Genomic DNA, 55,131 nt, shown 5'->3' with positions numbered 1-55,131 from the left:
CGCCACTGGTGTTCCTCCACATCTCTACGCATTTCACCGCTACACATGGAATTCCACTCTTCTCTTCTGTACTCAAGCCTTCCAGTTTCCAATGACCCTCCCCGGTTGAGCCGGGGGCTTTCACATCAGACTTAAAAGGCCGCCTGCGCGCGCTTTACGCCCAATAATTCCGGACAACGCTTGCCACCTACGTATTACCGCGGCTGCTGGCACGTAGTTAGCCGTGGCTTTCTCGCAAGGTACCGTCAAGGTACGAGCATTACCTCTCGTACTTGTTCTTCCCTTACAACAGAGTTTTACGATCCGAAAACCTTCATCACTCACGCGGCGTTGCTCCATCAGACTTTCATCCATTGTGGAAGATTCCCTACTGCTGCCTCCCGTAGGAGTCTGGGCCGTGTCTCAGTCCCAGTGTGGCCGATCACCCTCTCAGGTCGGCTATGCATCGTCGCCTTGGTGGGCCATTACCCCACCAACTAGCTAATGCACCGCAAGGCCATCCCAAGGTGACGCCGGAGCGCCTTTCATCATCAGACCATGCGGTCTGAAGAACTATTCGGTATTAGCTCCGATTTCTCGGAGTTATCCCAATCCTTGGGGCAGGTTCCTTACGTGTTACTCACCCGTCCGCCGCTCATTCCCTTCACTTCCCTCCGAAGAGTTCCGTGAGCTTCCTGCGCTCGACTTGCATGTATTAGGCACGCCGCCAGCGTTCGTCCTGAGCCAGGATCAAACTCTCCATAAAGTGTTTGACTTGCTCGTTGTGTGACCGAAGTCACGTTGACGAAGCTTGCGCTTCATTCATTGTTTGTATCCGAAGATACGTTTTTTGCCTCATCGTTCAGTTTTCAAAGTCCGATATGTCGTTTGACGACTTTTAAATCTTACAGTAAAGTATTAACTGGTGTCAATAACTTTTTTCATAAGTTTTTTTCGTTTTCGACGTGTCTGTGTGGCGTGTGCCTCAGCGACATGTATTAATATATCAACTCTTGTTTTTTTCGTCAACTGTTTTTCTAAAAAAATATTAAAAAAAGACGGACGCCGCTCTGACCGGATAAAACGGTAGAACGGCGCCCTTTCTTTTACGCTCTTTTGCCAGACGCAGCATTCGCTGAATTTGGTTTTTCCTGCAGTCGATGCAACATCAGAATTTGATACGCATTACAAACGAGTAATGTGGCAAGCGCTGCCCATAACATCCGTTTGTCTTGTGTCGCCTGAAGAGCCGGCACCCATTCAATCAATGTGATGACTGTCATCAAAAAGAGTGTCGGCACGAATGCCGTGAAGTTTGTCTCGCGCGCTTTCGTCCGAGCGACAAAAAACGCGATGAGCAGTAAGACAACCATCTCTCCAATGTACAGGTTCGTTTTTTCAAATCCGAAAGCAAGTCCCCGAAGGTAGATCCCATCGAATAACGCAAATGCGATTAAGACGATTTGGACCCGATCCCATAGCTTAGCCCCCCGGAAAATATCGAGTCCGACCCGGTGAAGGATCAGATATGAAAAGAATCCCATCAAACTGATGGCTGTCCATGTACTGCTGTAAGCCAAGGCCGTGACATATCCGCTGATCGATTGGTTACGGACATAACCTGGTTCAGCGACAAGGTTAAACACGAAGCCGGCGAGCGTCCCGATCAGGAGCGTCATCCAAAACAGCTTCAAAAATCCTCTAGTCTTCATTCATTATCCCTCTACTTTTTCGATGACACGCGCTGCGAGTTCATTATAGTGTGTTTCAAATGGATGGTCGTCACGGTAAATCGACGGTGCAAAGTCCGTTTCATTTGCATACGGCTGTCCAAGTGGAATCTTAGCTAGAATATCTGTTTTTAACGCTTCTGACAACTTCTCTCCGCCGCCTGAACCAAACACATACTCTTTTTCGCCAGTCGTCTTGCTTTCGAAATATGCCATATTCTCGATGATTCCGAGCAAACGGTGGTTTGTTTTGATCGCCATCGCCCCTGCACGTGCAGCAACGAATGCCGCAGTTGCGTGCGGTGTCGTGACAATCAGTTCCTGACAGCTTGGCAACATCGAATGAATATCGAGTGCCACGTCGCCTGTACCCGGTGGTAAATCAAGCAGTAAGTAATCGAGGTCGCCCCACTCGACGTCAGAGAAGAAGTTGTTTAACATCTTTCCGAGCATCGGGCCACGCCAGATGACAGGTGCATTGTCTTCGACGAAGAAGCCCATCGAGATGACTTTAACCCCAAACCGTTCAGGTGGAATAATCCGGTCGTTGACGACCGTCGGACGGGTTTCGATTCCCATCATGTCCGGCACACTGAATCCGTAGATATCCGCGTCGATCAAGCCAACTTTTTTTCCTGCCCGTGCGAGGGCAACTGCCAAGTTAACGGAAACCGTCGATTTTCCGACACCGCCTTTACCGGAAGCTACCGCAATGAATGTCGTGCCAGATTCCGGTTTAAGGATTGATGGTGTCGTCGCGGCTTGAATACCGTGATCGCCGAGTGCCTCAAAACGTAAGCCGACCGTCTTGAATCCTTTTTCCTTTAACTCTTTGACGATCTGTTGCTGTAACGCGAGCTGTTCGCCTGATCCTGCTTGTGCCAGTGCGATTTTGAGACTGACATAGTCTCCTTTGATGCGGACATCGCGAATCCCGTTCGTATCTGTAAGCGAGCGTTCAATCGTCGGATCGATCAATTGCCCGACCACCTCGCGAATTTCTTGTTCATTCAACATAGTGTCTTCCCCCTGAGAACGTTCGATTTAATCCATTTCAGTATAACAAAAATAAGATAGCGCTTGCACATTTCGACTCGGAAAGCATGACATTTCCTTGAAGACTCGTAAGGAAGTTACCTGAAAGATGAAAAAAGAGAGATCCCCCTCTTCACAATTGTAAAAAGGGGATCTCTACGTTTAAAACATCCGGTTCCATGTCGCAGGTCCGACGACACCATCAACCGCTAATCCTTGCCGGTCTTGATAGGCACGTACTTTATCGACGGTCTCCGCATCAAAACGTTTCGTGACAGTCGCCTTGACCGCTCGCTGAATCCGTTCGATGTCCCTGCTGTTCATGTTTATGGCTCCTATATAGAGAGGTTGCCCCGGATAAGGCACTAAGACATCCGTCGTCGCTTTGTTCAGCTCAAAGTGTGGATAGTCTTTAAACCCACTCCAGTCTCCGCCCCAGGAAAAACCTTGCCGCTTCATCGCCTGGACGATTTGCTGAAAGTTGGCATCGGTATTAAAAATTGCTTCTGTCCCGTCCACGGAATATTGAAACAGATCCACGGCAATCCCCCGGTTATGATTTGATTGTCCCCCACGCGCATTCGTGACGACTGCGCCCGGCATCGTCCGTCCTTGCGCATACAGCTTCTCCTGCTCGGCGTAGGACCGGAATCCTTGGGCCACTCCGACATAAATCCCTTTGACATGAAGCTCCCGGATGACTTGACGTGTCTTTCGCGCAACTTCCGGCGACAGTCCCGGAACATTCAGTTTTCGGTTGGCCCGTTCTAATAACCAACTGACTGATACGGTCATCGTTCACCACACTCCTTTGTAGACTGTTCCCGAAAACAGAATTCGGTATACTTATCGATGGACATGTCCTCACAAATCATTCGGAAAAAGGAGTTTTTTGATGAAAAAGATGGTTGCCTTCTCAGGTATCTTGACTGTTCTCTTACATACTGGTTATGCAATTTACTTTAATACGGTGCATGAGGCGAACGCGGCTTATCAGCCCACTCTCCCCGAGAACAGCACGGTATTAAGTCAGGACACGTCTTTTGTTGGTAAAGTTGGTTCACAAACGACGTACGATCCTATTTCTTTTTTAAAGGATCTTTTCCTGTGGAGCATTCCGCTGACATTCATTGGTTTGATGGCACTTTTATTCCTCATCCGAACCATCCGACGTCGTACATTCTGAACAACAGACCGCTTTCTGACCGCTACCGGTCAGAAAGCGGTTTTTTTGCATAAAAAAATCTCCCACCCGTAAGGATGAGAGATAAAACGATTAACGTTTTGAGAACTGAGGTGCACGACGTGCTGCTTTGAGACCGTATTTTTTACGTTCTTTCATACGAGCATCGCGTGTGAGGAAACCTTTAGCTTTAAGTGTGCCACGGAAGTCTGGATCCGCTTGAAGAAGAGCACGTGAGATACCGTGACGGATTGCGCCTGCTTGACCAGTGAAGCCGCCGCCTTTGACCGTTACCATGATATCGTATTTGCCTTCTGTTTCTGTGAGTACAAGTGGTTCTTTTGCAGTCATGATTAATGTTTCATAACCGAAGTATTCGCTGATATCGCGCCCGTTAACTGTGACTTTACCGTCTCCAGCAACGAGGAAAACGCGAGCTGCCGCGCTTTTACGGCGACCAGTGCCGTAGTAACGTACATCTGCCATCGTGTAGTTCCTCCTAAATTCGTATTAACCGCGAAGTTCGTAAACTTCTGGTTGTTGTGCTTCTTGCTTATGAGTATCTCCAGCGTAAACGTGGAGTTTGTTGAACATTTGACGACCGAGGCTACCTTTTGGAAGCATCCCTTTGATCGCGAGTTCAAGCATACGCTCAGGTTTGTTAGCGAGTAAGTCGCGTGCGACAGTCTGCTTCAAGCCGCCTGGATGACCAGAGTGACGGTAGTAGACCTTTTTGTCGAGTTTGTTACCAGTTAATACGATTTTCTCAACGTTGATGAGGATAACGTGATCCCCACAGTCAACGTGTGGTGTGAACGTAGGTTTGTGCTTACCGCGGAGAAGTGAAGCCACTTCGCTCGAAAGACGACCGAGTGTTTTGCCTTCTGCGTCGATAAGGAGCCATTTGCGTTCTACATCAGTAGCTTTCGCCATGAAAGTTGTGCGCATGTAAAATACCTCCTAAGGAATTTAAAAATTTCTTTTTTGATTTTTCATTTATTCACTGTTTGAATCTATCAGAATCTTAGGTGTACGGGGCTAAGATTGTGGTTTCATAATAAATGAAATGCCAATAAACATTGTATGTTTTTTAGCGGCTAATGTCAAATGCCTTTTTTAGACTCTGGGTAGAAAACTTCCCAAAGGTATAACCCGTGCGGTGGTGCCGTCACACCAGCGACGTTTCGATCCTTCGCTTCGAGCATTCGTTTGATGTCATTCGGGGCAAATCGACCGCGTCCGACATCAAGCAACGTGCCGACCATGATCCGAATCTGATTGTAGAGAAAACCGCTTCCCTGAAAACGAAAAATCAGTTCTTCTCCTTGTTCAATCAGTTCCGCTTCATAAATCGTCCGAACACGATTGTCCGTCTCTGTCTTCGCGACACAGAACGAACTGAAGTCATGAGTCCCGACTAAATGCGCTAATCCCAGACGAATTTGCGCAACATCGAGCGAATACGGAATCAGGACGGATTGATGACGTCGAAACGCATCTTCCGTCCGGCGCACGAAGTACCGATACTCTTTCCCTACTACATCATACCTTGCTTCGAAGTCAGAAGCGACCTCTTTACAGTCACGAACGCGAATATCGTCCGGTAATAACGTATTTAGGGCCTTCACCATGCTTGCAGGTGCAATCGCCAGTTCCGTATCAAAATGAATGACTTGTCCCTGTGCGTGCACACGCGCATCCGTACGCCCGGAACCAATCACCTTGACCGGGTGCTTATGCATCCGCTCAAGCGTCTTCTCGAGGACTTCCTGAATCGTCAGACCGTTCGGTTGTACTTGGTACCCGGAATAGTCCGTCCCGTCATACTGAATCGTACATTTAAAGCGTCGCATCAAAAGCCTCCCCGTAAATAGACTAGAAGCAGTCCGAGGACGATCAGAAGGACAATCAGCCCCGTGTCGCGACCTGTCCATTTGGACTCACGGAGTCGTGTCCGTCCTTCGCCCCCCCGGTATCCCCGGGCTTCCATCGCTGTCGCAAGATCTTCTGCCCGTTTAAACGCCGAGATGAAGAGTGGAATCAGCAAAGGAATGATGGCCCGTAAGCGTTCTTTAATCGGACCCGCCGATAAATCGACACCGCGCGCCTGCTGTGCCTTCATGATTTTTTCCGTCTCCTCTGCCAAGGTCGGCAGGAAACGAAGGGAAATCGACAACATCAAGGCAATCTCGTGCGTCGGGACACGGACGACTTTAAATGGTTTGAGTAACAACTCAATCGCATCCGTCAGTTCGATTGGTGACGTCGTCAACGTGACGAGTGTCGTAATCGATACGAGGTAAAAGAACCGGAGCGAAACGATGATGGCAAGACGCAATCCTTCTTCATAAATCTTGAACCAGCCAAATTCAAACAGAATGGCCCCTTCACGCGTAAACAACAGCTGAATGATAAACGTAAAGACGATTAAGAATAAAATCGGTCGCAGCCCTTTTAAGACGTAACGGATTGGTAATTTACTACTCGCTAAAGCAAAAAACGTAAACAGCAATAAAAAAATATTCGTTGCTGCATTATTGGCTAAAAACACAAGAGGAATAAAACAAAAGGCAAAAATGATTTTCGCGACGGCCGACGAACGATGTAAATACGACGACCCTGGTATATGTTGTCCTACGATCATCGTCCGTCCCCCCGTACATGCAAAATCCATTCAATCAATTCCGCTTCCGTCTGAAGCGACGGGCGTGGCTGTTTCAATTGATCGGCCATCCTCCAAGCAAACGCCAAAACGTGGGGTAAATCGAGATGGAATTGACGCAGTAACGTTTCTTGACGGAATAGACCCATTGGTTCTCCGTCATACGCGACTTGTCCCTCTTCCATGACGACGACCCGGTTCGTATACTCAAGGACTTGATCCATATCGTGTGTAATCAACAGCAAGGTCATTCCTGATTGCGCATGCAGCTCAGCGAAAAGAGACAGCATCTGCTTTCGTCCTTGTGGATCAAGTCCTGCTGTTGGTTCATCGACGATCAACACGTCTGGTTGACTAGCGAGTACGCCCGCAATCGCAACACGCCTCATTTGCCCACCAGACAGGTCAAACGGAGAACGTGACCAGAAGACTTCATCGAGTCCCACGGTACGTAAGGCATCTTTCGCTAACCGTTCTGCCTCTGCCGGTGTATGACCAAAGTTCATTGGACCAAACATGACATCTTTCAAGACGGTTTCTTCGAACAATTGATATTCCGGATACTGAAAGACAAGACCCACCCGTTTACGGAGCGCCTTTAAATCTTGTTTTCGTTTTGGTTCGATGATGATGTCATCAACCTGTACCTTACCGGCAGTTGGTTTCAACAAGCCGTTAATATGTTGGACGAGCGTGGATTTTCCGGAACCGGTATGCCCCACAAACGCAACAAGCGCCCCTGACGGAATCTCAAGATTCACATCACGCAGCGCGACTCGTTCAAACGGACTATTGAGTTGGTACGTATAATTCAATTCCTGGATTAAGATTGGCATAAGCGGTTCACCAAGTCTCTTTCATCTAGTATCGTGTCCTCATAAGTAAGACCACGTGCCGAAAGTTGCTCCTGCACCCGGACGACGAATGGAACATCTAGTCCAATCTGCTCAAGAAACGCGGATTGTGCAAACACCTCTTGCGGTGTACCTTCTAAAACGATTTGCCCCGCATCCATGACAATGACACGACTGGCCCGTAAGACTTCATCGAGTTCATGTGTAATGGCAACGACGGCCATCGGGTGTTGCTCATATAATTCCTGGACGGTCGACATAACCTCAGTTCGTGCAATCGGATCAAGCATCGATGTCGCTTCATCGAGCACGAGAACATCAGGGCGCATCGCAAGCGCCGAGGCGATTGCGACACGCTGCTTCTGTCCGCCGGATAGTTGATGAGGTTCCCGATCAACAAAATCCGTAAGGCCAACGCGCGCTAGACTGTCGTCGATACGACGAACCATTTCCTCGCGTGGCACACCCCAGTTTTCCAGGGCAAATGCCACGTCGTCGCGCACGGTCGTGCCAACGAATTGATTATCCGGATTTTGAAAGACGATACCGATTGCACGGCGCATCTCCCACAGTTGCTCCGGCACTGCACTCGAGAATGTCTCGTTGACAGTAACCGTTCCTTCTTCAGGAAGCAACAATCCGTTAAACAACTTCGTCAGCGTTGATTTTCCAGAGCCGTTGTGTCCAACGATCGCGACCCATTCCTGCGAATGAATCGAAAGAGAGACATTCCGTAAGGCTGGTTGTTCTTGTTCCGGGTAACGGTACGTCACCTGTTCCAACTCAATCAGCTTTGTCATGTCTGCTCCTCCTTCATCAAATCAAAATAATTTCATTTGTAACAAAAGGGCAGAAGCGAGTTACGCACTGCCCTTTTATTCGAATCATTTAAAAATTAAACGAGTTCGATGATGACCATTTCTGCGCCGTCACCACGACGTGGTCCCATTTTCATGATACGTGTGTAACCACCTTGACGCTCAGCAAAACGTGGAGCAACATCAGCAAACAATTTTTGGATTGCATCTTGTGTTTTACCAGCTTCGTTTTGACCAGCAGCTTCGCGACGAACGAACGATGCAACTTGACGACGAGCGTGGAGATCACCGCGTTTACCTAAAGTGATGAGTTTCTCAACGACTGGACGAAGTTCCTTCGCTTTTTGTTCTGTAGTTTGGATACGCTCATTGATGATGAGATCAGTCGCAAGGTCACGCAAAAGTGCCTTACGTTGTGAGCTTGTACGGCCTAATTTCGAGTATGCCATGGATGGATTCCCTCCTTCGTGCAATTAATAGTTTTAGTCTTCTTTACGTAGGCCCAGTCCGAGTTCATCGAGCTTCGCTTGAACTTCTTCGAGTGATTTACGTCCGAGGTTACGAACTTTCATCATCTCGTCTTCGCTCTTGTTCGCGAGTTCTTGAACCGTATTGATGCCGGCACGTTTCAAACAGTTGTACGAACGAACTGAAAGATCGAGTTCTTCGATCGTCATTTCAAGTACTTTTTCTTTCTGATCTTCTTCCTTTTCGACCATGATTTCGGCATGGAGCGCTTCGTCTGTAAGACCAACAAAGATGTTTAAGTGTTCTGTCATGATTTTTGCACCGAGTGACACTGCTTCTTCCGGGCGGATTGAACCGTCCGTCCAAACATCAAGCGTCAACTTATCGAAGCTCGCATCTTGACCAACACGTGTTTTTTCAACTTGATAGTTTACACGTTGAATTGGCGTGTAAATCGAATCAATTGGAATGACGCCGATTGGCATATCGTCCCGTTTGTTATCTTCAGCCTGAACGTAACCACGGCCACGACGAGCTGTCAGACGCATATGAAGTGATGCACCTTCTGCAAGTGTTGCGATGTGGAGTTCTGGGTTGAGGATTTCGACGTCGCTGTCATGCGTAATGTTCGCAGCAGTAACAACGCCGGCGCCTTGAATATCGATCTCAAGTGTTTTCTCTTCTTCCGAGTAAACTTTGAGGGCGAGTTTCTTAAGGTTCAAGATGATTTGGGTAACGTCTTCTACAACGCCATCAATCGTCGAGAACTCATGAAGAACGCCATCGATTTGGACTGCAGTAACTGCAGCACCCGGAAGTGAAGATAATAGGATACGACGCAATGAGTTGCCAAGCGTTGTACCGAATCCACGTTCAAGCGGTTCTACCACGAATTTACCAAACGTAGCGTTATCGCTTAATTCGACCGTTTCAATCTTCGGCTTTTCGATTTCGATCATCTGAACCCCTCCTTGAATATCGTCATGTTGGCCATCGCGTTCAATCGCCAACCGTCTTGTGTACGTTTCTACTGCCTTGCTTGGTCAAACGATCAACGAAAGTCTACTCGAATTCCCGCTTTGCAGTACAAGACGGGTTACACGCGACGACGTTTTGGAGGGCGGCAACCGTTGTGTGGAACTGGAGTTACGTCACGGATCGCTGTTACTTCAAGACCGATTGCTTGGAGCGCACGGATTGCAGCTTCACGACCTGCACCAGGACCTTTAACGTTAACTTCTACAGTACGCATACCGTTATCCATTGCTGTTTTCGCAGCAGTTTCAGAAGCGAGTTGCGCAGCAAATGGAGTTGATTTACGTGAGCCTTTGAAGCCCATGTTACCTGCAGTTGCCCAAGAGATTGCATTCCCTTGCATGTCAGTGATCGTAACGATTGTGTTGTTGAATGTTGAACGGATATGCACGATACCAGATTCAATATTCTTTTTGACTTTACGTTTACTACGAACATTCTGTTTACGTTTTGCCATCTTAGTTTACCCTCCCTTACTTCTTCTTGTTCGCTACTGTACGGCGTGGGCCTTTACGAGTACGCGAGTTGTTTTTAGTGTTTTGACCACGAACTGGAAGACCACGACGGTGACGAACACCACGGTAGCAACCGATTTCGATCAAACGTTTGATGTTGAGTGAGATTTCACGACGAAGGTCACCCTCAACTTTTACTTTATCTAATCCATCACGGAGTTGGTTGAGTTGTTCTTCAGTCAATTCACGAGTACGAGTATCTTCAGAGATACCAGCTTCTTTCAAGACTTTCTGAGCAGTCGTTTTACCAACACCATAGATGTAAGTGAGTGAGATAACGATGCGTTTCTCACGTGGAATATCTACACCAGCAATACGTGCCATGTGTGCACCTCCTTGTTTATTACCCTTGTTTTTGTTTATGCTTAGGGTTTTCGCAAATAACCATTACTTTGCCTTTACGGCGGATAACTTTACATTTTTCACAGATCGGTTTAACCGAAGGTCTTACTTTCATTGTGAATACCTCCTCCTGAAAAAATCGGAGTTTTTATTTGAAACGGTATGTGATCCGTCCGCGAGTCAAGTCGTATGGTGACAACTCAACCGTTACTTTATCTCCTGGTAGGATCCGAATGAAGTGCATCCGAATTTTTCCTGAGACGTGCGCGAGGACCGTGTGGCCGTTTTCTAACTCCACCTTAAACATCGCGTTTGGAAGCGGTTCGATAACCGTACCTTCCACTTCGATTACATCTTGTTTCGCCATCAATTATACCCCTTTCTCTATAAAGTTGATTGGGAGCCCAGACGATTTGTAGCGCTTAGGGGCTTTCTACAGTAGCCGTGAGAGAATCATCGGTCACAAACACGAGTGGATAGCGGCTTATAGAAAGGTGACACCAATAACGCGCACAGCTCACTCTGCATCGACCGTTAAGATCTCGTAGCCTTCGTCTGTGATGGCGATGGTGTGCTCAAAGTGGGCGCACATGCTACCGTCCACTGTCACTACCGTCCAATTGTCGGATAGCGTGCGAACATAGCGTTTTCCGACATTAACCATTGGCTCAATCGCCAAGGTCATGCCAGTTTTCAGGCGCGGCCCTTTCCCCGGTGGTCCATAATGTGGAATTTGCGGATCTTCATGCAAATTTTGTCCCACGCCGTGGCCCACATATTCGCGGACTACAGAAAAATTCGCTGCTTCAACATGTGACTGAATCGCATGCGAAATATCTGTCAGGTGCACGCCAGCTTTGGCGCGCTCCAATCCTTTATACAGAGATTCTTCAGTTACGTCAAGTAACCGCTTCGTCTCTTCAGAGATTGTACCTACCGGATATGTCCAGGCTGAATCTCCGTGATATCCGTTATACTCCGCCCCGATATCAATCGAGATGATGTCTCCATCGTGGAGTACGCGGTCACCCGGAATACCATGGACAAGTTCTTCATTTACTGAAGCACAGATGCTGCCAGTAAACCCATTATAACCTTTAAACGATGGTGTTGCCCCTTGACTTCGAATATAGCGTTCAGCAATCGCATCGAGTTGCCCCGTTGTGATCCCTGGACGAATATGAGTTTTCAGCTCCTTATGCGTCCGGGCGACGATTTGTCCCGCCTGACGCATGATGTCGATTTCACGCGGCGCTTTCGTAATGATCATTACTGATCACCAAGAAGTGCTTGAACATCGGAATAAACTTCATTAATCGGACGATCACCGTCCAAATTACGAAGATACCCTTTTTCAGCGTAAAAGTCAATCAAAGGTTGCGCTTGAGCGACGTTGACTTCAAGACGACGGCGAACCGTTTCTTCTTGATCATCTTCACGTTGAACAAGTGCTGATCCGTCGATATCACAGACACCCTCCACTTTTGGCGGGTTATAGATGACATGATACGTTGCTCCACATGTCGGGCAAATCCGGCGGCCTGTCAAACGAGGGACAAGTTTCTCCGGGTTCACACCGATGTGAACGACGTGATCGATTTGTTTATTTAGATCCGCAAGCAATACTTCAAGAGCATCTGCTTGTTTCACTGTGCGTGGGAAACCGTCAAGAAGAAAACCATTTGCACAGTCTTCTTTGGCGAGACGTTCACGTACGATGCCGATTGTGACTTCATCCGGAACGAGTTCCCCTTTATCCATGTACGATTTCGCTTCCTGCCCGAGCGGTGTTTGATCTTTGATCGCCGCACGGAACATGTCGCCTGTCGAGATGTGTGGAATGGCGTAGTCTTCGATAATTTTCGCAGCCTGCGTCCCTTTTCCAGCACCCGGCAAGCCCATCAATACAAGATTCATGTCGGTAGCCTCCACTTCTATAGACTCTATAGACACAACAGAAAGGAAAGGGATGGTCCCCTTCCTCCCGCCTTATCGGATAAAGCCTTTGTAGTGTCGTTTAACCAGTTGACTTTCAATCTGTTTCATCGTCTCAAGACCTACACCGATGACGATCAACAGGCTTGTTCCACCAATCTGCACCGAGTTCGGTAAACCAGCGAACTTAATAAAGAACGTTGGCGTCACCGCGATGACAGCGAGGAAGAGTGAGCCGAAGAATGTCAGACGGTACAGGATCTTCGTGATGTACTGTTCCGTTTGCTTACCAGGACGAATACCAGGAATGTATCCGCCTTGTTTTTGAAGGTTCTCTGCCATTTGTTCCGGATTGACCTGAACGAATGTATAGAAGTAAGAAAATGCAATGATCAGTGCCACATAGATCGACATACCGATTGGACTCGTATAGTCGAAAATGTCACGGATCTTCGTCGCATTTTCCGGACTTGCAAAGAAACTTGCAACCGTTGGTGGCGTCACCATGAACGATACAGCGAAGATAACTGGGATAACACCAGCAGCATTCAGTTTAATCGGCAAGTGTGTCGATTGACCGCCTACTGGCGCACGGTTCACCGTACGCTTAGCGTACTGGATCGGAATCTTCCGGGCAGCTTGCTGCACATAGATGACTCCGACGATGACCGCGATGATGATTAAAAGCAACAGTACGATATAAAGCACATTGACAAACAAAGCATCCCCTGCATTTTGGAGCTTTGTTTCATAAATCTGACGGAACGCGTTCGGGAAGCCTGCGACAATCCCAGCGAAGATGATCATTGATATCCCGTTACCAATGCCCTTCTCCGTAATGAGTTCACCGAGGAACATCAAGAATGCGGTACCCGCCGTCAAAACAAGTGCAATCATAACGTACGTCCAGGTGCCGTATTGCTCATCGACAAGACCTGGGTAGATACGGTTAAATCCAAGCGCGATTCCAAACGCTTGGACTAAGCCGAGTACGATCGTTCCATAGCGCGTTACCGTTGCTAACTTCTTACGGCCCGCCTCTCCTTGTTTTGCCCATTCGGCAAACTTTGGAACAACGTCCATCTGTAAGAGTTGGACAACGATCGAGGCCGTGATATACGGCATGATTCCCATCGCAAAGAGTGAGAAATTCTGCAAAGCATTCCCGCCGAAGGAATTCAAGAAACCAAGAATACCATTCTGGTCAATCTTGAATACTTCAGTGTTTACCATTGGGACTGGGATATGTGCACCGATACGGAACACGATAATCAGAGCCAAGGTAAAGAGAATGCGCCGACGAATGTCGGCTACGCGCCACATATTGGAGATCGCTTGAAACATTAGATCACCTCAACCGTACCGCCGGCAGCTTCGATCGCTTGCTTCGCAGCTTCGGAGAACTTGTGAGCTTTTACTGTCAGTTTCTTTTCAATCTTACCGTTAGAAAGGATCTTCACGCCATCCTTCATACCTTTGACTGCGCGAGTCTCGATAAGAAGTTCTGGTGTTACTTCCGTTCCATCTTCAAAACGGTTAAGTGTGTCAAGGTTGATAACCGCGAACTCTTTACGAGTTGGGTTGTTGAAGCCGCGTTTTGGTAAACGACGGAAAAGTGGGTTTTGTCCACCTTCGAAACCTGGACGAACACCACCGCCTGAACGAGCTTTTTGACCTTTGTGACCACGGCCAGAAGTCTTACCGTTACCAGAAGACATACCGCGACCTACACGGTTGCGTTCTGAACGTGAACCAGCAGCTGGTTTCAATTCATGGAGTTTCATAGTGGGGCACCTCCTCATAAAATTATATCGAACGTATTACTCTTGAATTTCTTTTACTGTCAATAAGTGTGACACGTGGTTAATCATCCCACGCATAGCAGCGTTGTCAGGTACGACAACAGTTTGGTGCATCTTACGGAGACCAAGCGTACGAGTAGTAACGCGTTGGTTCTCCGGACGACCGATCATGCTGCGTGTGAGGGTAACTGCGAGTTTCGCCATCTGTATTCCCTCCCTTTCTTAACCGCGAAGTTCTTCGACGGTTTTACCGCGGAGTTTCGCAACGTCTTCAGCACGTTTAAGTGAAGTGAGACCTTTAACAGTCGCACGAACCATGTTGATTGGAGTGCTTGATCCAAGTGATTTCGAAAGAATGTCGTTGATTCCCGCTAATTCGAGAACCGCACGAACTGGGCCACCAGCGATGACTCCAGTACCTTCAGAAGCAGGTTTCAAGAAGACGTGACCTGCACCGAAAATTCCGTTGATTTCGTGTGGAATTGTAGTGTTAACGATTGGAACGTTAACCATGTTTTTCTTTGCATCTTCGATTGCTTTACGGATCGCTTCAGGCACTTCCTGAGCTTTACCCGTACCGAAACCTACGTGACCATTCTTGTCACCTACGACGACGAGTGCAGCAAAACGGAAGCGACGGCCACCTTTTACTACTTTCGCGACGCGGTTTACAGTAACAACGCGTTCTTCGAGTTGATCCATGTTAATTTCTAACTGGCGCATGTAGAGGTTCCCTCCTTTTCTATTAGAATTTGAGACCAGCTTCACGAGCTGCTTCAGCTACTGCTTTGATACGTCCATGATAGAGATATCCTCCACGGTCGAAAACGACTGTTTCAATACCTTTTTCAAGAGCGCGTTCAGCTGCAAGCTTACCAACTGCTGATGCAGCGTCAGTCGTGTTGCCTTTTTCAAGGTCGAGTGATGATGCAGATGCGAGTGTTGCATGTGTTGCATCGTCAATGACTTGTACGTAAATGTTCTTGTTCGAACGGAATACATTCAAGCGTGGACGAGCTGCAGTCCCGATGATTGTACGACGTACACGACCATGACGCTTTTTACGCGTAGCATTTTTGTTTGCCTTTGAGATCATTTATGCCACTCCTTTCCGGTCAATTCGTATCAACGAATTACTTACCTGTTTTACCTTCTTTACGACGAACGACTTCATCACTGTAACGAATTCCTTTACCTTTGTAAGGTTCAGGCTGACGGTACGAACGGATCAATGCAGCAACGTGTCCAACACGCTCTTTGTTGATTCCGCGGACGATGATTTGCGTATTCGTAGGAACTTCGACTTCAATGCCTTGTTCCGGAGTGTACTCGATTGGGTGTGAATAACCGAGGTTGAGTACGATTTTGTTACCTTGCTTTTGTGCACGGTAACCAACACCTTGGATATCGAGTGTCTTAGCGAAACCGTTGTTTACACCTTCGACCATGTTCGCGATAAGCGCACGAGTCGTTCCGTGGATTGTACGGTTAGCTTTCTCGTCGTTTGGACGAGTGACAGTCAATTCATTACCTTCTACGTTGATAGCCATAGTCGGGTTGAACTCACGTGTGAGTTCACCTTTAGGACCTTTTACTGTAACTGTGCTGTTTTCAACTGTTACTGTAACGCCTGCTGGGATAACGACTGGCTTTTTACCAATACGTGACATTTAAGACACCTCCGTTCTTTTTATGCGTGAATTACCAGATGTATGCGATCACTTCGCCGCCGACTTTTTGTTGGCGAGCTTCTTTGTCTGTCATAACACCTTTAGATGTTGAAACGATAGCGATTCCGAGACCACCGAGTACTTTCGGGATTTCATCAGCTTTCGCGTAAACGCGAAGACCTGGTTTCGAGATACGTTTGAGTCCAGTGATGACGCGTTCGTTGCTTGCGCCGTACTTAAGGAATACGCGGAGCGTACCTTGTTTGCTGTCCTCGAGATATTCAACATCGCGGATGAAACCTTCACGTTTGAGGATTTCAGCGACTTCACGTTTGATTGTAGAAGCTGGCATTTCCAACTTCTCATGGCGAACCATGTTTGCATTACGAATGCGTGTAAGCATATCTGCAATCGGATCTGTCATAACCATGCGATGTACCTCCTTTCACAACTTTAATGAATTACCAGCTTGCTTTTTTAACACCAGGGATTTGACCTTTATGAGCAAGATCACGGAACTTAATACGGCTGATACCGAATTTACCAATGTAACCGTGTGGACGGCCAGTGATACTGCAACGGTTGTGTAAACGAACCGCTGAAGAGTTACGTGGGAGTTTGCTCATGCCGATGTAGTCGCCTTGTGCTTTCAATTCTGCGCGTTGTTCAGCGTAGCGCTCTACGAGTGCTTGGCGTTTTACTTCACGTGCGATCATTGATTTCTTAGCCATGTGTGCGGCCTCCCTTATTTTTGGAATGGCATGCCGAGTGCTGTGAGAAGCTCACGTGACTCTTCATCCGTATTAGCAGTTGTAACGATAACGATGTCCATACCACGGACTTTAGATACGCGATCGTAGTCGATCTCTGGGAAGATCAATTGTTCCTTCACGCCTAGCGTGTAGTTACCACGGCCATCGAATGATTTCTTCGATACACCACGGAAGTCACGTACACGTGGAAGTGACACGTTGATCAACTTGTCGAGGAACTCATACATGCGCTCTCCACGAAGTGTTACCTTCGCGCCGATTGGCATACCTTCACGAAGTTTGAAACCAGCGATTGATTTCTTAGCTTTCGTGATGAGTGGCTTCTGACCAGTGAGGAGCTGAAGCTCTTCAACTGCCATGTCAAGTGCTTTCGTGTTCGTAACAGCGTCACCAACACCCATGTTGATTACGATTTTATCGACTTTCGGCGCTTGCATTACAGAAGTATAGTTGAATTTCTCCATCATTACTTTGACGATTTCGTCTTGGTATTTAGCTTTTAAACGGTTCATCAGAAAGTGGACCTCCTTTCTTTAAATCTTCTTATTTATCTAAAGCTTCGCCCGATTTTTTAGCGATACGTACTTTCTTGCCGTCAACCACAGTGAAACCAACGCGTGTTGGGTTTCCTGTCTTAGGGTCGATGAGCATAACGTTCGATACGTGAATCGGTGCTTCTTTCTCGACAATTCCGCCTTGCGGGTTGAGTTGAGAAGGTTTTGAGTGTTTTTTGATCATGTTAACGCCTTCGACGATAATGCGATCTTTTTTAGGCATAGCAGTAAGGACAACACCTTGTTTGCCTTTATCTTTACCAGTCATAACCTGAACTTTATCACCTTTTTTGACATGCATCGTTAGAGCACCTCCTTGTAGGAATTCTTTGGAATTAAAGTACTTCCGGTGCCAACGAGACGATCTTCATGAAGTCTTTTTCACGAAGTTCGCGTGCGACTGGTCCGAAGATACGTGTGCCACGTGGGCTTTTATCATCTTTGATGATGACTGCTGCATTTTCGTCAAAACGGATGTACGAACCGTCTTTACGACGAACGCCACGTTTAGTACGAACGACTACTGCGCGTACAACTTCACCTTTTTTGACAACGCCACCTGGTGTTGCTTGTTTAACTGTGCAAACAATTACATCACCGATGTTAGCAGTTTTGCGACCAGATCCACCGAGGACTTTGATCGTCAAGACTTCACGAGCTCCTGAGTTGTCTGCTACTTTCAAGCGAGATTCTTGTTGAATCATACGATTGTACCTCCCTCCGGATGTTTATTCATCCGAACTAATTAGAGTTTAGATGATTACTGCTTTTTCGACGACTTCTACGAGACGGAAACGTTTGTCTTTAGAAAGTGGACGTGTTTCTTGAATGCGTACGACGTCACCGACTTTAGCTGTGTTGTTTTCATCATGCGTTTTGTACTTCTTAGAGTAGTTTACGCGTTTGCCGTAGAGCTTATGCTTTACTTTAGTCTCAACTGTAACTACGATCGTTTTATCCATTTTGTCAGATACGACGCGTCCAGTTAACACTTTGCGGTTGTTAGTGCGTTCCATTGAGTGTTCCTCCTCTCAGAATCCGAGTGAATTATGCGTTGTTGATGCCGAGTTCGCGTTCACGAAGAACGGTTTTCGCGCGTGCAATCGACTTGCGCACTTCACGGATACGAGCAGGGTTCTCAAGCTGACCAGTCGCAAGTTGGAAACGAAGGTTGAACAACTCTTCTTTCCACGAACCGACTTTACCGTTGAGCTCTTCTGTAGTTTGCTGACGGAGATCAGTTGCTTTCATTCGTATCACCACCATTTTCTTCACGTTTTACGAACTTACATTTTACTGGAAGTTTGTGTGATGCAAGACGGAGAGCTTCGCGTGCGATCTCTTCCGATACTCCTGCGATTTCAAACATTACTTTCCCCGGTTTGACGACTGCAACCCAGCCCTCCGGAGCACCTTTACCTGAACCCATTCGGACTTCAAGAGGTTTTTTAGTGTATGGTTTATGTGGGAAAATCTTGATCCACACTTTACCACCACGTTTCATATAACGAGTCATCGCGATACGCGCTGATTCGATTTGACGGCTTGTAATCCAGCTAGCTTCTTGAGCTTGGATACCGAACTCGCCGAAGTGTACTGTAGTACCACGTTTCGCTTTACCACGCATGTTGCCGCGGTGAACACGACGATATTTTACACGTTTTGGTAACAACATGTTGTGTTGCCTCCTTCCCTAGACGGATGTGGATTATTGTTCGTTAGATGCTGCTTTTTTCGTAGGAAGCACTTCACCGTGGTGGAGCCATACTTTTACGCCAATTTTGCCGTAAGTTGTATCAGCTTCTGCAGTACCGTAATCGATGTCTGCACGGAGTGTATGAAGTGGAACTGTTCCTTCTGAATACTTCTCTGAACGAGCGATATCAGCGCCGCCAAGACGACCAGAAACTTCAGTCTTGATTCCTTTGATACCTGAACGCATAGAGCGTTGGATTGATTGCTTCATTGCACGACGGAACGATACACGGCCTTCAAGTTGGCGTGCGATGTTCTCAGCGACAAGTTTAGCAACTGCATCCGGGTTTTTCACTTCAACGACGTTAACGTGAACGCGTTTGCCTTTTGCAAGGTTAGTGATGTCTGTACGAAGTGTTTCGATTTCAGAACCGCCTTTACCGATAACCATACCAGGTTTAGCAGTGTGAAGTGAAATGTTCAAGCGGTTTGCTGCGCGCTCGATTTCAACTTTAGAGACACTAGCGTCTTTAAGACGTTTTTCGATATATTCACGAACTACGTAGTCTTCATGAAGGAGATCAGCATAGTCTTTATCTGCGAACCAACGTGATTCCCAGTCTTTGATGATACCTACGCGAAGACCAGTTGGGTTAATCTTCTGACCCACGGTAATCCCTCCTTATTTTTCAGATACCACGATGTGAACGTGGCTCGTACGTTTGTTGATGCGGCTTGCGCGACCCATTGCACGTGGGCGGAAACGTTTGAGCGTTGGACCTTCGTTGACGTAAGCCTCTGTTACTACGAGGTTTTCGATGTTCATGTCGAAGTTGTGCTCAGCGTTCGCGATTGCCGATTTCAATACTTTCTCAACGATTGGCGTTGCTGCCTTGTTCGTGTAAGCAAGAATCGAAAGTGCTTCACCGATTTGCTTCCCGCGGATTAAGTCTACTACTAGACGTGCCTTACGAGGAGCAATGCGAACCATATTAGCCGATGCTTTTGATTGCATAATGAGTACCTCCCCTCAGATTAACGTTTAGTCTTCTTATCGTTTCCAGCATGTCCTTTATAAGAACGTGTTGGCGCGAATTCACCAAGTTTGTGACCGACCATATCTTCTGTCACGTAAACCGGTACGTGTTTACGACCATCGTAGACAGCGATCGTGTGACCGATGAACTCTGGGAAGATTGTAGAACGGCGTGACCAAGTTTTGATAACATGCTTGTCACCAGCTTCGTTGGCTTTATCAACCTTAGCGAGCAAATGGTGATCTGCAAATGGACCTTTTTTCAAGCTGCGACCCATAGTTGTACCTCCCTTTGGCATGATTCAGGAACGGTTCCTGCGAACCGTTCAGAAATCACGTAATTATTTTTTAGAACGACGGACGATATATTTATCGCTCGCTTTGTTTTTCTTACGAGTTTTGTATCCGAGTGCCGGTTTACCCCAAGGAGTAAGTGGGCCCGAACGACCGATTGGAGCACGTCCTTCACCACCACCGTGTGGGTGATCAACTGGGTTCATTACAGAACCACGAACTGTAGGACGTTTTCCGAGCCAGCGTGAACGACCAGCTTTACCGATATTGACGAGCTCGTGCTCTTCATTACCGACAGCGCCGACTGTTGCACGGCAAGTAGCAAGGATCATACGTGTTTCGCCTGATTGGAGACGAACGATCGCGTATTTACCATCTTTACCGAGAAGCTGAGCAGAAGTACCAGCTGAACGAACGAGCTGACCACCTTTACCTGGCTTAAGTTCGATGTTGTGGATCAATGTACCAACTGGGATGTTTGAAAGTGGAAGAGCGTTACCGACTTTAATGTCAGCCTCAACTCCTGACATGACTTGCATGTCAACTTTCAATCCTTTAGGTGCGAGGATGTAGCGTTTTTCACCATCGATGTAGTGGACAAGCGCGATGTTTGCAGAGCGGTTCGGATCGTACTCAATTGTAGCGATACGGCCAGCGATGCCATCCTTGTTCCGTTTGAAGTCGATGATACGGTATTTACGTTTGTGTCCGCCACCTTGGTGACGTACTGTCAAGCGACCTTGGTTGTTACGTCCGCCCTTTTTCGAAAGCTTTTCAGTTAACGATTTTTCAGGACGTGAAGCCGTAATCTCAGCAAAGTCAAGCGCAGTCATATTACGACGACCGTTAGTGGTCGGTTTAAACTTTTTAATTCCCATCGAGAGTTCCCTCCTTTTCTACAGAGTACCGATTAACCGAGGTAATCGAGTTCTTTGCTATCTGCAGTAAGCGTGACGACCGCTTTTTTGCGGCGTGCTGTGTAACCAGCGTGACGACCTACGCGTTTTGCTTTTGGTTTTGAGATAAGTGTGTTGATTTTTTCAACTTTAACGCCGAAGATCGCTTCAACTGCATCTTTGATTTGTGGCTTAGATGCCTTTACGTCTACTTCGAACGTGTACTTTTTCTCAGCCATTTGGTTCACTGAGCGTTCAGTAATTACAGGACGTTTGATAATGTCGTGTGCGTTTGCCATTATGCAAGCACCTCCTCTACTCTCGCAACAGCATCCTTCGTGAAGATGACTTTGTCGTGTGCGACAAGATCAAGGACGTTTACTCCAGCAGCGTCAACGACTGTGACACCAGGAATGTTGCGTGTTGAAAGAACGACTGTCTCGTTGTAATCAGCAGTAACGACGAGGACTTTACGTTCGATTGAAAGAGCAGCGAAGACCGAAATCATATCTTTCGTTTTCGGAGCATCGATTGTCAATCCTTCAAGAACGATGAACTCGTTGTTAGCGACTTTCGAAGAAAGTGCTGAACGTAATGCGAGACGACGAACCTTTTTAGGAAGTTTATAAGCGTACGAACGTGGTGTTGGACCGAAGACTGTTCCACCGCCAACCCATTGTGGCGAACGGATCGAACCTTGGCGTGCACGACCAGTACCTTTTTGTTTCCATGGTTTACGGCCGCCACCGCGAACTTCCGAGCGACCTTTTGTATCATGTGTACCTTGGCGACGTGAAGCTTGTTGCATGACGATTGCATCGTATACGACTGCTTCGTTTGGCTCGATTCCGAAAACGGCATCTGCCAACTCGATGTCTCCAACTTGTGTACCTGTTTGGTTAAGCAAAGCTACTTTAGGCATTCGTTATTCCTCCTTTCCTTGCAAACAAATTAGTTGCCTTTTACCGCAGTTTTGACGACAACTTGGCTCTTACGTGCGCCTGGGATAGCACCCTTGACGAGGAGTAAGCCGCGTTCTACATCAACTTTTACGATTTCAAGGTTTTGAACAGTGACTTGCTCTCCACCCATGCGTCCTGGGAGCAATTTCCCTTTGAATACACGGTTTGGAGCGACAGGACCCATTGAACCTGGGCGACGGTGGTAACGCGAACCGTGAGCCATTGGACCACGTGATTGGTTGTGACGCTTGATTGCTCCAGCGAAACCTTTACCTTTCGACGTACCTGTTACATCAACCATTTCGCCTGCAGCGAAAGTATCTGCTTTAATCTCTTGACCGATTTCGAAATCTGTTACAGATGTACGGATTTCTTTAATGAAGCGCTTAGGTGTCGCACTAGCTTTCGCTGCGTGACCTTTTTGCGGTTTGTTTTGACGACCTTCTTTGATATCACCAAAGCCGAGTTGGACTGCTTCGTAACCGTCCACTTCCATTGTCTTCAATTGAAGAACAACGTTACCCTCTACTGAAACAACAGTAACTGGTACTACTTCGCCTGACTCGTTGAAGATTTGTGTCATACCGAGTTTAGTTCCTAAGATTCCTTTAGCCATGAGATACACCTCCTAATATTGAATGATTTTGATCTTCTGGCTAGTATCAACTATTTATAGAAGAAAAATTAAAGTTTGATTTCGATGTCAACGCCCGATGGAAGTTCAAGACGCATAAGCGCATCAACTGTTTTCGGTGTTGGGTTAACGATGTCGATCAAACGTTTGTGTGTACGCATTTCGAACTGCTCACGAGCATCTTTATACTTGTGAACGGCACGAAGTACTGTGTAGATCGCTCTCTCTGTTGGGAGTGGGATCGGACCAGATACAGTAGCACCAGAACGTTTTGCTGTTTCGACAATTTTCTCAGCCGATTGATCAAGCACGCGGTGATCGTATGCTTTCAAACGGATCCGAATTTTTTCATTTGCCATGTTGTTTCCCTCCTTTTCGCCTATTTTATAAATAGACATTCTCCGCGGAAATTTCCACACTAGCCATGGCAATGCCGCCTGGTGTGTCATAACCTCCCGCTTCATCGCGTTGTGTTTGTGACCAACATATTCTAGTGTACTTAATTCCACGCAGGAAAGCAAGTAAAATAAAATAGAATATGTTTTCAAGTCTCTCACCACTCGCACAAACACTTTCCTCAGTATATAAGATGTCCGACCATGTTGCAAGACTGTTTTCAAAGAAATGAAAAAAGGTCTTCCGTCACGGGAGACGGAAGACCTTTTTGTCTTAAAAATTACTCAACGATTTCTGTAACTGATCCAGCGCCTACCGTACGGCCACCTTCACGGATTGAGAAACGAGTTTCTTTTTCAAGAGCGATTGGCGCGATGAGTTCAACAGTCAATTCGATGTTGTCCCCAGGCATTACCATTTCAGTTCCTTCAGGAAGTTGGCACATACCAGTTACGTCAGTTGTACGGAAGTAGAACTGTGGACGGTAGTTACCGAAGAATGGCGTGTGACGGCCACCCTCTTCTTTTGAAAGGATGTAAACTTGCGCTTTGAAAGTTTTGTGCGGTGTGATTGTGTTTGGTTTCGCGAGAACTTGTCCACGCTCGATATCGTCACGTGATACACCACGGAGAAGTGCTCCAATGTTGTCGCCAGCTTCAGCATAGTCAAGAAGCTTACGGAACATCTCTACACCAGTACATACTGATTTTTTAGTTTCTTCGTGAAGACCAACGATTTCAACTTCGTCGTTGACTTTAAGAACTCCACGCTCAACGCGGCCAGTAGCTACTGTACCACGACCAGTGATTGAGAAAACATCCTCAACTGGCATCATGAAGTCTTTTTCAGTGTCACGAGTTGGCTCAGGGATGTACTCATCAACAGCTGTCATGAGTTCCATGATTTTTTCTTCCCATTTAGCTTCGCCGTTAAGCGCGCCGAGAGCAGATCCTTGGATAACTGGGAGGTCATCGCCTGGGAAGTCATACTCAGAAAGAAGTTCGCGGATTTCCATTTCAACGAGTTCAAGAAGCTCTTCGTCGTCAACCATGTCGACTTTGTTCATGAATACTACGATGAAAGGAACACCTACTTGACGTGAAAGCAAGATGTGCTCACGTGTTTGTGGCATTGGACCATCAGTTGCAGAAACAACGAGGATCGCGCCGTCCATTTGTGCAGCACCAGTGATCATGTTTTTAACATAGTCAGCGTGACCTGGGCAGTCAACGTGTGCATAGTGGCGTTTTTCTGTTTCGTACTCGATGTGAGCTGTTGCGATAGTGATACCGCGCTCGCGCTCTTCTGGAGCACCATCGATTTGGTCAAACTTAGTAGCAGTTTTACCTTGTGATTTTGCAAGTACAGCTGAAATAGCAGCTGTTAAAGTTGTTTTACCGTGGTCGACGTGGCCAATTGTACCAACGTTAACGTGCGGTTTAGAACGGTCGAATTTTTCTTTACCCATTCTGAATTCCTCCTCTATGTGTCTAATAATATTTTATAACTAGGAAGGTGAATCGTCGAATAACGTACACCTTCCTTAGCTTACACTAATCATAAAAGCGTGACAACCTGTGAAGGATTAGCCGTTTGCTTTTTTGATGATTTCTTCAGCAACTGATTTCGGTACTTCTTCGTAGTGATCGAAGTGCATCGAGTACGTTCCGCGACCTTGTGTGCGTGAACGAAGACCAGTAGCGTAACCGAACATCTCTGAAAGTGGAATCATCGAACGAACGACTTGAGCGTTCCCGCGAGCTTCCATACCTTCAACGCGTCCACGGCGTGATGTAACATCACCCATGATGTCTCCCATGTATTCATCTGGGATGACGATTTCAACTTTCATCATTGGCTCAAGGATAACAGCGCCGCTCTTATCTTTAAGTTGTTTGACGGCCATTGAAGCCGCGATTTTAAATGCCATCTCGTTTGAGTCGACATCGTGGTACGATCCGAAAACGAGTGCCGCTTTAACGTCAACTACTGGATAACCAGCAAGGATACCGTTTTGAAGCGCTTCTTCGATTCCGTGTTCAACCGCTGGGATGTATTCACGTGGAACAACACCACCGACGATTTTGTTGTTGAACTCAAAGCCAGCACCTTCTTCGTTTGGCTCGAATTCTACGACGACGTGACCATACTGACCACGACCACCTGATTGACGAGCAAACTTAGAATCGATTTTCGCCGCTTGGCGAATCGTTTCACGGTAAGCTACTTGTGGAGCACCAACATTTGCTTCGACTTTGAATTCGCGACGCATACGGTCAACGATGATGTCGAGGTGAAGCTCACCCATACCTGAGATGATCGTTTGACCAGTCTCTGGGTTTGTTTCAGTACGGAATGTTGGATCCTCTTCAGCAAGCTTAGCGAGTGCTTGACCCATTTTATCTTGGTCAGCTTTCGTTTTTGGTTCGATTGCGACCGAGATAACTGGTTCTGGGAATGTCATTGATTCGAGAACGACGTTGTCTTTCTCTGCACAAAGCGTATCTCCAGTAGTAGTATCTTTAAGACCTACAGCTGCTGCGATGTCACCAGCGAAGACCATTGGGATCTCCTCACGGCTGTTCGCGTGCATTTGAAGGATACGTCCAAGACGCTCACGTTTCCCTTTTGTTGAGTTCTTGACGTAAGATCCTGCCGTAGCTGTACCTGAGTACACACGGAAGAACGTCAATTTACCAACATACGGGTCAGTCATAACTTTGAATGCAAGTGCAGAGAATGGCGCTTCGTCAGTTGACTCACGAATGATCTCTTCATCTGTATCCATGTTAATTCCTGTGATTGCTTTTACGTCGACTGGTGATGGGAGGTAGTCAAGGACTGCGTCAAGCATAAGCTGAACACCTTTGTTCTTGAATGCCGAACCAACGAGAACTGGGTAGAAATCAACTGTAAGAGTCGCTTTACGGATACCCGCTTTAAGCTCTTCAATTGTGATTTCCTCGCCCTCGAGGTATTTCATCATCATTTCTTCTTCGTAATCTGCAACTGCTTCGATAAGTGATGCACGAAGTTCTTCAGCTTCTTCTGCGAATTCTGCAGGGAACCCTTCGATTTCTTCGATATCAGTACCGAGGTCGTTACCGTACATGTATGTTTTCTTTTCAACGAGGTCGATGATTCCTTTGAATTCATCTTCTGCGCCGATCGGGATTTGGATTGCGTGTGCGTTCGCTTGAAGGCGGTCGCGAAGCGTTCCAACCGAGTACAGGAAGTCTGCACCGATTTTATCCATTTTGTTAACGAAAACGATACGTGGTACGCCGTAAGTTGTAGCTTGGCGCCATACTGTCTCAGTTTGTGGCTCAACACCAGACTGAGCATCAAGTACTGCTACCGCACCATCAAGTACACGGAGTGAACGTTCAACTTCAACAGTGAAGTCTACGTGTCCAGGTGTATCGATGATGTTTACGCGGTTACCTTTCCATTGTGCAGTTGTTGCTGCAGATGTAATCGTGATTCCACGCTCTTGCTCTTGCTCCATCCAGTCCATCTGTGAAGCACCTTCGTGCGTTTCACCAATCTTGTGGATACGACCCGTGTAATAGAGGATACGCTCAGTCGTTGTTGTTTTACCAGCATCGATGTGGGCCATGATCCCGATATTACGGGTGTTCTTAAGGGAGAATTCTCTTGCCATCTTTAAACATTCTCCTTTCGCATTTTAGTTTAGTGTCCGTGTGTTGCCACACGTCATGACTATACCCGAAAGCCACCTCATATTTCCATACAAAATGGCATAGATGAGGTGGTTGATTCCGGATTTACCAGCGGTAGTGAGCAAACGCTTTGTTCGCTTCCGCCATTTTGTGCATATCTTCGCGCTTCTTAACTGAAGCACCAGTGTTGTTTGCAGCGTCCATGATTTCATTAGCAAGACGAGCATCCATTGTTTTTTCGTTACGGAGACGTGAGTAGTTCACGAGGTAACGAAGTGCAAGTGTCGTACGGCGCTCAGGGCGGACTTCGACAGGAACTTGATAGTTAGCTCCACCTACACGGCGTGCTTTAACTTCAAGAACTGGCATGATGTTGTTCATCGCCTCTTCAAAAACTTCCATTGCATCGCGACCTGAACGTTCAGCGACAGCTTCAAAAGCTTTGTATAAGATTTGTTGAGCAGTACCTTTTTTACCATCTAACATAAGACGGTTGATAAGGCGGGTAACGAGTTTAGAGTTGTAGATCGGATCAGCCATTACATCACGGCGTTCTACTTGACCTTTACGTGGCATTCCGAGTCCCTCCTTTCATATAGTGAGGTGATATCTTCTGATATCTAGATTATTTTTTTGCTGCTTTTGGACGTTTAGTACCATATTTCGAACGACCTTGCATACGGCCGTCAACTCCAGCTGTATCGAGTGCACCACGAACGATGTGGTAACGTACCCCTGGTAAGTCTTTTACGCGACCGCCGCGAATAAGAACAACACTGTGCTCTTGCAAGTTGTGGCCGATACCTGGGATGTAAGCTGTTACTTCCATTGTGTTCGTTAAACGTACACGTGCGTACTTACGAAGAGCCGAGTTCGGTTTCTTCGGAGTCATTGTACCTACACGAGTACAAACACCACGTTTTTGTGGTGAGCTGATGTCAGTACGAGCTTTGATAAAGCTGTTGTACCCTTTGTTCAGCGCTGGCGAATCTGATTTCACAACTTTTGATTGACGTCCTTTACGGACTAATTGGTTGATAGTAGGCATCTTTGAGATCCTCCCTTCCTGAATTCATGACAAGTTTCAAAACCACCGAGCCGGGTGGTTCATCGAAAGTCATAATGAAACGTTTTGCGTGGCTCAGGCATTCCATCGCCACACAAAACGTATTATCAAACTTTCTTAATAGCAACAGCAGTTGCTGCAACGTCGATTCCACAAGCCTTACCAAGCTCAAGCTTAGAAGGAACGTTCACGACTGGAACGTTTGCTTGTTTCGCCGCATCGAGCAATGCTTGCTTTACGTGTTCATCTGCGTCATCTGCGATGATCACTTCCGACGCCTTGCCAGATCGCAATGCTTTGAGCGTTTGCTTTTGACCGACAAACTTCAAATCTGCGCCGACTACTTTTTTGTAAGACATGAAGATATCCTCCAAAATAACACAGCCGGTTGGCAACACTATATCATAGTAGCACCGCCATACCGGCGTGTCAAGGCGTTTTATTCTACAGGAGAATCTGCTTCTACAGGTGCTTCGCCTGCGATCTCGAGACCGATTTGGCGGTAACGTGTCATTCCTGTACCAGCTGGAACAAGTTTACCGATAATAACGTTCTCTTTCAAGCCGCGAAGGTAGTCGCTCTTCCCTTTAATCGCCGCATCCGTAAGGACACGAGTAGTTTCCTGGAACGAAGCAGCTGATAGGAACGAATCCGTCTCAAGCGACGCTTTTGTGATACCGAGGAGAACTGGTTTAGCCGAAGCGAGTGCTTTACCGGCACGGAGCGCTTCTTTACATGCTTCTTTGAATGTGCTGATATCGACTAGCGAACCTGGTAAGAGTGATGTCTCACCAGACTCGATGACGCGGACGCGACGGATCATCTGACGTACCATGACCTCGACGTGCTTGTCACCAATCTCAACCCCTTGCATCCGGTATACTTTTTGAACTTCTTGAAGAAGATAGTTCTGTACGCCTGATACACCTTTGACGTTCAAGAGTTCTTTCGGGTCGATTGAACCCTCTGTGAACACTTGTCCGGCAATGACTTCTTCACCGAGTTGAACACGAAGACGTGATCCGAAAGGAATCGTGTATGTCCGTGTTTCGCTCAGACCTTGAATCGTCAACTCACGCTTATCACGCGACTCCGTAAAGTCGATGACTTGTCCGTCGATTTCCGAGATGACCGCTTGACCTTTCGGGTTACGGGCCTCGAACAACTCCTGGATACGCGGGAGACCTTGTGTGATATCGTCTCCGGCAACCCCACCTGTGTGGAAGGTACGCATTGTAAGCTGCGTTCCTGGCTCACCGATTGATTGTGCCGCGATGATTCCGACTGCTTCGCCGACCTCGACGTCATTACCAGTCGCAAGGTTACGTCCATAACATTTCTTACAGACACCATGACTTGTGTTACAAGTGAAGGCTGTACGAATCTCAACGTTGTCGATGCCTGCGTCCGTGATAGCACGCGCGATATCTTCGTCGATAAGTTCGTTTGTTGAAACAAGGACTGCTCCTGTTTCCGGGTGAACGACTTTTTCGAACGCCGTACGGCCAACGAGTCGGTCGTAGAGGTTTTCGATTTCTTCCGTTCCTTCGCGGAGTGCTGTAACACGGATACCACGATCCGTTCCACAATCATCTTCGCGAATGATAACATCTTGCGCGACGTCAACGAGACGACGAGTCAGGTAACCTGAATCGGCAGTCTTCAAGGCTGTATCGGCAAGACCTTTACGTGCACCGTGCGTCGAGATGAAGTATTCCTGAACCGTCAGACCCTCACGGAACGAAGATTTGATCGGGAGCTCGATGATCCGTCCACTTGGAGCGGCCATGAGTCCACGCATCCCTGCAAGCTGCGTAAAGTTTGACGCGTTACCACGGGCACCAGAGTCACTCATCATGAAGATCGGGTTCAAACGGTTGAGGGATTTCATCAGACGAGACTGAATTTCATCCTTCGCGTCATTCCACGATTTAACGACACGCTCATAGCGCTCTTCTTCTGTGATGAGACCACGGCGATACGATTTCATAACGCGGTCAACATTATCTTGTGCTTCGACCAGGATTTCCTGTTTATCCGGAAGTACGATGATATCCGCGATACCAACCGTAATACCCGCACGTGTCGAGTGTTTGAAACCAAGGTTTTTCATTCGGTCAAGCATGCGGCTCGTCTCAGTCGTTTCAAAACGCTTGAAGACTTCTGCGATGACATTTCCGAGGAATCCTTTTTTGAATGGTTCGATGATCGGACGGCTCTTGATTTCAGCCACGATATCCGTTCCTTTTTCAAGGAAGTACTGATCAGGCGTTGCTTCCTGCAGATTGTTCATCGATGGTTCATTCAAGTATGGGAACGTCGTTGGGAGGATCTCGTTGAAGATCAACTTACCGACCGTCGTAACCAATAATTTCTCGTTTTGCGCTTCAGTGAATGTCGGGTTCTTCAGAACGCCGGCTGGAATCGCAACACGTGTGTGGAAGTGGACATACCCATTTTGGTAGGCAATCAACGCTTCGTTCACCGTCGAGAAAGTTTTCCCTTCGCCGATTGCGTTTTCACGCTCAAGCGTCAGGTAGTAGTTACCGAGGACCATATCCTGCGATGGTGTAACAACAGGCTTACCGTCTTTCGGGTTCAAGATGTTTTGTGCAGCGAGCATGAGAAGACGGGCTTCTGCTTGTGCTTCTGCTGAAAGTGGTACGTGAACCGCCATTTGGTCACCATCGAAATCGGCATTGTATGCCGTACATACGAGTGGGTGAAGGCGAATCGCGCGACCTTCGACGAGTGTCGGTTCGAACGCCTGGATACCGAGACGGTGAAGAGTCGGGGCACGGTTCAAGAGAACCGGGTGCTCACGGATGACTTCTTCTAACACATCCCAAATTTCAGGTTGAACACGTTCGATTTTCCGTTTTGCACTCTTGATGTTTGGTGCGATGCCACGTGAGACGAGCTCTTTCATGACAAACGGTTTGAAGAGTTCAAGGGCCATTTCTTTCGGAAGACCACATTGATACATCTTCAGGTTTGGACCAACGACGATAACCGAACGACCAGAATAGTCGACTCGTTTACCGAGTAAGTTTTGACGGAAACGTCCTTGTTTCCCTTTCAGCATGTGTGAAAGAGATTTTAATGGACGGTTACCCGGTCCAGTAACCGGACGACCACGACGACCGTTATCGATCAAGGCATCGACCGCTTCTTGCAACATCCGTTTTTCATTCTGAACGATGATGTTCGGAGCGCCAAGGTCAAGAAGACGCTTGAGACGGTTGTTACGGTTGATGACACGACGGTATAAGTCGTTTAAGTCAGATGTCGCGAAACGTCCACCATCAAGCTGGACCATCGGACGGAGTTCCGGCGGGATGACAGGAAGTACTTCAAGAACCATCCACTCCGGATTGTTGCCTGAGTTGCGGAAAGCATCGAGGACTTCAAGACGTTTGATCGCACGTGTACGACGTTGTCCTTGAATCATTCGAAGATCTTCACGTAAGCCAGCTACTTCTTTTTCGAGTTCAACGTCACGGAGCAATTTGCGAACTGCTTCCGCACCCATTTCAGCGGTAAACGAACTACCGAATTTCTCGCGATATGCGCGGTACTCTTTTTCTGAAAGAAGTTGTTTTTTCTCGAGTGTCGATTCGCCTGGATCTGTGACGACGTACGACGCGAAGTAAATGATCTCTTCGAGTGCACGTGGTGACATATCAAGGACGAGACCCATACGACTTGGGATTCCTTTAAAGTACCAGATGTGCGAAACCGGTGCTGCAAGTTCAATATGACCCATGCGTTCACGACGGACTTTCGACTTGGTTACTTCAACGCCACAACGGTCACAAATGATTCCTTTATAACGGATTCGCTTGTATTTCCCGCAGTAACATTCCCAGTCTTTTGTTGGACCAAAAATCCGTTCACAGAACAAGCCGTCTTTCTCTGGCTTGAGCGTACGATAGTTGATCGTTTCCGGCTTCTTCACTTCCCCGAAAGACCACGAACGGATCTTTTCAGGGGAAGCGAGGCCGATTTTCATATATTCAAATCTATTAACATCTACCAAGGGGTGGACCTCCCTTTCGCTTATTCCTCTTCAGTAACAACTGGTGCGACAGGCGCTTGAACTTCTTCTAGTGCTGGAGTCGCGTTCGGGATGTTGTCGTCGTCGTCGTCTTTCATTTCGATCTCTTCATCTTCGGCAGACATCATCTTAACATCCATACCAAGGGATTGAAGCTCTTTAATGAGGACTCGGAACGATTCCGGCACGCCCGGTTGTGGTACATTTTCGCCTTTAACGATCGCTTCATATGCTTTAACACGACCGATTGTATCATCGGACTTGATTGTCAGGATCTCTTGGAGCGTATAAGCGGCACCGTATGCTTCCAGTGCCCATACTTCCATCTCACCGAAACGCTGTCCACCGAACTGGGCTTTACCACCGAGCGGCTGCTGCGTAACGAGCGAGTAAGGACCCGTCGAACGTGCGTGAAGTTTATCATCGACCATGTGGGCGAGTTTGATCATATACATGACACCAACCGAGATGCGGTTATCGAAGGCTTCACCAGAACGTCCATCATACAGGATCGTCTTAGCGTCGCGGTCCATACCGGCCTCTTCAATCGTTGCCCAAACATCTTCCTCACGTGCACCATCGAATACCGGCGATGCAACTTTGATTCCGAGTTGGCGTGCAGCCATACCAAGGTGAAGCTCGAGCAACTGCCCGATGTTCATCCGTGATGGTACACCAAGTGGATTCAACATGATGTCGATTGGTGTGCCGTCTGGCATGTACGGCATGTCTTCTTCTGGCAGGATACGTGAGATAACACCTTTGTTACCGTGACGTCCCGCCATTTTATCTCCTTCGTGAATCTTACGCTTCTGAACGATGTACGCACGGATCAACTGGTTGACACCAGGTGACAGTTCGTCGCCGTTATCACGATCGAAGATTTTCACGTCAAGGATGATTCCGTCGCCGCCGTGTGGAACACGAAGTGACGTATCACGAACTTCACGTGCTTTTTCACCGAAGATTGCATGAAGCAGACGTTCTTCAGCTGTCAATTCCGTTACGCCCTTAGGTGTAACTTTACCGACTAAGATATCCCCGTCTTTAACTTCAGCACCGACACGGATGATTCCGCGGTCGTCGAGGTTTTTCAGGGCGTCGTCGCCGACGTTTGGAATGTCACGAGTGATCTCTTCCGGTCCGAGTTTTGTATCACGTGATTCACACTCATATTCTTCAATGTGAATCGATGTGTAGACGTCGTCTTTCACGAGACGTTCGCTCATGATGACAGCATCCTCGTAGTTGTAACCATCCCATGTCATGAAACCGACGAGTACGTTACGACCAAGCGCAAGTTCCCCACCGTCCATCGATGGACCATCTGCAAGAATCTCGCCTTTATCGACAGGATCTCCTACTTTGATGATTGGTTTTTGGTTATAGCACGTTCCTTGGTTAGAACGAATGAATTTTTGGATCTTGTAACGGTCAAGTTCACCTTGAACGATGTTGCCATCGACTTCCGTCGTACGACGGACAAGGATTTCACGTGCCGTTACACGCTCAGCGATACCTGAATGTTTTGCAACAACAGCAGCACCTGAGTCTTTTGCAGACACGTACTCCATCCCAGTACCGACAATCGGTGATTCCGGATCAAGAAGAGGTACGGCCTGACGTTGCATGTTCGCTCCCATGAGGGCACGGTTCGAGTCATCGTTCTCTAGGAACGGGATACATGCCGTCGCTGCCGAAACAACCTGTTTCGGTGAAACGTCCATGTAATCGACACGAGGTGGTTCGACAGATAAGTTTTGTCCGCGGAAACGTGACAAGACGTGTGTATCTTGGAACGTCTTCTCTTCCGTCAACAACATGTTTGCCTGTGCGACGACGTAGAGATCCTCTTCGTCGGCCGTCATGTAGTGAATTTCATTCGTGACGACACCCGTTTCCGGATCGACACGACGGTATGGTGCTTCGATGAAACCATACTCATTGACTTTCGCGAACGAAGACAGTGAGTTGATCAGCCCGATGTTCGGACCCTCAGGCGTTTCAATCGGACACATACGGGAATAATGCGAGTAGTGAACATCTCGGACTTCAAAACCAGCGCGCTCACGTGTGAGACCACCGGGTCCAAGTGCAGATAGACGACGTTTGTGCGTCAACTCAGCAAGCGGATTCGTTTGGTCCATGAACTGTGATAACTGCGAGCTACCGAAGAACTCTTTAATCGATGCGATAACAGGACGAATGTTGATCAATGCCTGTGGCGTGATCGCATTCTGGTCTTGAATCGACATCCGCTCCTTGACGACACGTTCCATACGAGAAAGCCCGATCCGGAACTGGTTTTGGAGCAATTCACCGACTGAACGGAGACGACGGTTACCGAGGTGGTCGATATCGTCTGTCGTTCCTACTTCATGCAACAAGTTGAAGAAATAGTTGATGGCAGCAATCATGTCAGCAGGCGTGATGTGCTTGATGTCACGATCGATGTTACCGTTACCGATGATATTGATGATGCGTTCACCTTCAGCATCGTCCGGTGCGAACACCTTGATCGATTGTAAGTTGAAGGCTTCGCCTTGCGTTACGCCGCCAGTTGGCGTCGCTTCGATGTAACCGACAGATCCTTCAAGGAATGGCAAGACTTTATCGAGCATACGACGGTCAAGAACCGTTCCTTCTTCTGCGATTACTTCCCCTGTTTCCGGATCCACAAGCGTTTCCGCGAGTTTCTGCCCGAACAGACGATTCTTCAGATGAAGCTTCTTATTGATTTTATAACGACCAACGTTTGCCAAATCATAACGTTTCGGGTCAAAGAACCGTGACACGAGAAGTGCTTTCGCATTTTCGACAGTCGGTGGCTCTCCCGGACGTAGACGCTCATAAATCTCGATGAGGGCTTTTTCCGTTGTTTCTGTATTATCTTTTTCAAGGGAGTTACGGAGGTACTCATCATCTCCAAGGAGATCGATGATTTCCTGATCCGTACCGAAACCAAGAGCACGTAAAAGAACCGTTACTGGAATCTTACGCGTGCGGTCGATTCGGACGTATACGATATCTTTCGCATCTGTCTCAAGTTCGAGCCATGCTCCACGGTTCGGGATGACCGTTGCCGAAAATCCACGTTTACCGTTTTTATCTAACTTATTGTTGTAATACACACTTGGCGAACGAACAAGCTGAGAAACGATAACTCGTTCCGCACCATTAATAATGAATGTTCCCGACTCCGTCATAAGCGGGAAGTCACCCATAAAGACTTCTTGTTCCTTCAATTCACCCGTCTCTTTGTTTTGAAGACGGACTTTTACGCGTAGTGGTGCCGAATAGGTCACATCGCGTTCTTTTGATTCATCAATCGAATACTTCGGCTCTCCGAGCGAGTAGTCGATGAATTCTAATACGAGATTTCCCGTGAAGTCGGAAATCGGCGAGATATCATGAAACATCTCACGAAGACCTTCCCGTAGGAACCATTCGTATGAATTCGTTTGAATCTCAATTAGGTTTGGAAGTTCTAAAACTTCGCTGATACGTGCATAGCTTCTTCTCTGACGGTGACGACCGTACTGAACAAGTTGACCAGTCAACTGATTCACCTCTCAGACCCAGTTCTTCTTCTTGAGAAGGACGGGTGTAATATCGAACATTGAAGCCATTTTTTGACCGATAAGCGCAAAAAAGCGACGTCTTGTCTACTCAATCATCTGTAGTCGAGAACGCCAGCTGCTTCAAACTGCTTATCCAAAAATCACTCCAATGGCATTTTATAATACTATCATAGACATTAGACAAGGTCAACGACAAATCACTCGATTTGTCAAGACCGAATTGATTTAAATATCGAATACCCTTTATCGCGGGTAACCGTCTCACATGAACCAAATACTTCTTCCATCAACTTCTTCGCTGATGGGCCACCTTGTTTCTTTTGAATGACGACCCATAAGGCACCGCCAACTTCCAAATGGTCATACGCTTCCCGTAAAATCCGGTGAACGACATTCTTTCCCGCCCGAATCGGTGGATTCGTCACGATCGCTGCAAACGTCTGTTCAGCCACGCCAGCATATCCGTCACTTACACCGGTCGTCACGGAAACACCATTCGCACGTGCATTGTCAGCCGCAAGCTCAAGCGCCCGCTCGTTTACATCTACTAAAACTGCTTCTCGTCCGGTCGTTTTCGCAAGCGAAATGCCCATCGGACCATATCCGCACCCGACATCCAAGATTGCCCCTGGTACATCCGGCTCCACGAAGGCTTCAATCAGTAAACGCGAACCGAAATCAACGCCGCCTTTTGAAAACACTCCATGATCCGAAGTGAAGCGGAACGTTTCACCACGTAAGACGAATTCCCACGACTTTGGATCCCGTTTCGAGGAGGGATCATTTGTGTAATAATGATCTGCCATGTTTCCTTCCCCTCTCTATATTAAAGTTGAAAACAAAAGAAGCCCGCAAAGCGAGCTTCTTTTGTTTTACGTGAAGAAGAAAATTACTTAACTTCTACGCTTGCGCCAGCTTCTTCAAGCTTAGCTTTGATTGCGTCAGCGTCTTCTTTCGAAACGCCTTCTTTAACTGGAGCTGGAGTTCCGTCAACGAGTGCTTTCGCTTCTTTAAGACCGAGGCCTGTCAATTCGCGAACTGCTTTGATTACGTTGATTTTACCAGAACCTGCGCTAGTAAGGATTACGTCGAATTCAGTTTGCTCTTCAGCTGCTGCTGCGCCTGCACCTGCTGCTGCTACTGGAGCTGCTGCTGATACGCCGAATTCTTCTTCGATTGTTTTTACGAGTTCGTTAAGTTCAAGAACAGTCATGCCCTTGAGGTCTTCGATAAATTGCTCTTTGTTGAAAGCCATTATGGTTTTCCTCCTTTGATTTAACCCGCGTTGGGGTGTGAAAAATTGTGTGTTTGCCTATCCCGCTAAGCGGACATTAAGCAGATTGTTCTTCTTTTTGCTCTGCAATTGCGTTCGTTGCCACCGCAAGACCACGGATTGGCGCTTGAAGCACGCTGAGAAGCATCGAAAGGAGACCTTCGCGTGATGGAAGTTCCGCAAGGGCTTTGACATCTTCTACTGAAGTGACTTTGCCTTCGATGATACCACCTTTAAGCTCAAGAGCTTTGTGGTCTTTCGAGAAGTTGTTTAAGATCTTAGCTGGAGCGATAACGTCTTCATTGCTGAAGGCGATCGCAGTAGGACCTGTAAAGACTTCATCAAGACCCTCAAGATTGCTTTGAACTGCAGCACGGCGGAGGAGACCGTTTTTGTAAACTTTGAATTCAACACCCGCTTCGCGGAGTTGTTTACGAAGTTCTGTTACTTCGTCTACTGTGAGACCACGGTAGTCGACGACGATTGTTCCAGCGCTCGCTTGCATTTTCTCAGCGATCTCAGATACGAGATCCGCTTTGACAGCGATAACTTTTTCGTTTGCCATTTCTGTTGCACCTCCTGGTAAATGGAATGTACCGGCGCGAGGGGCTGCTCGATTTCAAATAAAAAGCCTCCGTCTGCGAAGCAGAGGAGGCGTAATCGTCAAAAAGGATACCTGAACAAACAGGCTCTCTGAGCAAGAACACCTCGGAAGGGTTTATGCTCAATCGATGAGCACCTTCTGTCTACGGTATGTCGAATATATCAACGTTTTATACTGTAACAGCGTTCTTAGAACGTTGTCAAGTTCGTTTTAGACGAAATTATTTCGCAAAGTCAGCTGAAGATACTTTTACACCAGGACCCATTGTTGAAGCGATCGCGATGTTCTTAAGGTAGATACCTTTAGCAGTAGCAGGCTTAACTTTAACGAGAGTTTCGATGACTGTGTTGATGTTCTCAACCAATTTAGCGTCATCAAATGATTTTTTACCGACTGGAACGTGGATGTTACCAGATTTGTCGACACGGTACTCAACTTTACCAGCTTTGATATCGTTGATTGCTTTCGTGACGTCAAATGTAACTGTTCCTGTTTTCGGGTTAGGCATGAGGCCTTTAGGTCCGAGAACACGGCCGAGTTTACCAACTTCACCCATCATGTCAGGTGTCGCAACGATAACATCGAAGTCGAACCATCCTTGTTGGATTTTAGTGATGTACTCAGAATCACCAGCGAAGTCTGCTCCAGCAGCTTCCGCTTCTTTTAATTTCTCACCTTTAGCAAAGACGAGAACTTTTTGTGTTTTACCAGTACCGTGTGGCAATACGACTGCTCCACGGATTTGTTGATCTGCTTTCTTCGGATCGACTCCGAGGCGAACAGCAAGTTCGATTGTTTCATCGAATTTCGCAGTTGCAGACTTTTTAGTAAGATCTACAGCTTCAGCGAGTTCGTATGAAACCGTACGATCGATAAGTTTAGCAGCTTCTTTATACTTCTTACCCATTTTAGGTTCCTCCTTTGTGGTTGTGCGGAAAATCCTCCCACATAATGAAAGGGTAGCAAGGCTTCAAGTAACTATCCGCCTGCGACCCTCATCGTTGTTCATTGCAATCAAAAGACTCAGTCTTCGATTACGATACCCATAGAACGTGCAGTACCTTCAACCATCAACATCGCTGTTTCAACAGATGCTGCGTTGAGGTCTGGCATTTTCGTTTCAGCGATTTCGCGAACTTTGTCACGTTTGACAGTCGCTACTTTCTTACGGTTAGGCTCGCCTGAACCGCTCTCGATTCCAGCTGCTTTCTTCAAGAGAACTGCTGCTGGTGGAGTTTTAGTAATAAACGTAAATGAACGATCTTCAAAAACCGTGATGACTACAGGAATAATCAAGCCGGCTTGGTCTTGTGTACGAGCGTTGAACTCTTTACAGAAGCCCATGATGTTCACACCTGCTTGACCGAGTGCCGGTCCAACTGGTGGAGCTGGGTTTGCTTTGCCCGCAGGAATTTGAAGTTTAACTAGTTTCATAACCTTCTTCGCCACGAGACACACCTCCTTAATTCTTTAATGTGGTTTAATTGGACGTTGCGCGTCCTCCCACTCATTCTATTCGACGAGTAATTTACCGAAATAAGCACAACATCAAACAGGAAAAATTGTACCATTAAAATAAAAGTTTCGCAATAGGAAACTTAATCTATTTTCTCAACTTGTGAGAAATCAAGCTCTACTTTCGTTTCACGACCGAACATATCGACAGAAACCTTCATTTTTTCTGTTTCTGTTTCAAGTTCTTCGATCGTACCTTCCAGGTTCGCAAAGACACCTTCTTTGATCCGTACGATTTGTCCCATTGTAAAGTCATAACGACTCTTCATGTCGACAAGTCCCATTGATCCAAGGATGTTTTCTGCTTCTTCAGGAAGAAGTGGTGTCGGTTTTGAACCGCCGCCGACCGAACCGAGGAATCCCGTGACGTTCGGTGTGTTACGGACGACATACCAAGAATCATCCGTCATGACCATTTCCACGAGGACATACCCCGGGAAGATCTTGATTTCACGTTCTTTGATTTTCGTTTCACCTTTTTTGTTTGTTACTTCTTCCTGTACCGTTTCGATTGGAACGAGTACACGGAAGATTTTCTCGTCCATGTTCATGGATTCAATCCGACGTTCAAGATTTGCCTTGACGTTATTTTCGAATCCAGAGTACGTTTGGACAACAAACCACTGCTTATCCATGGTACGTCACCTCTTCTTTTTACTTAATCAACCAACTCATGAATGCGCTGAGCCCTGAATCGATACCGAAGATGAAGACACCCATAAAAATGACCATACCGATTACAGTCAGTGTATACTTCGTCAGTTCTTTTCGTTTCGGCCAGCTCGTCTTTTTCAGTTCATTCCATACGTCACGCAAAAATTTCATCGTACTTTCCCTCCAGGATGTAGTAAATGGGGATAGATGAAGCCTTATTTCGCTTCTTTATGAATCGTATGCGCGTTACAGCGGCGACAGAACTTCTTCAGTTCCAAGCGGATGCTGACATCCTCTTTTTTCATCGTCGTGTAGTCGCGGGCACCGCAAATATCACAAGCAAGGCCTACTTTCTTCGCCATCTCAAACGACCTCCTTCTTTGCCACTCCTTCTCTTCAAGAAGAGAATCCTCTCTCCAAAAAAGAGCGTAAAAAAAAACGCCTATGAGCGGCGTCTCGCTAGTAAGGCGCTATTTATACAGTAGCACACCCGGATACCGGGGTCAATCCACCTCTCGATCAGACGGTCAGTTTTCGTGCTTCTAGATACCGTTCCAGCTTTTTCTTCACACGTTGAAGGGCGTTATCGATTGACTTGACATGACGATCGAGATCATCCGAAATTTCCTGATAGGTTCTTCCGTCGAGATATAGTGCCAGCACCTTTCGTTCCAGATCACTGAGGATTTCATCCATCTTATTTTCAATATCCGCATACTCTTCCCGGTTGACGATCAAGATTTGTGGATCTGACGGAGCAGTCGATGTGATGATATCGAGTAACGTCCGTTCCGATTCATCATCGTAAATCGGTTTATCGAGCGAAATGTATGAATTAAGCGGAATATGTTTTTGACGTGTCGCAGTTTTGATCGCCGTAATCATTTGTCGGGTAATACAGAGCTCAGCAAATCCTTTGAAGGAAGCCAGCTTATCCGTCCGGTAATCCCGGACTGCCTTATACAGACCGATCATCCCTTCCTGGATGATATCTTCCCGGTCCGCTCCGATTAAGAAGTAAGACCGTGCTTTTGCGCGCACGAAGTTGCGATACCGCTCGATCAGAAATTCGAGCGCATCACTGTTGTCAAACACCTTCGCTTGTTCCACAAGCGCCTCATCGGTCATGCACTCAAACTGGTCGAACGAAACCAAACTCATCCGTCATCCCTCCAAGCTTCTCTAACAAACTAATCGATTGTTTCTAATTATACAATAATTTCCTGTCCTGCGACAATGAAAATTGGCATGACCTCTTTTTTTACGCTGTTGATCTTGTGACGAGTCGACACCTGAAGGTCAAAAAAAGCGGATTCCACGATTGAATCGTGAACCCGCTTTTCCTTTTTTCATGAATCTGAATTTTTACGACGCCGGATTTCTTCGAGGCGTTCAATGACGTCAGTCGGCAGATCGATTGTCGAACGTGGTTTTTTACTGGTCTTCGACGTAATCGTCTGACCGCGGATGACGGCGACTGCCGCTTTCCAGTCCCGGCGTAATTCCTGCGCCGAGACGCGGAGGGCACCGAGTGTAAAGATGACCCACTGTTCGGTGAAATCGTTTGTCGCAACCGTCAGCTTGACCCGGATATCCTGTAACCAGTCCGCCGCCGTTTTCTCAATCCATTCATCCGCCGTTTCGTTTTCCCGTGTATAAATGACTTCGATGCCGCTTTTCTTAATCCGGGATTCTCTTCCCGGTTGGAGATAGGCATCAAAGACAATCGTCACACTGATTCCTGTCACGGCTTGGTACTCGGCCATCGCATCGACCAATCGTTCCCGTGCTAATTCAAAATCCTGCTCCCGCAATGTCCGAAACTCCGGCCATGCGCCAATGATATTGTAGCCATCAACGATCAGACGGTCGTATTTCATCGCGAATACGGCTTTCTTGTCCGGTAGACCTCATATAACAACAACGAGGCGGCAACTGATGCGTTGAGTGACGTGACATGTCCTGCCATCGGGAGATGGACAAGGAAATCACATTTTTCGCGGACGAGCCGGCTCATACCTTTTCCTTCGCTGCCGATGACGATTCCAAGCGGCATCGTTCCGTCGAGCGTCCGGTAGTCGTCGCTCTCGCGGGCATCCGTTCCAACGAACCAGATCCCTTTTTTCTTTAAGTCTTCCATCGTCCGTGTCAGGTTCGTCACACGAACGACCGGGATATGTTCGATTGCACCGGTCGAAGCTTTCGCGACGACCTGTGTCAATCCGACCGACCGGCGTTTCGGAATGATGATCCCGTGGGCACCGACGGCATCTGCCGTCCGGAGAATCGATCCGAGATTATGCGGGTCTTCAAGTTCATCGAGTAAAATCATCAACGGTGTCTCGTCCTTCTTTTCTGCCAGTGCAAAAATATCGTCGAGTTCCGCATACTCGTATGCCGCGACGGCAGCCACGACACCCTGGTGATTGTCACTTCCCGTCAGACCGTGTAATTTCGAGCGCGGAACGATTTGCGTTTGGACACCTGCTTCTTTTGCCATCGCATGAATGACGGCAAGCGGTCCTTTCTGCTGCCCTTCCTGGATAAAGAGCTTGTTCATCTCACGCCCTGTCCGTAAGGCTTCGAGAACGGGATTCCGTCCGTATAAGAAATCCTGTCCTTCCTCAAGCGGCTCGATCACGATGGTCTCTTCTTGTTTTGCTTCAACTTTCTTCTGTCTCGTTTTTTCGCCATGTGACTTATCTTTTGGTTTACGCGCCGGTTGGAACGGTTTATTTTCCGTCCGTTGCTTCGGCTTCGAGTAATTCGAACGCTTGTCCGATGAGTTCTTCAAGACGATCCCCTCCTTCTGCAAGATAGATATATCCGAGCAATGCTTCAAACGCCGTTGCATAACGGTACGTATGAACATCCGTACTTTTCGGGACAGAACCGGATTTCGCGTTCTTCCCACGCCGGACGACGGCTTGTTCTTCTTCTGTTAACGTATTTTCATTTAACCAGTGTGTCACGACGAAGGCTTGCGCCTGAGCGCGGACATAGCGGATGGCAGCCTGATGCAACTCACCCGGTTTGACATATCCCTTTTCAAGCAACCGTTCCCGGACGTGCATCTCGTAGACAACATCGCCCATATAAGCGAGTGCCAGGGCATTTAATTGTTTGTAGTTCTTCATCCGCGCTTCCACCGCATCCCTTGCGCTGTATCCTCAAGCAGGATGCCTTGGTCACGCAGTTGATCACGGATCGCGTCTGCCCGGGCGAAGTCCCGTTCTTTTCGTGCTGTGTCACGATCGCGAATCAACTGTTCGACTTCTTCATCGAGCAACCCTTTTTCAATCGTCAACGTGACACCGAGGACCGTCGACAGTTCATGGAACACTGCCAAGAATCGTTCCAGCACGTCTGTTGCGACCTGGTCTTCTCCAAGGTAGAGGTTCGCTTCCTTCGACAGATCAAACAAATCGGTCACAGCGTTCGCCGTATTGAAATCATCATCCATCGATGTGATGAAGTGCTGTTTGATTTCTTCGATCCGGTTCAACCATTTGTCAGTTGCTGTTCCAAGATTAGCCGTCATCGTCAAACGATGTTCAACGTTTGCGACCGATTCACGGATTCGTGCCAACCCGTTTGCTGCCTGATCAATCAGGTCACGACTGTAGTTGATCGGATGACGGTACTGGACCGACAGCATGAAGAAACGTAAGACCATCGGATCGACGGCTTGAATCGCTTCGTGGACCGTTAAGAAGTTGCCCAGTGATTTTGACATCTTTTCATTTTCGATGTTAAGGAACCCGTTATGCATCCAGTAGTTCGCAAACTTCTGTGAGTTGCAAGCTTCCGATTGAGCAATCTCATTTTCATGGTGCGGGAATTTAAGGTCTTGTCCGCCCGCATGAATATCAATCGTATCCCCGAGATACTTTTTCGCCATCGCTGAGCACTCGATGTGCCAGCCGGGACGGCCTTCTCCCCATGGACTCGTCCATGCCGGTTCACCCGGTTTCGCTGCTTTCCATAGGACGAAATCGAGCGGATCTTCTTTTTTCTCGCCGACTTCGATCCGCGCACCCGAGCGGAGTTCATCAATCGACTGTTGACTTAGCTGACCGTAATCTTTAAAGCTGCGTGTCCGGAAGTAGACATCTCCGCTTGACGCATAGGCATTCCCTTTTTCGACGAGCACTTCGATGAAAGCGATGATATCGTCCATCGTTTCCGTGACGAGCGGATGAATATCCGCTTTTTGGACATTCAACGCACCTGTATCCGCGTGATAGGCTTCGATGAATCGTTTCGTCAGTGCATGGTAATCTTCTCCGAGCTCATTCGCTGTCCGGATGATTTTATCGTCGACATCCGTGAAGTTCGAGACATATTTAACGTCATAGCCCCGGTACGTAAAGTAGCGGCGGACCGTATCAAAGACGATGGCCGGACGGGCATTCCCGATATGGATGTAGTTATAGACGGTTGGTCCACAAACATACATCTTGACCTTTCCTTCTTCGAGCGGTTTAAACGGTTCCTTTTTTCCGGTCATGCTGTTGTAAAGTTGTATCATGGCGGTGTCCTCCTTTTATTCGTTCAATCTCACGTTTTAATTGTTCAAGTTCCAGTTCAACCCGTTCCTGGCATTCACGAACCGGATCGGGTAATTGATGATCAAGCGGTGCATCGACTTTTATTCCGTCTTGTATCACGACACGTCCGGGAATTCCGACAACTGTCGCATTTGACGGTACATTTTTTAGAACAACGGAGCTTGCGCCAATCTTCGATGAATCACCAATCGTGATATCACCGAGTACGCGTGCTCCGGCTGATACGAGGACACCATTTCCGAGTGTCGGATGCCGTTTGCCCGTTTCTTTCCCTGTTCCCCCCAGTGTCACACCTTGGAACAGGGTGACATCGTCGCCGATAATCGCCGTTTCCCCAATGACGACTCCCATACCATGGTCGATGAAGAGACGCCGGCCGATTGTCGCACCGGGATGAATCTCAATTCCCGTCAGGAACCGGCTGAATTGCGACAACAGCCGTGCGGCAAGATGCAAATTCATCTTCCACATACGATGAGCCAACCGGTGCATCCAGACGGCATGTAATCCCGGATAGGTCAAGACGACTTCCATCGTACTCCGGGCTGCCGGATCCTGTTTAAATACATTGCGGATATCTTCACGCATCCGTGTCATGTTCGTTCTCCTCTCCATAAGAAAAAGCGCCCCCGTGCATCGCTGCACAGAGACGCCAATCAGCGCGGTCCCACTCTGTTTGGATGAACTGAATCATCCCTCTCCGGTCCGTTAACGCCGGAGATACGTCTACGCCTACTCTCACTGATTTCGGGTAGCACTCAGAGGGGCATTTCGAAAGCGCGTCCGTTCAAGCTTTCTCACCACTCAAGCTTGTCTCTGTACAACGGACATCGTTCCTACTTTCCTCATCTACGCTTTATTTTATGCGTCTAGACGCGCAAGTACGCGGTCTTTTCCTAATAATTGAATCGTGTTCGGAAGCTCTGGTCCGTGTGTTTGTCCGGTCGTTGCGACACGGATTGGCATGAACAGATTTTTCCCTTTTTGTCCGGTTGCTTTTTGGGTTGCTTTGATTGCCCCTTTAATGGCTTCCGGTGTCCATTCTTCAAGTGTCCGCAACTGGTTCGCGAATTCACTCAAGACTGCAGGAACGGTTTCTCCTGCCAAGACAGTGTTTGCCTCTTCATCATACACCAGTTCATCCTCAAAGAACATCTCTGAAAGCTCGACGATTTCTGCGCCATGTGTCATCTGTTCCCGGTATAATCCGACCAGGTTTTGTGCCCAGACAAGTTCTTCTTCCGTCGGTTCGCTTGACACACGTCCCGCGTCTTGCAGGAATGGCAGGCTTGCTTCGAATACTTCTTCGAACGATTGGTGTTTCATGTATTGACCGTTAATCCAAGCCAGTTTTTGTTGGTCAAAGACAGCTGGACTTTTTGAAAGACGGGACGCATCGAAAATTTCGATGAACTCTTCTTTTGTGAAGATTTCCTGTTCACCGACCGGCGACCACCCAAGTAACGTCACGAAGTTAAGTAACGCTTCCGGCAAGTAACCGAGATCTTTATACTGCTCGATGTATTGGATGATCGACTGATCACGTTTCGAGAGTTTTTTGTGTTCTTCGTTGACAATCAATGTCATGTGACCGAATGTCGGATAGTCCCAACCGAACGCATCATAAATCATCATCTGCTTCGGTGTGTTCGAGATATGGTCGTCTCCACGCAGGACGTGGCTGATTTCCATCAAGTGATCATCAACGACGACAGCAAAGTTGTACGTCGGAATCCCGTCTTTTTTAACGATGACCCAATCGCCGAAGTCTTTTGATTCGAACGAGACGTCTTCTTTGACGATATCGTTCCATGTGTAGGTGACGCTTTCCGGAACACGGATCCGAATCGACGGTGTCCGTCCTTCTGCAACGAACGCCTCTTCTTGTTCTTGCGTCAGGTTGCGGTGTGCACCTGAATAACGTGGTGCTTCCCCACGGGCGATTTGCGCTTCCCGTTCTGCTTCGAGCTCTTCCGATGTCATATAACAGCGGTAAGCCAGTCCTTTTTCAAGTAACTCGTCTGTGTATTTTTTGTACAGATCGAGTCGCTCCATTTGGAAGTAAGGACCATAGTCGCCACCGCGACCCGGACCTTCATCCCAGTCGATGCCGAGCCATTCGAGGTACTTCATCTGACTTTCCACACCACCATCGATGTTTCGTTTCTGATCCGTATCCTCAATCCGTAAAATCATCTTGCCGCCTGCATGTCGTGCAAACAGGTAGTTAAACAATGCTGTTCGTGCGTTTCCAATATGAAGGTGTCCCGTTGGACTTGGTGCATAACGTACACGTACTTCTGCCATTACCGATCCACTCCTTTAGTCTAAAATTCGCTTACCTAGTATACCTTATTCTTCGATTCGTTTCAGCAAAATCACAGCCTGACATGCGATTCCTTCTTCACGTCCCGTAAAGCCGAGCCATTCCGTCGTCGTCGCCTTGACGTTGATTTGTTCGATATCCGCGTCAAGAAGTTCCGCGATCCGTGCCCGCATCGTATCGATGTATGGACGTAACTTTGGAGCTTGTGCAATGACGGTCGCGTCTAAATTGCCCAGTTCATAACCTTGTGCTTTGACGAGTGCATAAACGTGCTGCAACAATTTTGCTGAGTCGGCGTCTTTAAATTCCGGGTCCGTATCGGGGAAGTGTTTTCCGATATCGCCCGCTGCGATCGCACCAAGAGCCGCGTCAGCAATCGTATGTAACAGGACGTCAGCATCCGAATGACCGAGTAACCCTTTCGTATGCGGAATCTCGATTCCACCTAAAATCAGTTTGCGATCCTCTGCAAAGGCATGTACATCAAATCCTTGTCCAATTCGAATCATCATCATTTCCCTCGTTTCGTTAGAATGGCTTCTCCAAACAGTAAATCGTCCGGTGTCGTCACTTTAATGTTCTCATATTGTCCGGTGACCCAAGTCACCGTTCCTCCGTCCCATTCTATCAAACTTGCGTCATCCGTACCTAAAAATTCCGTCGCCGCTTTGGCATGAATGCTTCGAATCTTCTCTAAATCAAAGGCTTGCGGTGTTTGGGCTGCCATCAGCTGATCGCGGGGGACCGTCTCGACAATCACGTCGCCGTCAATCCGTTTGACGGTATCCTTAATCGGCACCCCTAAAATCGCAGCTCCGGTCTGTTCAGCTGCTTCGACGACCTGCTGAATCGATTCGACAGTCACGAACGGTCGTGCTCCGTCATGAATCAAGACGATACCCGGTTCTGTCACCGCCTCTAGTCCACGCTGCACACTTTCCTGGCGTTCCCGCCCACCCGGGACGAGACGGATCGATGTCTTGTATTGTGCCGTGATACGTTCGAACCACGATTGCTCCGCTGGATTAATCGCAAGAATAATTTCAAGACAAGCCGGATCCTGCTCAAAGACATCCAGTGTCCATTCGATGATGGAACGGTTTCGTAACGTCAGCATCAACTTGTTTCGATCGGCCCCCATCCGTTTCCCTGCTCCGGCGGCCGGAATGACAATCCGATATGTGTGCTCTTTCATCTAATTCCCTCTTTTCCCATAAGTAAAGACTGCCAAAATAGATTTGGCAGTCCGCTGTTTATTTTTCCTGGGGTTTCGCGAAAATCATTCGTCCTGCAGACGTCTGCAGCACACTTGTCACGACAACACCAATCGTTTTCGAAATCAAATGTTTTCCCTCTTCAACGACGACCATCGTTCCATCCTCGAGGTACGCAATTCCCTGTTTTTGCTCTTTTCCTTCTTTGATGACAAGAACCGTCATCTCTTCACCGGGAATCACCACCTGTTTGACGGCATTCGCCAAATCGTTAATGTTCAAGACGGGTACGTTCCGCACTTCACAGACCTTATTTAAGTTGTAGTCGTTCGTGACGACGATTCCTTTGATCAGTTCTGCCAGTTTAATCAACTTGATGTCAACTTCCGGAACATCCTCAAAATCACCGTCATAAATTTCAACTTCCATCCCGGGAATCGATTGCAATTCCTTCAGCACATCGAGTCCACGACGTCCGCGGTTTCGCTTCAGTGTATCTGATGAATCCGCAATATACTGCAACTCACCGATGACGAATTGCGGAACAATCAGTTTACCTTCCACAAATCCGGTTTTCGCGATATCGGTAATCCGGCCGTCGATGATGACACTCGTATCGAGAACTTTACTGTTCGATTTTGCCACAATAACAGGCTCAGCTGCTTTTTTCTCCGTCTGATTGTTACTGTTACGCAAGAAGACTTTTGTCAGTTCGTGACGCTTCCGGTAACCGACCGTGAATCCGAGGTAACCGAACAAAACTGCGACAATCACGGTTAACACATTACTGAGTAATGGAATACCGACTAGTTCAATCAGCATGCTGACAAGAAATGCCATGACAAGACCAACCAATAAGCCGAATGTGCCGAAAAATAAATCGGCGACCGGTGCTTTCACTAACTTTTCTTCTAAAAACCGGAGAAGTCGAATCACAGAATCCGTAATGAATAATCCAATTAATAAAAATATGAGTGCACCAATCGTTCCTGTTACATATGTGGTCATCAACCATTCCGGGAAAGCCATCTTCGTCGCCGCTTCAATCAGCTGAAATAATTGAGGAAGCAACAAGATACCAAGCGCAAGACCTAGTAATGCAAAAAAGATCCTGATGACGATTTTCAATCTTCCCACCTCCTTTTATTATTTTAAGTTCATTGTAACATGTATTTATTTGAATCACCTACGCCTTAAGATGGGGAAACTGTTTACAGGTCTGTTACACCTTCCCCATCTTTTGCCATAGTTGAAACCGCTTAAAACGGAATCGTTTCCCGTAACGCTTCATCGACACTTTCAACACCGATTACCGTGATGCCGGGCGGATACGTCCAGCCACCCAGATTGTTTTTCGGAATGATCGCACGGGTGAAACCAAGCTTCGCCGCTTCCGCGACCCGTTGTTCGATCCGTGATACGCGTCTGACTTCTCCGGTCAATCCGACTTCTCCGATGACGACATCTGTCGGTCGCGTCGGCTTATCGCGGAAACTGGATGCGACTGCGACACAAATTGCTAAATCGATCGCCGGTTCATCGAGTTTGACTCCACCTGCCGCCTTGAGATACGCATCTTGCGTCTGGAGCAACAAGCCCGACCGTTTTTCTAAAACAGCCATCAGCAAAGCGACTTTATTCTGATCGATTCCGGTCGCCATACGGCGTGGATTACCGAACGATGTCGGAGAAATCAAAGCTTGTAGTTCCACAAGAACTGTCCGCGTTCCTTCCATTGAGGCGACGATGGTCGAACCGGACACACCGGATGTCCGTTCTTCCAGGAAAATCTCAGATGGATTCAAGACTTCTTCAAGACCTGATTCCCGCATTTCAAAAATGCCGATTTCATTCGTCGAACCAAAGCGGTTTTTGACGGCACGTAAAATCCGGAACGTATGGTGGCGTTCCCCTTCAAAGTACAGCACGGCATCGACCATATGCTCAAGCAGACGCGGTCCGGCAATCGATCCCTGTTTGGTCACATGACCGACGATGAAGATCGCAATACCACGACTCTTGGCAATTTTCATCAGCATCGCTGTACATTCCCGGACTTGCGTGACACTGCCTGGAGCCGACTGAATCTCATCAATATAGACGGTCTGAATCGAGTCGATAATCAGGAAGGCCGGGTTTTCTTCATCGACGACCCGTTCGATCATATTCATGTCCGTCTCGCTCAAGACAAACAGGTCCTGTGTCGGTAAGCCGAGTCGTTCCGCCCGTAATTTTGTTTGTTTAAGCGATTCTTCCCCTGAAATATACAAGACTTTCTCTCCACGCGCGGCGAGTCGTGCACTTGTCTGAAGTAAAATCGTCGACTTCCCGATTCCGGGATCTCCACCGACAAGAACCATCGAGCCCGGTACAATCCCACCGCCGAGAACCCGGTCAAATTCACCGCTACCCGTAAAGACGCGGCTTTCTTCCTGTGACAAGATATTCGATAACCGTTCCGGTTTTAATTGTTTTGTCGTCGTGTGCACGAAGGCAGAACCCCGCCGTGCCTTTTTCTCTTCTATGACTTCTTCGACCATCGTGTTCCATTCCCCACAGCCGGAGCAACGGCCCATCCATTTCGGAGATTCCGTTCCACAACTTTGGCAAACAAACTTCGTCTTTAGTTTAGCCAATTGATTCATCCTTTCTTTTTATCAAGAAAAAAATCCAGCTTTCGCCTCATACTTGCGAAAGCTGGACCCTGTTGATCAATTATTCGGTCGTTGCTGGTTCAGCTTGATGACGGCGGACGATAAATTCACCATCTTCGACATCAAGTGCCACCCGCTCACCTTTTTGAATATCACCAGCAAGCAAGGCTTCTGACAAACGATCCTCTGCTTCCCGTTGAAGAGCACGACGGATTGGACGGGCTCCGTATTCCGGATCATATCCGATATCCGCGATTTTCGAGAGCGCGGCCGGCGTCAACTCGAAATGCACTTGTTGTTCCGCCAGACGTTTTTCAAGTGTTTTTGCCATTAATTTGACGATTTCCTCGATGTGTTTTTTCTCAAGTGAGTGGAAGACGATCGTTTCGTCAATCCGGTTCAAGAATTCAGGACGGAAGGCTTTTTTCAGCTCATCCATGACTTTCCCCTTCATATCTTTGTACTCACGATCCGTATCATCCGAGACTGCAAAGCCAACGTATTTGTTGCGTTTGAGTGCACTTGCTCCGACATTTGACGTCATGACGATGATCGTATTTCGGAAGTCGACTGTCCGACCTTTTGAATCCGTCAAGCGACCGTCGTCTAGCACTTGAAGCAAAATGTTGAAGACTTCAGGGTGTGCTTTCTCAATTTCATCAAGCAAGATAACAGAGTATGGTTTCCGGCGTACTTTCTCCGTTAACTGACCGCCTTCTTCATATCCGACATATCCCGGAGGAGAACCTACAAGGCGACTTGTCGCATGTTTCTCCATGTACTCGGACATATCGATTCGGATGATGGCATCTTCGTCACCGAACATCGCTTCCGCGACAGCCCGGGCAAGTTCCGTTTTACCGACACCGGTTGGTCCGAGGAAAATAAATGAACCAATTGGACGTTTTGGATCTTTTAAACCAGCGCGTGCACGACGGATTGCTTTTGAAATCGATTTAACGGCTTCATTTTGACCGATGACACGTCCATGAAGAATTTCTTCAAGACGTAATAAGCGGTCGGTTTCTTCTTCTGCAATCTTCGTGACCGGAACACCTGTCCAGTTGGCGACGACTTGTGCGATATCGTCTTTTGTCACTTCTAATTTTTCGTTGCCTTGCTTGTTCTGCCATTCTTCTTTTAAGCGTTCCAATTCATCACGCAATTTTTGTTCTGTATCACGGAGACTGGCTGCTTTTTCGAATTCCTGGCTTTGAACGGCTTCGTCTTTGTCTTTACGAATACCTTCAAGCTTCGCTTCGACTTCTTTTAAGTTCGGTGGTGCTGTATATGAGCGTAAACGAACTTTTGAAGCGGCTTCATCAACCAAGTCGATTGCTTTATCCGGTAGGAAACGGTCTGAGATGTAACGGTCCGAAAGTGTTACGGCTTCTTGAATCGCTTCATCCGTAATCGTCACACGGTGGTGTGCTTCATAACGGTCGCGAAGACCAAACAAGATTTGTGTCGCTTCATCTGTTGTTGGTTCAGCAACTTGAATCGGTTGGAAACGACGTTCGAGTGCCGCATCTTTTTCGATGTACTTCCGGTACTCATCCAGTGTTGTCGCACCGATACATTGCAATTCACCACGGGCAAGTGACGGCTTGAGGATGTTTGATGCATCAATTGCTCCTTCTGCTCCACCGGCACCAATTAATGTGTGCAATTCGTCGATGAAGAGAATGATGTTTCCAGCCTGACGAATCTCGTCCATGACTTTTTTCAAACGGTCTTCGAACTCACCACGGTATTTTGTTCCGGCGACGAGTGTTCCCATATCGAGAACCATGACGCGTTTATTCCGTAACGTCTCCGGTACTTCATTGTTGATGATTTGTTGGGCAAGCCCTTCGACGACGGCTGTTTTACCAACACCCGGCTCTCCGATTAAGACCGGATTGTTTTTCGTCCGACGGCTTAAGACTTCAATGACACGTTGGATTTCTTTCGCACGACCGATGACTGGATCAAGACGTGTCTCCCGTGCTTGTTGTGTCAAGTCGCGTGCGAGACCATCAAGCGTCGGTGTCGCGACACCAGAGCCCGCTTGCGACGCATTGGCTGTCGTTTCGCTGTTGCCAAGCAATTGGAGTACTTGCTGACGGGCTTTAGAGAGACTGATGCCAAGGTTGTTTAAGACACGTGCTGCGACGCCTTCTCCTTCACGGATTAAACCAAGTAGGAGGTGTTCTGTACCAACGTACGAATGGCCTAGTTTACGGGCCTCATCCATCGACAGCTCGATGACTTTTTTCGCGCGTGGTGTATAGTGAATCGTTGTCGCACCGTCTTGACCGCGACCGATTAAAGCTTCAACTTCCATTTGAATCTTATCTGAACTGAGTCCAAGTGCTGTCAAGGCTTTCGCAGCAATCCCGTCTCCTTCACGTACAAGTCCGAGTAAAATGTGTTCTGTCCCGATATTATGGTGACCAAGACGTACCGCTTCTTCTTGTGCAAGTGCGAGTACGCGTTGAGCACGTTCTGTGAATCGTCCAAACATCATTACGCAAAACCTCCTTGTGTGTGATCCCTGTTTGTCTGTTCGGTTAACATCTGACGAATGGTGCTCGCTCGTTCGATGTCCCGTTCTCTTGATGTTAATTGTTTCCCGAAATGCTTTTGTAGAAAACCTGTTTGTAGCGATACAAGCAAATGATGGAATAAGTTTGGCGGAAGTTCGACTGCCAAACCTAGGCTATCGGCTAACCGGACATCTGATAAACGTTCTGTTGCTTCCCGTGCCGTAATTAATCGGGCCGATCGTAAAATTCCGGATGACCGGTAGAGCCGGTCTTCTAGTTCTTCTTGATACGTCTCCAATAATCCTTTTCTTGCAGCCTGTTCTGCTTCAATTAATGCTTCAACTGCAAATTGATAATCCGTAATCAGCATATCTTCACTGGCTCCAAGTGTCCGTTGATTCGACAATTGAAACATTCGGCCTGAAGCATCGCTTCCTTCGCCGTAACGCCCACGAATCGCAAAACCTAGCTGCCGCAGGTGTTTAATATACCCTTGGATTTGATTTGTCAGAACGAGTCCCGGTAAATGCAACATGACCGAAGCCCGTAAACCTGTGCCGACGTTACTCGGACAAGTCGTCAAATACCCCAGCGTATCATCAAAAGCTATCTTGAAACGTTCACTGATTAAACGGTCGACTTGCTTTGCCACCCGAAATGCTTCTTCTAACTGCAGACCCGGTAAAAGAGTTTGAATACGGAAATGGTCTTCTTCATTCACCATGACACTGATTTGCTCATCTTCGCTTATAAAAAGTCCGGTTCGGGGATGCGTCGCAAGAGCAGGACTGATCAAATGTTTTTCCACTAAAGCAGTTCGTGTTAAGGCATCGACTTGATCGACTCGCCCGAATTGAAATCCTTTTAGTCCGGATAATTGACGTTCTGTTTCGTTGATTAACGCATTTGCCTGATTTTCTGTCATTCTTGTCGAAAATGGATAATGGGCCACATTACGCGCTAAGCGAATCCGTGTCGAAACGACGATATCATCGTAAGGTGCCTGCTGATCCATCTTTTGACTAAGAGGTTGCGTCAATAGTTCTTCAAACATGGCGCAAATCCTCCTCCACATTCACAATCTGCTGCTTGATGAGTTCTGCTTCTTCATAGTCTTCCGATAAGATCTTACGGTTTAATTGTTCTTTGAGTCGACTCAACTGTTGTGCCAATCGTTTCTCGACCGACTCTTCTTCAGGACGTGAGCCATAATGTTTCGTATGACCGTGTTGAAACTGACGAATCATCCCATCTACTTCTTCTTTAAAAAACGAATAGCATGTTGCACAACCAACTTTTCGTAAATGTAAAAGTTGGTGACGTGTCATCCCACATGAAGGACAAGCAGTTTCTTGATAGGCTTTTGCCAATTCTTTTACACAAACCGAACAAAGGACTTGTTCAGTTCCCTCTTGATCTTGTGGGAGTTTGACACGGACGACAGCTTCTCGTTCACCACACCGCTGACAACGCATACACATTCCTCCCGTGTCACAGTCGTTTAATGGTTTGCAAGACGGTCTGCATCAAATGAGCCCGCATCCGACGTTGATCCTCAAGTGCCATTGGTAGACTTTCCTTCTGCAACAACGATTGAATCAAAATCGCTTCTCGTCGTGTCAAAAGCTGTTCATTTACTAAACGAATCAGGTAATCTTCTGCAGCTTGTTCTGTTAAATCGTTTCCAACCCACCGGCTGATCTCATCTAACAGATCATGACTATCTAAAATGACAATCTTTTGAATGCGGATATACCCACCGCCACCACGTTTACTTTCAACAAAATAACCTTTTTCAATCGTAAAACGGGTGTTGATGACATAATTGATTTGTGAGGGTACACAATCAAAACGTTCTGCAATTTCCTGACGCTTGATTTCAATTTTTTTCTCATCATGTAAAATCTGCTTTAAATAGGCTTCGATGATATCTGTGATGTTTTGCATGGGCACCACCTCTCTGACCATCTTTGACTATTGTTTGATTTAATAGTAATCATCTTAAAAGTGAAATGCAAACATTTAGGCTTTTCATTTTGTGTACACAAAAAGACCGACCTGCAGATGCAGATCGGTCTCTTACTTGCCTGGCAACGTCCTATCCTCACAGGGGGAAGCCCCCAACTACTTTCGGCGT

At 47.4% G+C, this 55,131-nt stretch carries 70 protein-coding genes, 1 rRNA gene and 2 other annotated features; of the genes, 1 reads left to right on the top strand and 70 read right to left on the bottom strand.

The window, feature by feature from the left end; genetic code table 11:
* From P402_RS0100360 to P402_RS0100345, 4 genes are all read right to left on the bottom strand, one after another.
* Nucleotides 1-745, bottom strand: a 16S ribosomal RNA gene (locus P402_RS0100360); the annotation flags it as partial.
* A 340-nt stretch (nt 746-1,085) separates the two neighbouring features.
* Entirely contained in the window at nt 1,086-1,691 is a 606-nt protein-coding gene (locus P402_RS0100355; protein WP_026826929.1) for a KinB-signaling pathway activation protein, read from the bottom strand.
* 3 nt (nt 1,692-1,694) lie between these two features.
* Nucleotides 1,695-2,726 carry an Mrp/NBP35 family ATP-binding protein gene (locus P402_RS0100350; protein ID WP_026826928.1) on the bottom strand — a complete coding sequence of 344 codons (1,032 nt, stop codon included), beginning with the start codon at nt 2,724-2,726 and terminating at the stop codon, nt 1,695-1,697.
* 180 nt (nt 2,727-2,906) lie between these two features.
* Nucleotides 2,907-3,539 (bottom strand): M15 family metallopeptidase, encoded by a 633-nt coding sequence (locus P402_RS0100345; RefSeq protein ID WP_026826927.1) that lies wholly within the window; start codon nt 3,537-3,539, stop codon nt 2,907-2,909.
* Nucleotides 3,540-3,639: 100 nt separating this feature from the next.
* Here P402_RS0100345 and P402_RS0100340 point away from each other — a divergent pair, with 100 nt between their 5' ends.
* Nucleotides 3,640-3,930 carry a hypothetical protein gene (locus P402_RS0100340; RefSeq protein ID WP_026826926.1) on the top strand — a complete coding sequence of 97 codons (291 nt, stop codon included), beginning with the start codon at nt 3,640-3,642 and terminating at the stop codon, nt 3,928-3,930.
* Between the two features lie 90 nt (nt 3,931-4,020).
* Here the strand turns inward: P402_RS0100340 and rpsI are convergent, their stop codons facing one another.
* The 66 genes from rpsI to P402_RS0100005 form a co-directional block, all read right to left on the bottom strand.
* Complete coding sequence (rpsI, locus tag P402_RS0100335; protein ID WP_014969171.1) at nt 4,021-4,413, bottom strand: 30S ribosomal protein S9; 393 nt, start codon at nt 4,411-4,413, stop codon at nt 4,021-4,023.
* A 24-nt stretch (nt 4,414-4,437) separates the two neighbouring features.
* Complete coding sequence (gene rplM / locus P402_RS0100330) at nt 4,438-4,875, bottom strand: 50S ribosomal protein L13 (protein WP_012369041.1); 438 nt, start codon at nt 4,873-4,875, stop codon at nt 4,438-4,440.
* Between the two features lie 155 nt (nt 4,876-5,030).
* Nucleotides 5,031-5,780 (bottom strand): tRNA pseudouridine(38-40) synthase TruA, encoded by a 750-nt coding sequence (gene truA / locus P402_RS0100325; RefSeq protein ID WP_026826925.1) that lies wholly within the window; start codon nt 5,778-5,780, stop codon nt 5,031-5,033.
* The gene (locus P402_RS0100320; RefSeq protein WP_026826924.1) at nt 5,780-6,571 is read right to left on the bottom strand and encodes an energy-coupling factor transporter transmembrane component T family protein; all 792 of its coding nucleotides are present in this window, start codon (nt 6,569-6,571) and stop codon (nt 5,780-5,782) included. The genes truA and P402_RS0100320 overlap by 1 nt, the downstream gene beginning before the upstream one ends.
* Complete coding sequence (locus P402_RS0100315) at nt 6,568-7,425, bottom strand: energy-coupling factor transporter ATPase (RefSeq protein ID WP_026826923.1); 858 nt, start codon at nt 7,423-7,425, stop codon at nt 6,568-6,570. Before P402_RS0100315 ends, P402_RS0100320 begins: the two co-directional genes overlap by 4 nt.
* The gene (locus tag P402_RS0100310; protein WP_026826922.1) at nt 7,413-8,243 is read right to left on the bottom strand and encodes an energy-coupling factor ABC transporter ATP-binding protein; all 831 of its coding nucleotides are present in this window, start codon (nt 8,241-8,243) and stop codon (nt 7,413-7,415) included. Before P402_RS0100310 ends, P402_RS0100315 begins: the two co-directional genes overlap by 13 nt.
* A gap of 95 nt (nt 8,244-8,338) precedes the next feature.
* The gene (gene rplQ, locus P402_RS0100305) at nt 8,339-8,710 is read right to left on the bottom strand and encodes a 50S ribosomal protein L17 (protein ID WP_012369036.1); all 372 of its coding nucleotides are present in this window, start codon (nt 8,708-8,710) and stop codon (nt 8,339-8,341) included.
* A gap of 33 nt (nt 8,711-8,743) precedes the next feature.
* Nucleotides 8,744-9,688 (bottom strand): DNA-directed RNA polymerase subunit alpha, encoded by a 945-nt coding sequence (locus P402_RS0100300; RefSeq protein ID WP_012369035.1) that lies wholly within the window; start codon nt 9,686-9,688, stop codon nt 8,744-8,746.
* Between the two features lie 137 nt (nt 9,689-9,825).
* Nucleotides 9,826-10,221, bottom strand: coding sequence for a 30S ribosomal protein S11 (gene rpsK, locus P402_RS0100295; RefSeq protein ID WP_012369034.1), 396 nt, complete (start codon nt 10,219-10,221; stop codon nt 9,826-9,828).
* A 16-nt stretch (nt 10,222-10,237) separates the two neighbouring features.
* A complete protein-coding gene (rpsM, locus tag P402_RS0100290) occupies nt 10,238-10,603 on the bottom strand; it encodes a 30S ribosomal protein S13 (RefSeq protein ID WP_012369033.1) in 366 nt (121 codons plus the stop codon).
* A gap of 19 nt (nt 10,604-10,622) precedes the next feature.
* Nucleotides 10,623-10,736, bottom strand: a complete 114-nt coding sequence (gene rpmJ / locus P402_RS0100285) for a 50S ribosomal protein L36 (RefSeq protein WP_003156543.1) — start codon at nt 10,734-10,736, stop codon at nt 10,623-10,625.
* A 33-nt stretch (nt 10,737-10,769) separates the two neighbouring features.
* Nucleotides 10,770-10,988 carry a translation initiation factor IF-1 gene (gene infA / locus P402_RS0100280; RefSeq protein WP_012369032.1) on the bottom strand — a complete coding sequence of 73 codons (219 nt, stop codon included), beginning with the start codon at nt 10,986-10,988 and terminating at the stop codon, nt 10,770-10,772.
* Nucleotides 10,989-11,138: 150 nt separating this feature from the next.
* Nucleotides 11,139-11,891 (bottom strand): type I methionyl aminopeptidase, encoded by a 753-nt coding sequence (gene map, locus P402_RS0100275; RefSeq protein ID WP_026826921.1) that lies wholly within the window; start codon nt 11,889-11,891, stop codon nt 11,139-11,141.
* Entirely contained in the window at nt 11,891-12,538 is a 648-nt protein-coding gene (locus P402_RS0100270) for an adenylate kinase (RefSeq protein WP_026826920.1), read from the bottom strand. The genes map and P402_RS0100270 overlap by 1 nt, the downstream gene beginning before the upstream one ends.
* Nucleotides 12,539-12,610: 72 nt before the next feature.
* Nucleotides 12,611-13,900 (bottom strand): preprotein translocase subunit SecY, encoded by a 1,290-nt coding sequence (gene secY, locus P402_RS0100265; RefSeq protein ID WP_012369029.1) that lies wholly within the window; start codon nt 13,898-13,900, stop codon nt 12,611-12,613.
* Complete coding sequence (gene rplO, locus P402_RS0100260) at nt 13,900-14,340, bottom strand: 50S ribosomal protein L15 (protein WP_012369028.1); 441 nt, start codon at nt 14,338-14,340, stop codon at nt 13,900-13,902. The genes secY and rplO overlap by 1 nt, the downstream gene beginning before the upstream one ends.
* Before the next feature lie 36 nt (nt 14,341-14,376).
* On the bottom strand, nt 14,377-14,562 hold the full coding sequence (gene rpmD / locus P402_RS0100255; protein WP_012369027.1) for a 50S ribosomal protein L30: 186 nt from the start codon (nt 14,560-14,562) through the stop codon (nt 14,377-14,379).
* An 18-nt stretch (nt 14,563-14,580) separates the two neighbouring features.
* The gene (rpsE, locus tag P402_RS0100250) at nt 14,581-15,081 is read right to left on the bottom strand and encodes a 30S ribosomal protein S5 (protein ID WP_012369026.1); all 501 of its coding nucleotides are present in this window, start codon (nt 15,079-15,081) and stop codon (nt 14,581-14,583) included.
* A gap of 22 nt (nt 15,082-15,103) precedes the next feature.
* Nucleotides 15,104-15,454, bottom strand: coding sequence for a 50S ribosomal protein L18 (rplR, locus tag P402_RS0100245; protein WP_012369025.1), 351 nt, complete (start codon nt 15,452-15,454; stop codon nt 15,104-15,106).
* A gap of 37 nt (nt 15,455-15,491) precedes the next feature.
* A complete protein-coding gene (gene rplF, locus P402_RS0100240; protein WP_026826919.1) occupies nt 15,492-16,028 on the bottom strand; it encodes a 50S ribosomal protein L6 in 537 nt (178 codons plus the stop codon).
* Between the two features lie 31 nt (nt 16,029-16,059).
* Complete coding sequence (gene rpsH / locus P402_RS0100235; RefSeq protein WP_012369023.1) at nt 16,060-16,458, bottom strand: 30S ribosomal protein S8; 399 nt, start codon at nt 16,456-16,458, stop codon at nt 16,060-16,062.
* 31 nt (nt 16,459-16,489) lie between these two features.
* A complete protein-coding gene (rpsN, locus tag P402_RS0100230) occupies nt 16,490-16,759 on the bottom strand; it encodes a 30S ribosomal protein S14 (protein ID WP_026826918.1) in 270 nt (89 codons plus the stop codon).
* A gap of 14 nt (nt 16,760-16,773) precedes the next feature.
* Nucleotides 16,774-17,313, bottom strand: coding sequence for a 50S ribosomal protein L5 (gene rplE, locus P402_RS0100225; RefSeq protein ID WP_012369021.1), 540 nt, complete (start codon nt 17,311-17,313; stop codon nt 16,774-16,776).
* 31 nt (nt 17,314-17,344) lie between these two features.
* A complete protein-coding gene (gene rplX / locus P402_RS0100220) occupies nt 17,345-17,656 on the bottom strand; it encodes a 50S ribosomal protein L24 (RefSeq protein WP_014969156.1) in 312 nt (103 codons plus the stop codon).
* Nucleotides 17,657-17,690: 34 nt separating this feature from the next.
* On the bottom strand, nt 17,691-18,059 hold the full coding sequence (rplN, locus tag P402_RS0100215; protein WP_012369019.1) for a 50S ribosomal protein L14: 369 nt from the start codon (nt 18,057-18,059) through the stop codon (nt 17,691-17,693).
* Nucleotides 18,060-18,107: 48 nt separating this feature from the next.
* Complete coding sequence (rpsQ, locus tag P402_RS0100210) at nt 18,108-18,371, bottom strand: 30S ribosomal protein S17 (protein WP_026826917.1); 264 nt, start codon at nt 18,369-18,371, stop codon at nt 18,108-18,110.
* Between the two features lie 31 nt (nt 18,372-18,402).
* Entirely contained in the window at nt 18,403-18,606 is a 204-nt protein-coding gene (gene rpmC, locus P402_RS0100205; RefSeq protein ID WP_012369017.1) for a 50S ribosomal protein L29, read from the bottom strand.
* Nucleotides 18,593-19,030, bottom strand: a complete 438-nt coding sequence (gene rplP, locus P402_RS0100200) for a 50S ribosomal protein L16 (RefSeq protein ID WP_012369016.1) — start codon at nt 19,028-19,030, stop codon at nt 18,593-18,595. Before rplP ends, rpmC begins: the two co-directional genes overlap by 14 nt.
* Nucleotides 19,031-19,063: 33 nt before the next feature.
* Entirely contained in the window at nt 19,064-19,720 is a 657-nt protein-coding gene (gene rpsC, locus P402_RS0100195; protein ID WP_012369015.1) for a 30S ribosomal protein S3, read from the bottom strand.
* A gap of 12 nt (nt 19,721-19,732) precedes the next feature.
* Complete coding sequence (gene rplV, locus P402_RS0100190; RefSeq protein ID WP_012369014.1) at nt 19,733-20,065, bottom strand: 50S ribosomal protein L22; 333 nt, start codon at nt 20,063-20,065, stop codon at nt 19,733-19,735.
* Nucleotides 20,066-20,085: 20 nt separating this feature from the next.
* On the bottom strand, nt 20,086-20,364 hold the full coding sequence (gene rpsS / locus P402_RS0100185; protein WP_012369013.1) for a 30S ribosomal protein S19: 279 nt from the start codon (nt 20,362-20,364) through the stop codon (nt 20,086-20,088).
* 63 nt (nt 20,365-20,427) lie between these two features.
* Nucleotides 20,428-21,258 (bottom strand): 50S ribosomal protein L2, encoded by an 831-nt coding sequence (gene rplB, locus P402_RS0100180; RefSeq protein ID WP_012369012.1) that lies wholly within the window; start codon nt 21,256-21,258, stop codon nt 20,428-20,430.
* Between the two features lie 32 nt (nt 21,259-21,290).
* A complete protein-coding gene (gene rplW / locus P402_RS0100175; protein WP_014969151.1) occupies nt 21,291-21,575 on the bottom strand; it encodes a 50S ribosomal protein L23 in 285 nt (94 codons plus the stop codon).
* On the bottom strand, nt 21,575-22,198 hold the full coding sequence (rplD, locus tag P402_RS0100170; RefSeq protein ID WP_012369010.1) for a 50S ribosomal protein L4: 624 nt from the start codon (nt 22,196-22,198) through the stop codon (nt 21,575-21,577). The genes rplW and rplD overlap by 1 nt, the downstream gene beginning before the upstream one ends.
* A gap of 29 nt (nt 22,199-22,227) precedes the next feature.
* Entirely contained in the window at nt 22,228-22,854 is a 627-nt protein-coding gene (gene rplC, locus P402_RS0100165) for a 50S ribosomal protein L3 (protein ID WP_012369009.1), read from the bottom strand.
* Between the two features lie 68 nt (nt 22,855-22,922).
* Nucleotides 22,923-23,231, bottom strand: a complete 309-nt coding sequence (gene rpsJ, locus P402_RS0100160; RefSeq protein ID WP_014969149.1) for a 30S ribosomal protein S10 — start codon at nt 23,229-23,231, stop codon at nt 22,923-22,925.
* A gap of 317 nt (nt 23,232-23,548) precedes the next feature.
* Nucleotides 23,549-24,736, bottom strand: a complete 1,188-nt coding sequence (gene tuf, locus P402_RS0100155; RefSeq protein WP_026826916.1) for an elongation factor Tu — start codon at nt 24,734-24,736, stop codon at nt 23,549-23,551.
* Nucleotides 24,737-24,853: 117 nt separating this feature from the next.
* Entirely contained in the window at nt 24,854-26,932 is a 2,079-nt protein-coding gene (fusA, locus tag P402_RS0100150; RefSeq protein WP_026826915.1) for an elongation factor G, read from the bottom strand.
* 124 nt (nt 26,933-27,056) lie between these two features.
* On the bottom strand, nt 27,057-27,527 hold the full coding sequence (gene rpsG / locus P402_RS0100145) for a 30S ribosomal protein S7 (RefSeq protein WP_014969146.1): 471 nt from the start codon (nt 27,525-27,527) through the stop codon (nt 27,057-27,059).
* A gap of 49 nt (nt 27,528-27,576) precedes the next feature.
* Entirely contained in the window at nt 27,577-27,999 is a 423-nt protein-coding gene (gene rpsL / locus P402_RS0100140) for a 30S ribosomal protein S12 (protein ID WP_012369004.1), read from the bottom strand.
* Between the two features lie 125 nt (nt 28,000-28,124).
* The gene (locus P402_RS0100135) at nt 28,125-28,376 is read right to left on the bottom strand and encodes a ribosomal L7Ae/L30e/S12e/Gadd45 family protein (RefSeq protein WP_012369003.1); all 252 of its coding nucleotides are present in this window, start codon (nt 28,374-28,376) and stop codon (nt 28,125-28,127) included.
* Nucleotides 28,377-28,456: 80 nt separating this feature from the next.
* Nucleotides 28,457-32,056 carry a DNA-directed RNA polymerase subunit beta' gene (gene rpoC, locus P402_RS0100130; protein ID WP_026826914.1) on the bottom strand — a complete coding sequence of 1,200 codons (3,600 nt, stop codon included), beginning with the start codon at nt 32,054-32,056 and terminating at the stop codon, nt 28,457-28,459.
* A 20-nt stretch (nt 32,057-32,076) separates the two neighbouring features.
* On the bottom strand, nt 32,077-35,634 hold the full coding sequence (rpoB, locus tag P402_RS0100125) for a DNA-directed RNA polymerase subunit beta (protein ID WP_026826913.1): 3,558 nt from the start codon (nt 35,632-35,634) through the stop codon (nt 32,077-32,079).
* 230 nt (nt 35,635-35,864) lie between these two features.
* On the bottom strand, nt 35,865-36,461 hold the full coding sequence (locus P402_RS0100120) for a class I SAM-dependent methyltransferase (RefSeq protein ID WP_026826912.1): 597 nt from the start codon (nt 36,459-36,461) through the stop codon (nt 35,865-35,867).
* A gap of 83 nt (nt 36,462-36,544) precedes the next feature.
* A complete protein-coding gene (gene rplL / locus P402_RS0100110) occupies nt 36,545-36,910 on the bottom strand; it encodes a 50S ribosomal protein L7/L12 (RefSeq protein WP_012368999.1) in 366 nt (121 codons plus the stop codon).
* A 76-nt stretch (nt 36,911-36,986) separates the two neighbouring features.
* Nucleotides 36,987-37,493 (bottom strand): 50S ribosomal protein L10, encoded by a 507-nt coding sequence (gene rplJ, locus P402_RS0100105; protein ID WP_012368998.1) that lies wholly within the window; start codon nt 37,491-37,493, stop codon nt 36,987-36,989.
* Between the two features lie 50 nt (nt 37,494-37,543).
* Nucleotides 37,544-37,698 (bottom strand) — a sequence feature (ribosomal protein L10 leader region).
* Nucleotides 37,699-37,752: 54 nt separating this feature from the next.
* Nucleotides 37,753-38,439: a 50S ribosomal protein L1 gene (gene rplA, locus P402_RS0100100; protein WP_034769418.1), complete on the bottom strand. Its 687-nt coding sequence runs from the start codon at nt 38,437-38,439 to the stop codon at nt 37,753-37,755.
* 116 nt (nt 38,440-38,555) lie between these two features.
* Nucleotides 38,556-38,981, bottom strand: coding sequence for a 50S ribosomal protein L11 (gene rplK, locus P402_RS0100095; protein ID WP_012368996.1), 426 nt, complete (start codon nt 38,979-38,981; stop codon nt 38,556-38,558).
* A gap of 149 nt (nt 38,982-39,130) precedes the next feature.
* The gene (nusG, locus tag P402_RS0100090) at nt 39,131-39,682 is read right to left on the bottom strand and encodes a transcription termination/antitermination protein NusG (RefSeq protein ID WP_026826909.1); all 552 of its coding nucleotides are present in this window, start codon (nt 39,680-39,682) and stop codon (nt 39,131-39,133) included.
* Between the two features lie 19 nt (nt 39,683-39,701).
* On the bottom strand, nt 39,702-39,872 hold the full coding sequence (gene secE, locus P402_RS0100085; RefSeq protein WP_014969138.1) for a preprotein translocase subunit SecE: 171 nt from the start codon (nt 39,870-39,872) through the stop codon (nt 39,702-39,704).
* 44 nt (nt 39,873-39,916) lie between these two features.
* The gene (rpmG, locus tag P402_RS0100080; RefSeq protein ID WP_012368993.1) at nt 39,917-40,063 is read right to left on the bottom strand and encodes a 50S ribosomal protein L33; all 147 of its coding nucleotides are present in this window, start codon (nt 40,061-40,063) and stop codon (nt 39,917-39,919) included.
* Nucleotides 40,064-40,220: 157 nt separating this feature from the next.
* On the bottom strand, nt 40,221-40,862 hold the full coding sequence (gene sigH / locus P402_RS0100075) for an RNA polymerase sporulation sigma factor SigH (protein ID WP_026826908.1): 642 nt from the start codon (nt 40,860-40,862) through the stop codon (nt 40,221-40,223).
* A gap of 188 nt (nt 40,863-41,050) precedes the next feature.
* Complete coding sequence (locus tag P402_RS0100070; protein WP_026826907.1) at nt 41,051-41,581, bottom strand: NYN domain-containing protein; 531 nt, start codon at nt 41,579-41,581, stop codon at nt 41,051-41,053.
* Nucleotides 41,578-42,342 (bottom strand): 23S rRNA (guanosine(2251)-2'-O)-methyltransferase RlmB, encoded by a 765-nt coding sequence (rlmB, locus tag P402_RS0100065; RefSeq protein ID WP_026826906.1) that lies wholly within the window; start codon nt 42,340-42,342, stop codon nt 41,578-41,580. Before rlmB ends, P402_RS0100070 begins: the two co-directional genes overlap by 4 nt.
* A gap of 91 nt (nt 42,343-42,433) precedes the next feature.
* A complete protein-coding gene (locus tag P402_RS0100060; protein WP_026826905.1) occupies nt 42,434-42,838 on the bottom strand; it encodes a Mini-ribonuclease 3 in 405 nt (134 codons plus the stop codon).
* Nucleotides 42,835-44,232, bottom strand: a complete 1,398-nt coding sequence (cysS, locus tag P402_RS0100055) for a cysteine--tRNA ligase (RefSeq protein WP_026826904.1) — start codon at nt 44,230-44,232, stop codon at nt 42,835-42,837. Before cysS ends, P402_RS0100060 begins: the two co-directional genes overlap by 4 nt.
* Nucleotides 44,186-44,869 carry a serine O-acetyltransferase gene (gene cysE / locus P402_RS16035; RefSeq protein ID WP_034769411.1) on the bottom strand — a complete coding sequence of 228 codons (684 nt, stop codon included), beginning with the start codon at nt 44,867-44,869 and terminating at the stop codon, nt 44,186-44,188. Before cysE ends, cysS begins: the two co-directional genes overlap by 47 nt.
* A gap of 45 nt (nt 44,870-44,914) precedes the next feature.
* Nucleotides 44,915-45,133 (bottom strand) — a binding site (T-box leader).
* Entirely contained in the window at nt 45,134-46,579 is a 1,446-nt protein-coding gene (gltX, locus tag P402_RS0100045) for a glutamate--tRNA ligase (RefSeq protein WP_026826903.1), read from the bottom strand. It lies immediately after the preceding feature.
* A gap of 45 nt (nt 46,580-46,624) precedes the next feature.
* A complete protein-coding gene (gene ispF / locus P402_RS0100040; RefSeq protein ID WP_026826902.1) occupies nt 46,625-47,107 on the bottom strand; it encodes a 2-C-methyl-D-erythritol 2,4-cyclodiphosphate synthase in 483 nt (160 codons plus the stop codon).
* Nucleotides 47,108-47,109: 2 nt separating this feature from the next.
* Complete coding sequence (gene ispD / locus P402_RS0100035) at nt 47,110-47,793, bottom strand: 2-C-methyl-D-erythritol 4-phosphate cytidylyltransferase (protein ID WP_026826901.1); 684 nt, start codon at nt 47,791-47,793, stop codon at nt 47,110-47,112.
* 58 nt (nt 47,794-47,851) lie between these two features.
* Nucleotides 47,852-48,940 (bottom strand): PIN/TRAM domain-containing protein, encoded by a 1,089-nt coding sequence (locus P402_RS0100030; protein ID WP_026826900.1) that lies wholly within the window; start codon nt 48,938-48,940, stop codon nt 47,852-47,854.
* Nucleotides 48,941-49,071: 131 nt separating this feature from the next.
* Complete coding sequence (radA, locus tag P402_RS0100025) at nt 49,072-50,448, bottom strand: DNA repair protein RadA (RefSeq protein WP_026826899.1); 1,377 nt, start codon at nt 50,446-50,448, stop codon at nt 49,072-49,074.
* Between the two features lie 79 nt (nt 50,449-50,527).
* A complete protein-coding gene (clpC, locus tag P402_RS0100020; protein WP_026826898.1) occupies nt 50,528-52,975 on the bottom strand; it encodes an ATP-dependent protease ATP-binding subunit ClpC in 2,448 nt (815 codons plus the stop codon).
* Nucleotides 52,975-54,048 (bottom strand): ATP--guanido phosphotransferase, encoded by a 1,074-nt coding sequence (locus P402_RS0100015; RefSeq protein ID WP_026826897.1) that lies wholly within the window; start codon nt 54,046-54,048, stop codon nt 52,975-52,977. Before P402_RS0100015 ends, clpC begins: the two co-directional genes overlap by 1 nt.
* Nucleotides 54,041-54,469, bottom strand: coding sequence for a hypothetical protein (locus tag P402_RS0100010; RefSeq protein WP_026826896.1), 429 nt, complete (start codon nt 54,467-54,469; stop codon nt 54,041-54,043). Before P402_RS0100010 ends, P402_RS0100015 begins: the two co-directional genes overlap by 8 nt.
* Nucleotides 54,470-54,485: 16 nt before the next feature.
* Entirely contained in the window at nt 54,486-54,941 is a 456-nt protein-coding gene (locus tag P402_RS0100005; protein WP_026826895.1) for a CtsR family transcriptional regulator, read from the bottom strand.
* Between the last annotated feature and the right edge of the window lie 190 nt (nt 54,942-55,131).

The organism is Exiguobacterium sibiricum 7-3, from assembly GCF_000620865.1.
GTDB lineage: Bacteria > Bacillota > Bacilli > Exiguobacteriales > Exiguobacteriaceae > Exiguobacterium_A > Exiguobacterium_A sibiricum_A.
Note: the sequence above shows the minus strand (reverse complement) of the source record. Positions and strands in the feature narration are given on the sequence as shown.

What these genes read in the sequence shown, in the direction of transcription:
- ispF (WP_026826902.1), bottom strand. Translation starts at nt 47,107, where the DNA reads ATGATTCGAATTGGACAAGGATTTGATGTACATGCCTTTGCAGAGGAT.
- rplJ (WP_012368998.1), bottom strand. Translation starts at nt 37,493, where the DNA reads ATGGCAAACGAAAAAGTTATCGCTGTCAAAGCGGATCTCGTATCTGAG.
- ispD (WP_026826901.1), bottom strand. Translation starts at nt 47,793, where the DNA reads ATGAAAGAGCACACATATCGGATTGTCATTCCGGCCGCCGGAGCAGGG.
- rpsQ (WP_026826917.1), bottom strand. Translation starts at nt 18,371, where the DNA reads ATGGAACGCACTAACAACCGCAAAGTGTTAACTGGACGCGTCGTATCT.
- rplN (WP_012369019.1), bottom strand. Translation starts at nt 18,059, where the DNA reads ATGATTCAACAAGAATCTCGCTTGAAAGTAGCAGACAACTCAGGAGCT.
- tuf (WP_026826916.1), bottom strand. Translation starts at nt 24,736, where the DNA reads ATGGGTAAAGAAAAATTCGACCGTTCTAAACCGCACGTTAACGTTGGT.
- secE (WP_014969138.1), bottom strand. Translation starts at nt 39,872, where the DNA reads ATGAAATTTTTGCGTGACGTATGGAATGAACTGAAAAAGACGAGCTGG.
- rpsN (WP_026826918.1), bottom strand. Translation starts at nt 16,759, where the DNA reads ATGGCTAAGAAATCAATGATCGCACGTGAAGTAAAACGCCAAGCACTC.
- P402_RS0100005 (WP_026826895.1), bottom strand. Translation starts at nt 54,941, where the DNA reads ATGCAAAACATCACAGATATCATCGAAGCCTATTTAAAGCAGATTTTA.
- P402_RS0100350 (WP_026826928.1), bottom strand. Translation starts at nt 2,726, where the DNA reads ATGTTGAATGAACAAGAAATTCGCGAGGTGGTCGGGCAATTGATCGAT.
- rplF (WP_026826919.1), bottom strand. Translation starts at nt 16,028, where the DNA reads ATGTCACGTATTGGTAAAAAGCCAGTCGTTATCCCAGCAGGCGTTACA.
- rplR (WP_012369025.1), bottom strand. Translation starts at nt 15,454, where the DNA reads ATGATCTCAAAGGCAAACAAAAATGCTACGCGTAAAAAGCGTCATGGT.
- rpsL (WP_012369004.1), bottom strand. Translation starts at nt 27,999, where the DNA reads ATGCCTACTATCAACCAATTAGTCCGTAAAGGACGTCAATCAAAAGTT.
- rpsK (WP_012369034.1), bottom strand. Translation starts at nt 10,221, where the DNA reads ATGGCAAAACGTAAACAGAATGTTCGTAGTAAACGTAAAGTCAAAAAG.
- rpsH (WP_012369023.1), bottom strand. Translation starts at nt 16,458, where the DNA reads ATGGTTATGACAGATCCGATTGCAGATATGCTTACACGCATTCGTAAT.
- rplC (WP_012369009.1), bottom strand. Translation starts at nt 22,854, where the DNA reads ATGGCTAAAGGAATCTTAGGAACTAAACTCGGTATGACACAAATCTTC.
- P402_RS0100120 (WP_026826912.1), bottom strand. Translation starts at nt 36,461, where the DNA reads ATGGCAGATCATTATTACACAAATGATCCCTCCTCGAAACGGGATCCA.
- sigH (WP_026826908.1), bottom strand. Translation starts at nt 40,862, where the DNA reads ATGAGTTTGGTTTCGTTCGACCAGTTTGAGTGCATGACCGATGAGGCG.
- rplQ (WP_012369036.1), bottom strand. Translation starts at nt 8,710, where the DNA reads ATGGCATACTCGAAATTAGGCCGTACAAGCTCACAACGTAAGGCACTT.
- rplO (WP_012369028.1), bottom strand. Translation starts at nt 14,340, where the DNA reads ATGAAACTCCATGAATTGAAACCAGCTGCTGGTTCACGTTCAGAACGC.
- cysE (WP_034769411.1), bottom strand. Translation starts at nt 44,869, where the DNA reads ATGACACGGATGCGTGAAGATATCCGCAATGTATTTAAACAGGATCCG.
- rplA (WP_034769418.1), bottom strand. Translation starts at nt 38,439, where the DNA reads ATGGGTAAGAAGTATAAAGAAGCTGCTAAACTTATCGATCGTACGGTT.
- rpsG (WP_014969146.1), bottom strand. Translation starts at nt 27,527, where the DNA reads ATGCCACGTAAAGGTCAAGTAGAACGCCGTGATGTAATGGCTGATCCG.
- rpsE (WP_012369026.1), bottom strand. Translation starts at nt 15,081, where the DNA reads ATGCGCCAGTTAGAAATTAACATGGATCAACTCGAAGAACGCGTTGTT.
- rpsM (WP_012369033.1), bottom strand. Translation starts at nt 10,603, where the DNA reads ATGGCACGTATTGCTGGTGTAGATATTCCACGTGAGAAACGCATCGTT.
- rplB (WP_012369012.1), bottom strand. Translation starts at nt 21,258, where the DNA reads ATGGGAATTAAAAAGTTTAAACCGACCACTAACGGTCGTCGTAATATG.
- rplW (WP_014969151.1), bottom strand. Translation starts at nt 21,575, where the DNA reads ATGGCAAACGCACACGACATTATCAAACGTCCTGTAATTACTGAACGC.
- rpmG (WP_012368993.1), bottom strand. Translation starts at nt 40,063, where the DNA reads ATGGCGAAGAAAGTAGGCCTTGCTTGTGATATTTGCGGTGCCCGCGAC.
- P402_RS0100060 (WP_026826905.1), bottom strand. Translation starts at nt 42,838, where the DNA reads ATGAAGAACTACAAACAATTAAATGCCCTGGCACTCGCTTATATGGGC.
- P402_RS0100135 (WP_012369003.1), bottom strand. Translation starts at nt 28,376, where the DNA reads ATGTCTTACAAAAAAGTAGTCGGCGCAGATTTGAAGTTTGTCGGTCAA.
- P402_RS0100010 (WP_026826896.1), bottom strand. Translation starts at nt 54,469, where the DNA reads ATGCGTTGTCAGCGGTGTGGTGAACGAGAAGCTGTCGTCCGTGTCAAA.
- truA (WP_026826925.1), bottom strand. Translation starts at nt 5,780, where the DNA reads ATGCGACGCTTTAAATGTACGATTCAGTATGACGGGACGGACTATTCC.
- secY (WP_012369029.1), bottom strand. Translation starts at nt 13,900, where the DNA reads ATGTTTCAAGCGATCTCCAATATGTGGCGCGTAGCCGACATTCGTCGG.
- rpsJ (WP_014969149.1), bottom strand. Translation starts at nt 23,231, where the DNA reads ATGGCAAATGAAAAAATTCGGATCCGTTTGAAAGCATACGATCACCGC.
- clpC (WP_026826898.1), bottom strand. Translation starts at nt 52,975, where the DNA reads ATGATGTTTGGACGATTCACAGAACGTGCTCAACGCGTACTCGCACTT.
- rpmJ (WP_003156543.1), bottom strand. Translation starts at nt 10,736, where the DNA reads ATGAAAGTAAGACCTTCGGTTAAACCGATCTGTGAAAAATGTAAAGTT.
- map (WP_026826921.1), bottom strand. Translation starts at nt 11,891, where the DNA reads ATGATCATTACGAAAGCGCCGCGTGAAATCGACATCATGCGTCAGGCG.
- nusG (WP_026826909.1), bottom strand. Translation starts at nt 39,682, where the DNA reads ATGGATAAGCAGTGGTTTGTTGTCCAAACGTACTCTGGATTCGAAAAT.
- gltX (WP_026826903.1), bottom strand. Translation starts at nt 46,579, where the DNA reads ATGGCAGAAGTACGTGTACGTTATGCACCAAGTCCAACGGGACACCTT.
- cysS (WP_026826904.1), bottom strand. Translation starts at nt 44,232, where the DNA reads ATGATACAACTTTACAACAGCATGACCGGAAAAAAGGAACCGTTTAAA.
- rplM (WP_012369041.1), bottom strand. Translation starts at nt 4,875, where the DNA reads ATGCGCACAACTTTCATGGCGAAAGCTACTGATGTAGAACGCAAATGG.
- P402_RS0100320 (WP_026826924.1), bottom strand. Translation starts at nt 6,571, where the DNA reads ATGATCGTAGGACAACATATACCAGGGTCGTCGTATTTACATCGTTCG.
- fusA (WP_026826915.1), bottom strand. Translation starts at nt 26,932, where the DNA reads ATGGCAAGAGAATTCTCCCTTAAGAACACCCGTAATATCGGGATCATG.
- rplX (WP_014969156.1), bottom strand. Translation starts at nt 17,656, where the DNA reads ATGCATGTCAAAAAAGGTGATAAAGTTCAGGTTATGACTGGTAAAGAT.
- P402_RS0100070 (WP_026826907.1), bottom strand. Translation starts at nt 41,581, where the DNA reads ATGAAATACGACCGTCTGATCGTTGATGGCTACAATATCATTGGCGCA.
- rplE (WP_012369021.1), bottom strand. Translation starts at nt 17,313, where the DNA reads ATGAACCGTTTAAAAGCTAAATACCAAGACGAAATCGTCAAAGTAATG.
- rplD (WP_012369010.1), bottom strand. Translation starts at nt 22,198, where the DNA reads ATGCCTAAAGTAGCTTTGCTTAACCAAACAGGTACACAAGTTGGAGAC.
- rplL (WP_012368999.1), bottom strand. Translation starts at nt 36,910, where the DNA reads ATGGCTTTCAACAAAGAGCAATTTATCGAAGACCTCAAGGGCATGACT.
- P402_RS0100015 (WP_026826897.1), bottom strand. Translation starts at nt 54,048, where the DNA reads ATGTTTGAAGAACTATTGACGCAACCTCTTAGTCAAAAGATGGATCAG.
- rplV (WP_012369014.1), bottom strand. Translation starts at nt 20,065, where the DNA reads ATGCAATCAAAAGCATCGGCTAATATGGTTCGCATTGCTCCTCGTAAG.
- rpsI (WP_014969171.1), bottom strand. Translation starts at nt 4,413, where the DNA reads ATGGCAGATGTACGTTACTACGGCACTGGTCGCCGTAAAAGCGCGGCA.
- infA (WP_012369032.1), bottom strand. Translation starts at nt 10,988, where the DNA reads ATGGCGAAACAAGATGTAATCGAAGTGGAAGGTACGGTTATCGAACCG.
- P402_RS0100300 (WP_012369035.1), bottom strand. Translation starts at nt 9,688, where the DNA reads ATGATCGAAATCGAAAAGCCGAAGATTGAAACGGTCGAATTAAGCGAT.
- rpmD (WP_012369027.1), bottom strand. Translation starts at nt 14,562, where the DNA reads ATGGCGAAACTCGCAGTTACCCTCACACGCAGCATGATCGGTCGTCCG.
- P402_RS0100340 (WP_026826926.1), top strand. Translation starts at nt 3,640, where the DNA reads ATGAAAAAGATGGTTGCCTTCTCAGGTATCTTGACTGTTCTCTTACAT.
- rpmC (WP_012369017.1), bottom strand. Translation starts at nt 18,606, where the DNA reads ATGAAAGCAACTGATCTCCGTCAGCAAACTACAGAAGAGCTCAACGGT.
- P402_RS0100270 (WP_026826920.1), bottom strand. Translation starts at nt 12,538, where the DNA reads ATGAATCTTGTATTGATGGGCTTGCCGGGTGCTGGAAAAGGGACGCAG.
- P402_RS0100310 (WP_026826922.1), bottom strand. Translation starts at nt 8,243, where the DNA reads ATGACAAAGCTGATTGAGTTGGAACAGGTGACGTACCGTTACCCGGAA.
- rplP (WP_012369016.1), bottom strand. Translation starts at nt 19,030, where the DNA reads ATGTTGTTACCAAAACGTGTAAAATATCGTCGTGTTCACCGCGGCAAC.
- rpsS (WP_012369013.1), bottom strand. Translation starts at nt 20,364, where the DNA reads ATGGGTCGCAGCTTGAAAAAAGGTCCATTTGCAGATCACCATTTGCTC.
- P402_RS0100345 (WP_026826927.1), bottom strand. Translation starts at nt 3,539, where the DNA reads ATGACCGTATCAGTCAGTTGGTTATTAGAACGGGCCAACCGAAAACTG.
- P402_RS0100355 (WP_026826929.1), bottom strand. Translation starts at nt 1,691, where the DNA reads ATGAAGACTAGAGGATTTTTGAAGCTGTTTTGGATGACGCTCCTGATC.
- P402_RS0100315 (WP_026826923.1), bottom strand. Translation starts at nt 7,425, where the DNA reads ATGCCAATCTTAATCCAGGAATTGAATTATACGTACCAACTCAATAGT.